Source organism: Pseudomonas sp. Snoq117.2, from assembly GCF_900110545.1.
GTDB lineage: Bacteria > Pseudomonadota > Gammaproteobacteria > Pseudomonadales > Pseudomonadaceae > Chryseomonas > Chryseomonas benzopyrenica.
Genome location: NZ_FOED01000001.1, coordinates 1 through 52,120 on the forward strand (window position 1 = coordinate 1; position 52,120 = coordinate 52,120).

General features: G+C 64.0%; 69 protein-coding genes, 1 tRNA gene and 1 pseudogene. 19 read left to right on the forward strand and 52 right to left on the reverse strand.

All coding sequences use genetic code 11. The annotated features are described in order from the left end of the window. Positions 1-256: 256 nt before the first annotated feature. Positions 257-2,197 carry a UvrD-helicase domain-containing protein gene (locus tag BMZ43_RS00005; RefSeq protein ID WP_093248810.1) on the forward strand — a complete coding sequence of 647 codons (1,941 nt, stop codon included), beginning with the start codon at positions 257-259 and terminating at the stop codon, positions 2,195-2,197. 87 nt (positions 2,198-2,284) lie between these two features. On the opposite strand, the gene BMZ43_RS00010 is transcribed toward BMZ43_RS00005, so the two are convergent. The 4 genes from BMZ43_RS00010 to BMZ43_RS00025 all read right to left on the reverse strand — a co-directional run bounded on the left by BMZ43_RS00010 (position 2,285) and on the right by BMZ43_RS00025 (position 6,829). Further along, the gene (locus BMZ43_RS00010; RefSeq protein ID WP_064308872.1) at positions 2,285-3,460 is read right to left on the reverse strand and encodes an L-rhamnonate dehydratase; all 1,176 of its coding nucleotides are present in this window, start codon (positions 3,458-3,460) and stop codon (positions 2,285-2,287) included. A gap of 93 nt (positions 3,461-3,553) precedes the next feature. Then, positions 3,554-4,567 carry a 4-hydroxythreonine-4-phosphate dehydrogenase PdxA gene (locus tag BMZ43_RS00015; RefSeq protein ID WP_093248813.1) on the reverse strand — a complete coding sequence of 338 codons (1,014 nt, stop codon included), beginning with the start codon at positions 4,565-4,567 and terminating at the stop codon, positions 3,554-3,556. Next, positions 4,564-5,514 carry an amidohydrolase family protein gene (locus BMZ43_RS00020; RefSeq protein WP_093248816.1) on the reverse strand — a complete coding sequence of 317 codons (951 nt, stop codon included), beginning with the start codon at positions 5,512-5,514 and terminating at the stop codon, positions 4,564-4,566. The genes BMZ43_RS00015 and BMZ43_RS00020 overlap by 4 nt, the downstream gene beginning before the upstream one ends. Further along, positions 5,507-6,829, reverse strand: a complete 1,323-nt coding sequence (locus BMZ43_RS00025) for an MFS transporter (protein WP_017641786.1) — start codon at positions 6,827-6,829, stop codon at positions 5,507-5,509. The genes BMZ43_RS00020 and BMZ43_RS00025 overlap by 8 nt, the downstream gene beginning before the upstream one ends. Positions 6,830-7,120: 291 nt before the next feature. Here BMZ43_RS00025 and BMZ43_RS00030 point away from each other — a divergent pair, with 291 nt between their 5' ends. The 10 genes from BMZ43_RS00030 (at position 7,121) to BMZ43_RS25970 (ending at position 16,282) form a co-directional block, all read left to right on the forward strand. Then, positions 7,121-8,119 carry a tripartite tricarboxylate transporter substrate binding protein gene (locus tag BMZ43_RS00030; protein ID WP_064308876.1) on the forward strand — a complete coding sequence of 333 codons (999 nt, stop codon included), beginning with the start codon at positions 7,121-7,123 and terminating at the stop codon, positions 8,117-8,119. Between the two features lie 28 nt (positions 8,120-8,147). Further along, positions 8,148-8,666, forward strand: coding sequence for a tripartite tricarboxylate transporter TctB family protein (locus BMZ43_RS00035; RefSeq protein WP_064308877.1), 519 nt, complete (start codon positions 8,148-8,150; stop codon positions 8,664-8,666). Continuing rightward, entirely contained in the window at positions 8,663-10,183 is a 1,521-nt protein-coding gene (locus BMZ43_RS00040) for a tripartite tricarboxylate transporter permease (protein ID WP_093248820.1), read from the forward strand. The genes BMZ43_RS00035 and BMZ43_RS00040 overlap by 4 nt, the downstream gene beginning before the upstream one ends. A 92-nt stretch (positions 10,184-10,275) precedes the next feature. Further along, positions 10,276-11,229 (forward strand): LysR family transcriptional regulator, encoded by a 954-nt coding sequence (locus BMZ43_RS00045; protein WP_064308879.1) that lies wholly within the window; start codon positions 10,276-10,278, stop codon positions 11,227-11,229. A 128-nt stretch (positions 11,230-11,357) separates the two neighbouring features. After that, on the forward strand, positions 11,358-12,092 hold the full coding sequence (locus BMZ43_RS00050; RefSeq protein WP_064308880.1) for an SDR family NAD(P)-dependent oxidoreductase: 735 nt from the start codon (positions 11,358-11,360) through the stop codon (positions 12,090-12,092). Positions 12,093-12,291: 199 nt separating this feature from the next. Next, a complete protein-coding gene (gene zigA, locus BMZ43_RS00055) occupies positions 12,292-13,527 on the forward strand; it encodes a zinc metallochaperone GTPase ZigA (RefSeq protein WP_093248823.1) in 1,236 nt (411 codons plus the stop codon). A gap of 14 nt (positions 13,528-13,541) precedes the next feature. After that, on the forward strand, positions 13,542-14,441 hold the full coding sequence (gene folE2 / locus BMZ43_RS00060) for a GTP cyclohydrolase FolE2 (RefSeq protein ID WP_064308882.1): 900 nt from the start codon (positions 13,542-13,544) through the stop codon (positions 14,439-14,441). Positions 14,442-14,553: 112 nt separating this feature from the next. Further along, positions 14,554-14,817 (forward strand): hypothetical protein, encoded by a 264-nt coding sequence (locus tag BMZ43_RS00065; protein WP_064308883.1) that lies wholly within the window; start codon positions 14,554-14,556, stop codon positions 14,815-14,817. Positions 14,818-15,084: 267 nt separating this feature from the next. Then, positions 15,085-15,666 carry a YajG family lipoprotein gene (locus BMZ43_RS00070; RefSeq protein WP_017641777.1) on the forward strand — a complete coding sequence of 194 codons (582 nt, stop codon included), beginning with the start codon at positions 15,085-15,087 and terminating at the stop codon, positions 15,664-15,666. A gap of 394 nt (positions 15,667-16,060) precedes the next feature. Further along, positions 16,061-16,282: a hypothetical protein gene (locus BMZ43_RS25970; protein ID WP_143075217.1), complete on the forward strand. Its 222-nt coding sequence runs from the start codon at positions 16,061-16,063 to the stop codon at positions 16,280-16,282. Between the two features lie 447 nt (positions 16,283-16,729). Here BMZ43_RS25970 and BMZ43_RS26385 read toward each other — a convergent pair. Beyond that, a tRNA-Ser gene (locus tag BMZ43_RS26385) sits at positions 16,730-16,847 on the reverse strand. A gap of 243 nt (positions 16,848-17,090) precedes the next feature. Between BMZ43_RS26385 and BMZ43_RS25975 the strand changes: the two genes are divergently transcribed. Further along, positions 17,091-17,465, forward strand: coding sequence for a hypothetical protein (locus BMZ43_RS25975; RefSeq protein WP_143075218.1), 375 nt, complete (start codon positions 17,091-17,093; stop codon positions 17,463-17,465). A 235-nt stretch (positions 17,466-17,700) separates the two neighbouring features. On the opposite strand, the gene BMZ43_RS00080 is transcribed toward BMZ43_RS25975, so the two are convergent. From BMZ43_RS00080 to BMZ43_RS00310, 46 genes and pseudogenes are all read right to left on the reverse strand, one after another. Next, complete coding sequence (locus BMZ43_RS00080; RefSeq protein ID WP_093248826.1) at positions 17,701-18,138, reverse strand: hypothetical protein; 438 nt, start codon at positions 18,136-18,138, stop codon at positions 17,701-17,703. Between the two features lie 77 nt (positions 18,139-18,215). Beyond that, on the reverse strand, positions 18,216-18,482 hold the full coding sequence (locus BMZ43_RS00085) for a hypothetical protein (protein ID WP_093248829.1): 267 nt from the start codon (positions 18,480-18,482) through the stop codon (positions 18,216-18,218). Continuing rightward, on the reverse strand, positions 18,479-18,892 hold the full coding sequence (locus BMZ43_RS00090; protein WP_256562840.1) for a hypothetical protein: 414 nt from the start codon (positions 18,890-18,892) through the stop codon (positions 18,479-18,481). Before BMZ43_RS00090 ends, BMZ43_RS00085 begins: the two co-directional genes overlap by 4 nt. After that, complete coding sequence (locus BMZ43_RS00095; protein ID WP_093248832.1) at positions 18,889-19,314, reverse strand: ubiquitination-like system serine protease family protein; 426 nt, start codon at positions 19,312-19,314, stop codon at positions 18,889-18,891. The genes BMZ43_RS00090 and BMZ43_RS00095 overlap by 4 nt, the downstream gene beginning before the upstream one ends. Beyond that, complete coding sequence (locus BMZ43_RS00100) at positions 19,314-19,787, reverse strand: hypothetical protein (RefSeq protein WP_058790561.1); 474 nt, start codon at positions 19,785-19,787, stop codon at positions 19,314-19,316. The genes BMZ43_RS00095 and BMZ43_RS00100 overlap by 1 nt, the downstream gene beginning before the upstream one ends. Before the next feature lie 114 nt (positions 19,788-19,901). Next, positions 19,902-20,102 (reverse strand): hypothetical protein, encoded by a 201-nt coding sequence (locus BMZ43_RS00105; protein WP_093248834.1) that lies wholly within the window; start codon positions 20,100-20,102, stop codon positions 19,902-19,904. A gap of 10 nt (positions 20,103-20,112) precedes the next feature. Continuing rightward, positions 20,113-20,598 carry a hypothetical protein gene (locus BMZ43_RS00110; RefSeq protein WP_177344754.1) on the reverse strand — a complete coding sequence of 162 codons (486 nt, stop codon included), beginning with the start codon at positions 20,596-20,598 and terminating at the stop codon, positions 20,113-20,115. A gap of 2 nt (positions 20,599-20,600) precedes the next feature. Continuing rightward, positions 20,601-21,287, reverse strand: coding sequence for a pyocin knob domain-containing protein (locus BMZ43_RS00115; RefSeq protein WP_093248838.1), 687 nt, complete (start codon positions 21,285-21,287; stop codon positions 20,601-20,603). A 56-nt stretch (positions 21,288-21,343) separates the two neighbouring features. Further along, on the reverse strand, positions 21,344-21,937 hold the full coding sequence (locus tag BMZ43_RS00120; protein ID WP_143075219.1) for a hypothetical protein: 594 nt from the start codon (positions 21,935-21,937) through the stop codon (positions 21,344-21,346). 122 nt (positions 21,938-22,059) lie between these two features. Continuing rightward, on the reverse strand, positions 22,060-22,335 hold the full coding sequence (locus tag BMZ43_RS00125) for a hypothetical protein (RefSeq protein ID WP_093248846.1): 276 nt from the start codon (positions 22,333-22,335) through the stop codon (positions 22,060-22,062). Then, entirely contained in the window at positions 22,335-24,191 is a 1,857-nt protein-coding gene (locus BMZ43_RS27090; protein WP_371913848.1) for a phage tail tip fiber protein, read from the reverse strand. Before BMZ43_RS27090 ends, BMZ43_RS00125 begins: the two co-directional genes overlap by 1 nt. Positions 24,192-24,436: 245 nt before the next feature. Beyond that, positions 24,437-26,396: pseudogene (locus BMZ43_RS27095) on the reverse strand (host specificity protein J); the annotation flags it as partial. After that, the gene (locus tag BMZ43_RS00140; RefSeq protein WP_093248851.1) at positions 26,393-26,791 is read right to left on the reverse strand and encodes a DUF6950 family protein; all 399 of its coding nucleotides are present in this window, start codon (positions 26,789-26,791) and stop codon (positions 26,393-26,395) included. The pseudogene BMZ43_RS27095 and the gene BMZ43_RS00140, both read right to left, overlap by 4 nt. Positions 26,792-26,848: 57 nt before the next feature. Beyond that, positions 26,849-27,058, reverse strand: coding sequence for a hypothetical protein (locus BMZ43_RS00145; protein WP_093248856.1), 210 nt, complete (start codon positions 27,056-27,058; stop codon positions 26,849-26,851). 31 nt (positions 27,059-27,089) lie between these two features. Then, entirely contained in the window at positions 27,090-27,689 is a 600-nt protein-coding gene (locus tag BMZ43_RS00150) for a hypothetical protein (protein WP_007159400.1), read from the reverse strand. Beyond that, on the reverse strand, positions 27,689-28,273 hold the full coding sequence (locus BMZ43_RS00155) for a hypothetical protein (protein ID WP_093248859.1): 585 nt from the start codon (positions 28,271-28,273) through the stop codon (positions 27,689-27,691). Before BMZ43_RS00155 ends, BMZ43_RS00150 begins: the two co-directional genes overlap by 1 nt. A 43-nt stretch (positions 28,274-28,316) precedes the next feature. Beyond that, on the reverse strand, positions 28,317-31,490 hold the full coding sequence (locus BMZ43_RS00160; protein ID WP_093248861.1) for a phage tail tape measure protein: 3,174 nt from the start codon (positions 31,488-31,490) through the stop codon (positions 28,317-28,319). Positions 31,491-31,530: 40 nt separating this feature from the next. Continuing rightward, positions 31,531-31,854 (reverse strand): hypothetical protein, encoded by a 324-nt coding sequence (locus BMZ43_RS00165; protein ID WP_093248863.1) that lies wholly within the window; start codon positions 31,852-31,854, stop codon positions 31,531-31,533. Between the two features lie 318 nt (positions 31,855-32,172). Next, positions 32,173-32,508, reverse strand: a complete 336-nt coding sequence (locus tag BMZ43_RS00175; RefSeq protein ID WP_093248869.1) for a hypothetical protein — start codon at positions 32,506-32,508, stop codon at positions 32,173-32,175. Between the two features lie 39 nt (positions 32,509-32,547). Then, the gene (locus tag BMZ43_RS00180) at positions 32,548-33,042 is read right to left on the reverse strand and encodes a hypothetical protein (RefSeq protein ID WP_093248872.1); all 495 of its coding nucleotides are present in this window, start codon (positions 33,040-33,042) and stop codon (positions 32,548-32,550) included. Between the two features lie 47 nt (positions 33,043-33,089). Continuing rightward, positions 33,090-33,476, reverse strand: coding sequence for a DUF3168 domain-containing protein (locus tag BMZ43_RS00185; RefSeq protein WP_093248875.1), 387 nt, complete (start codon positions 33,474-33,476; stop codon positions 33,090-33,092). Further along, on the reverse strand, positions 33,469-33,960 hold the full coding sequence (locus BMZ43_RS00190; RefSeq protein ID WP_093248877.1) for an HK97-gp10 family putative phage morphogenesis protein: 492 nt from the start codon (positions 33,958-33,960) through the stop codon (positions 33,469-33,471). The genes BMZ43_RS00185 and BMZ43_RS00190 overlap by 8 nt, the downstream gene beginning before the upstream one ends. A gap of 3 nt (positions 33,961-33,963) precedes the next feature. Next, the gene (locus BMZ43_RS26390) at positions 33,964-34,134 is read right to left on the reverse strand and encodes a hypothetical protein (RefSeq protein WP_177344755.1); all 171 of its coding nucleotides are present in this window, start codon (positions 34,132-34,134) and stop codon (positions 33,964-33,966) included. 9 nt (positions 34,135-34,143) lie between these two features. After that, a complete protein-coding gene (locus BMZ43_RS00195) occupies positions 34,144-34,467 on the reverse strand; it encodes a phage head closure protein (protein WP_093248879.1) in 324 nt (107 codons plus the stop codon). Beyond that, entirely contained in the window at positions 34,467-34,766 is a 300-nt protein-coding gene (locus BMZ43_RS00200; RefSeq protein WP_093248881.1) for a head-tail connector protein, read from the reverse strand. Before BMZ43_RS00200 ends, BMZ43_RS00195 begins: the two co-directional genes overlap by 1 nt. Next, the gene (locus BMZ43_RS00205) at positions 34,766-35,035 is read right to left on the reverse strand and encodes a DUF7302 family protein (RefSeq protein WP_093248883.1); all 270 of its coding nucleotides are present in this window, start codon (positions 35,033-35,035) and stop codon (positions 34,766-34,768) included. Before BMZ43_RS00205 ends, BMZ43_RS00200 begins: the two co-directional genes overlap by 1 nt. Positions 35,036-35,089: 54 nt before the next feature. Then, complete coding sequence (locus BMZ43_RS00210; RefSeq protein ID WP_093248885.1) at positions 35,090-36,310, reverse strand: phage major capsid protein; 1,221 nt, start codon at positions 36,308-36,310, stop codon at positions 35,090-35,092. Further along, positions 36,307-36,951 (reverse strand): HK97 family phage prohead protease, encoded by a 645-nt coding sequence (locus BMZ43_RS00215; RefSeq protein WP_093248887.1) that lies wholly within the window; start codon positions 36,949-36,951, stop codon positions 36,307-36,309. Before BMZ43_RS00215 ends, BMZ43_RS00210 begins: the two co-directional genes overlap by 4 nt. Continuing rightward, a complete protein-coding gene (locus BMZ43_RS00220) occupies positions 36,935-38,155 on the reverse strand; it encodes a phage portal protein (RefSeq protein ID WP_093248889.1) in 1,221 nt (406 codons plus the stop codon). The genes BMZ43_RS00215 and BMZ43_RS00220 overlap by 17 nt, the downstream gene beginning before the upstream one ends. 2 nt (positions 38,156-38,157) lie before the next feature. Next, entirely contained in the window at positions 38,158-39,843 is a 1,686-nt protein-coding gene (locus tag BMZ43_RS00225) for a terminase large subunit (RefSeq protein WP_093248891.1), read from the reverse strand. Beyond that, on the reverse strand, positions 39,840-40,409 hold the full coding sequence (locus tag BMZ43_RS00230; RefSeq protein WP_093248893.1) for a terminase small subunit: 570 nt from the start codon (positions 40,407-40,409) through the stop codon (positions 39,840-39,842). The genes BMZ43_RS00225 and BMZ43_RS00230 overlap by 4 nt, the downstream gene beginning before the upstream one ends. 166 nt (positions 40,410-40,575) lie before the next feature. Further along, a complete protein-coding gene (locus BMZ43_RS00235) occupies positions 40,576-40,911 on the reverse strand; it encodes an HNH endonuclease (RefSeq protein ID WP_093248895.1) in 336 nt (111 codons plus the stop codon). A gap of 183 nt (positions 40,912-41,094) precedes the next feature. Next, positions 41,095-41,346 carry a hypothetical protein gene (locus BMZ43_RS00240; RefSeq protein WP_093248897.1) on the reverse strand — a complete coding sequence of 84 codons (252 nt, stop codon included), beginning with the start codon at positions 41,344-41,346 and terminating at the stop codon, positions 41,095-41,097. After that, positions 41,343-41,669 (reverse strand): hypothetical protein, encoded by a 327-nt coding sequence (locus BMZ43_RS00245; RefSeq protein ID WP_093248899.1) that lies wholly within the window; start codon positions 41,667-41,669, stop codon positions 41,343-41,345. The genes BMZ43_RS00240 and BMZ43_RS00245 overlap by 4 nt, the downstream gene beginning before the upstream one ends. After that, the gene (locus BMZ43_RS00250; RefSeq protein ID WP_093248901.1) at positions 41,669-41,965 is read right to left on the reverse strand and encodes a hypothetical protein; all 297 of its coding nucleotides are present in this window, start codon (positions 41,963-41,965) and stop codon (positions 41,669-41,671) included. The genes BMZ43_RS00245 and BMZ43_RS00250 overlap by 1 nt, the downstream gene beginning before the upstream one ends. A 353-nt stretch (positions 41,966-42,318) precedes the next feature. Next, positions 42,319-42,684 (reverse strand): antiterminator Q family protein, encoded by a 366-nt coding sequence (locus tag BMZ43_RS00255; RefSeq protein ID WP_093248903.1) that lies wholly within the window; start codon positions 42,682-42,684, stop codon positions 42,319-42,321. A 3-nt stretch (positions 42,685-42,687) separates the two neighbouring features. Beyond that, on the reverse strand, positions 42,688-42,987 hold the full coding sequence (locus BMZ43_RS00260; RefSeq protein WP_093248905.1) for a hypothetical protein: 300 nt from the start codon (positions 42,985-42,987) through the stop codon (positions 42,688-42,690). Further along, a complete protein-coding gene (locus tag BMZ43_RS00265) occupies positions 42,965-43,390 on the reverse strand; it encodes a hypothetical protein (protein ID WP_093248907.1) in 426 nt (141 codons plus the stop codon). Before BMZ43_RS00265 ends, BMZ43_RS00260 begins: the two co-directional genes overlap by 23 nt. Beyond that, entirely contained in the window at positions 43,387-43,824 is a 438-nt protein-coding gene (locus BMZ43_RS00270; RefSeq protein ID WP_093248909.1) for a VRR-NUC domain-containing protein, read from the reverse strand. Before BMZ43_RS00270 ends, BMZ43_RS00265 begins: the two co-directional genes overlap by 4 nt. Before the next feature lie 142 nt (positions 43,825-43,966). Then, positions 43,967-44,272, reverse strand: coding sequence for a nuclease domain-containing protein (locus BMZ43_RS00275; RefSeq protein ID WP_093248912.1), 306 nt, complete (start codon positions 44,270-44,272; stop codon positions 43,967-43,969). Beyond that, complete coding sequence (locus BMZ43_RS00280; protein ID WP_093248914.1) at positions 44,269-44,490, reverse strand: hypothetical protein; 222 nt, start codon at positions 44,488-44,490, stop codon at positions 44,269-44,271. The genes BMZ43_RS00275 and BMZ43_RS00280 overlap by 4 nt, the downstream gene beginning before the upstream one ends. Continuing rightward, positions 44,483-44,710 (reverse strand): hypothetical protein, encoded by a 228-nt coding sequence (locus BMZ43_RS00285; RefSeq protein ID WP_093248917.1) that lies wholly within the window; start codon positions 44,708-44,710, stop codon positions 44,483-44,485. The genes BMZ43_RS00280 and BMZ43_RS00285 overlap by 8 nt, the downstream gene beginning before the upstream one ends. Further along, complete coding sequence (locus BMZ43_RS26800; RefSeq protein WP_256562841.1) at positions 44,707-44,832, reverse strand: hypothetical protein; 126 nt, start codon at positions 44,830-44,832, stop codon at positions 44,707-44,709. The genes BMZ43_RS00285 and BMZ43_RS26800 overlap by 4 nt, the downstream gene beginning before the upstream one ends. Further along, positions 44,829-45,632 (reverse strand): ATP-binding protein, encoded by an 804-nt coding sequence (locus BMZ43_RS00290; RefSeq protein WP_093248920.1) that lies wholly within the window; start codon positions 45,630-45,632, stop codon positions 44,829-44,831. Before BMZ43_RS00290 ends, BMZ43_RS26800 begins: the two co-directional genes overlap by 4 nt. Beyond that, entirely contained in the window at positions 45,613-46,437 is an 825-nt protein-coding gene (locus BMZ43_RS26705) for a YdaU family protein (protein WP_218189451.1), read from the reverse strand. The genes BMZ43_RS00290 and BMZ43_RS26705 overlap by 20 nt, the downstream gene beginning before the upstream one ends. Positions 46,438-46,642: 205 nt before the next feature. After that, positions 46,643-46,867, reverse strand: a complete 225-nt coding sequence (locus BMZ43_RS00310; protein WP_077172966.1) for a helix-turn-helix domain-containing protein — start codon at positions 46,865-46,867, stop codon at positions 46,643-46,645. A gap of 88 nt (positions 46,868-46,955) precedes the next feature. Here BMZ43_RS00310 and BMZ43_RS26395 point away from each other — a divergent pair, with 88 nt between their 5' ends. Continuing rightward, positions 46,956-47,657 (forward strand): XRE family transcriptional regulator, encoded by a 702-nt coding sequence (locus tag BMZ43_RS26395; RefSeq protein WP_256562842.1) that lies wholly within the window; start codon positions 46,956-46,958, stop codon positions 47,655-47,657. Positions 47,658-48,261: 604 nt separating this feature from the next. Further along, entirely contained in the window at positions 48,262-49,137 is an 876-nt protein-coding gene (locus tag BMZ43_RS00320) for a DUF7946 domain-containing protein (RefSeq protein ID WP_093248926.1), read from the forward strand. Between the two features lie 500 nt (positions 49,138-49,637). On the opposite strand, the gene BMZ43_RS00330 is transcribed toward BMZ43_RS00320, so the two are convergent. Beyond that, on the reverse strand, positions 49,638-49,886 hold the full coding sequence (locus BMZ43_RS00330) for a hypothetical protein (RefSeq protein ID WP_093248932.1): 249 nt from the start codon (positions 49,884-49,886) through the stop codon (positions 49,638-49,640). Between the two features lie 463 nt (positions 49,887-50,349). Here BMZ43_RS00330 and BMZ43_RS00335 point away from each other — a divergent pair, with 463 nt between their 5' ends. The 5 genes from BMZ43_RS00335 to BMZ43_RS00355 are packed head-to-tail and all read left to right on the forward strand — an operon-like array spanning position 50,350 to position 51,798. Further along, complete coding sequence (locus BMZ43_RS00335; RefSeq protein ID WP_256562843.1) at positions 50,350-50,652, forward strand: hypothetical protein; 303 nt, start codon at positions 50,350-50,352, stop codon at positions 50,650-50,652. A 60-nt stretch (positions 50,653-50,712) separates the two neighbouring features. Then, the gene (locus BMZ43_RS00340; RefSeq protein ID WP_177344757.1) at positions 50,713-50,937 is read left to right on the forward strand and encodes a LexA family protein; all 225 of its coding nucleotides are present in this window, start codon (positions 50,713-50,715) and stop codon (positions 50,935-50,937) included. Next, the gene (locus BMZ43_RS00345) at positions 50,934-51,155 is read left to right on the forward strand and encodes a hypothetical protein (protein ID WP_093248938.1); all 222 of its coding nucleotides are present in this window, start codon (positions 50,934-50,936) and stop codon (positions 51,153-51,155) included. The genes BMZ43_RS00340 and BMZ43_RS00345 overlap by 4 nt, the downstream gene beginning before the upstream one ends. A gap of 47 nt (positions 51,156-51,202) precedes the next feature. After that, positions 51,203-51,541, forward strand: a complete 339-nt coding sequence (locus BMZ43_RS00350; RefSeq protein ID WP_093250924.1) for a response regulator transcription factor — start codon at positions 51,203-51,205, stop codon at positions 51,539-51,541. Beyond that, positions 51,538-51,798 (forward strand): hypothetical protein, encoded by a 261-nt coding sequence (locus BMZ43_RS00355; RefSeq protein ID WP_093248940.1) that lies wholly within the window; start codon positions 51,538-51,540, stop codon positions 51,796-51,798. Before BMZ43_RS00350 ends, BMZ43_RS00355 begins: the two co-directional genes overlap by 4 nt. The last annotated feature ends 322 nt before the right edge of the window (positions 51,799-52,120 follow it).

The following is a 52,120-nucleotide window of genomic DNA, read 5'->3' on the forward strand; positions in this document are numbered from 1 at the left end:
CTTCATTTCGTCATCACCCGGAGGTGAGAGCCAAATGGCGAAGAATCCGTGGACCCCTCGCCCGGTTCAGACCTAAGTGCTTGATTTTCAAGCCGCTTCAGCGTCTGCGCCGGAAGTGGGGCGCATTATAGGGGAGTTTCAGGACAGGTCAACAGGTTATTCCAAGAAACTTTCAGCAGAGACCAAAAAGGCCCACAGAAAGCGACCTGTCACCTGTGCGAGGTAAGATGCGGGCAGACGATGTTTCGAGGACTGCATGACTTCCATCCTGGCTCGCTACCGAAAACAGCTGAGGAATACGCTTGGCGATTGGTTTCCCCGGACCACGCTCTTCCTTAAAGGAGAGCCACCTATTAATGGAGACACCAAGCCAGGCAGCCGCAAGAAGGCAGAGCCGGCCCAAGCCCCCAAGCGCCAGGCCGAGCCGAAGGCCGCCAGCAAAGGTGCAAAAAGGGAGCAATCGACCGTCCAGCCCCCCACCACTACCCCCTCCCCCACCGCCCTCTATGGTCCCGTCTTCACAGTGAAGCGCGCTCAGGAGCAGCGGATGAAGATGCGTGTCGAGCAGGCCGTTACCCAGGGCATCATCCAGCCACCGTCGCCGGAACAATGGAAGATGATCCTGGCTCGCGCCCCGGCGACGCGGATCTTCGCGGGTGCCGGTTCGGGCAAGACCACGACACTGGTACTGCGGGTGGTGTTCATGCTGTGCCACCTCGAGATCCCGCGCGAGCAACTCACCGTCATCTCCTTTACCAAGGCTTCCTGCGAAGAGTTGCGCGCGCAGCTCAAGCGCGTCCTGGCCTTCTGGGAGGTTCCGCTGAATGAAGAGGCGGCACGCGAACTGGTGAGAACCTTTCACTCGGCCCTGGCACAACTGGCGCGCTCAGAGCTGAGGGCGACGCAGTGGTTCGAGCAGTTGTCCACCCAATCGAAAGGTGAGGATGAACCGGATAACGGCATGCTGGCTGGCGCCACGCTGAACGAAGGCCAACGCCAGCTCCTGATACAGGCCTACGAGAATTGCTACCGCGAGGACGCCGGTTTTCGTCGTCGGGTTCATCTGTTGCTGGAACTGGCGGCGCCCAATGAGGAAGAGCCACCTGGCGCCCCGCCCTTGCAGCCCTTCGTACTCAATGGTGAGCGTCAACCGCAACCGCTGCCCGACCTCTTCTATGGCCAAGCCTCGTTCGCCGAAACCCTTGGCCTGAGGGTCGGCGCCATAAAGAGCAGCCAGCTGGAATGCTCGACGCGGGATCGGATCTTCCTGGAGGCCATGCAGCAGTTCTGGCGACACTTCGGCAAGGTGCTGAAGGAACAGCGGCTGATCACCTTCAATACAGCCTTCGCCGTGCTGACGGATCGCCTGGAAAAGAAACCCAGTCGTGCGCTGATTGCCCGCCTGCAACCCTTTACCCATCTGCTGATCGATGAATTCCAGGACATCTCGCCGCAGATCGCCCTCTGGCTGCAGCAGGTGCAACTCAGACTCGCCGAAGAGAAAGCCGCACCCTCGCTGATGGCCATCGGTGACGACTGGCAATCCATCTATGGCTGGCGGGGCAGCTCGCCGGAGCTGTTCATTCATTTCGATCGCTGGTTTCCTGGCCGGACGCCCAGTCAGATGTTGATGCTGGGGACCAACTATCGCTCTTCACCCGCCATCGTGGCGGACGGCGAGCGCATCCTGACGCAGGTGCGTCACAAGCAACCCAAGAAAACCCAGGCCTTTCGTGCAGCAAATGAGCTTGGGCACGGGGTGAAGGTCGTGCCGCAATTCGATATAGGTCGCCAGTTGACCTCATTGCTAGGTGAAATCGAAGCTCAGCGAAGCTATGCAGCGGAGCGAGAACGGCCAGAGCGTTGCGCGGTCATGGTGATGAGTCGCCTGAATGCACCTTTGAAAGCCATCAACGAGCAGCTGGGCCGACAGCCAGGAGTGCGCACCTGCACCATTCACCGCGCCAAGGGACTGCAGGCCGAGGTGGCTATCGTGCTGGACGACGGTCAGCCCCAGCAGCCGCACCCGCTGCGCAATGCGCTCTATGCCGCCAGCGGACATTTCCAGCAGAGCTACGACGATGCCATGGCCGATGAAGCGTTGCGCCTGAGTTATGTGGCGGTGACCCGCGGGGTCAGTCGCGTACTATGGTACACCCGACAACCACGGGGGGCAGCGGCGATCCTGGCGGGGTGAGTCGAACAACGCGGCGACTCGCGCCATTCAGCGTCGCGGCGCTGAAATGGCCACCGCCCTCCCCGCGGGCGGCAGCCAATGGGCGCCCTATTCGATCACATCGAAGTCCTTGAGATGCTCTTCGGACAACTCCAGACCCAGGCCGGGCTTGTCATCATCCAGCTGCAGGTAGCCACCGACCGGCTGGGGTTCGCCCTTGAAGACGTAGTAGAAGAGTTCGTTGCCCACCTCGACGTCGAACACCGGGAAGAACTCGGCCATGGGCGAAGCGGTGCTAGCCATGGTCAGGTGGTAGTTGTGCATCTGGCCGGCGTGGGGAATGACCGGGACCGACCAGGCCTCGGCCAGGGCGTTGATCTTGCGGGCGGCGGTGATGCCGCCGACGCGGTTGGTGTCGTACTGGATGACGTCCACCGCGCGGCGTTCGAGGAGGTCCTTGAAGCCGTAGGAGGTGAATTCGTGCTCGCCGCCGGAGATGGGCATGATGCCCATCTTCTTGAGTTCGACGTAGCCTTCGATGTCGTCGGCGATGACTGGCTCCTCCAGCCAGCGCGGTTCGAATTCGGCCAGTTTGGGCAGCATGCGCCGGGCGTATTCCAGGGTCCAGCCCATGTAGCACTCCAGCATGATATCGACGTCAGGGCCTGCCAGTTCGCGCAGCGCGCGCACCTGCTCGAGGTTACGCCGCATGCCGGCGGGGCCATCCTTGGGGCCGTAGCCGAATCTCATCTTGAGGGCGTCGAAGCCCTGGCTGAGATAGCCCTGGGCTTCTTCCAGGAACAGGTCCAGATTGTCGTTGGCGTAGAGCTTGGACGCGTAGCAGGGAATCTTTTCCTTGGTACGGCCGCCCAGCAGCTTGAATACCGGCTTGCTCACGGCCTTGCCCATCAGGTCCCAGAGCGCCAGGTCGACGGCGGAGATGGCAGCCATGCCGATGCCCTTGCGGCCCCAGGCGTGGGTGCGACGGTACATCTTCTGCCAGAGGTATTCGTTGTCGAAGGGATCCTGGCCCATGACGATGGGCGTCAGGTACAGGTCGATGATCTCCTTGGCCACCCGCGGCGCCAGGGCGCAGTTACCGAGGCCGACCAGGCCGCTGTCCGTTTCTATCTCCACGACCAGCCAGCCATGGAAGCGGAAGGAGCCCATGGCGTCGCCGCGTTCGTAGAGGATGTCAGTGGCGTTGGTGCAGAAGTGCGCCTGGGGCGGGACGACCTTGCCTTTCCATTCGAAGACGCGGGTACGGACACTGGTGATTTTCATGGTGAGTTTCCTTTTTCGAGCATGAGTCAGGCCTGCCGGCTCCTTGAGCCGGTTCGGCGGATTCGGTAAGCGCCTAGGGCGCCTCGATAGCTATCAGTGGCGGGACATGCCCAGGCGACAAGCGATCTCGAAGGCCTGGCGGGTGGCGCCGACGTTGGCGCGGCCCTGGCCGGCGATATCAAAGGCAGTGCCATGGGCCGGGGTGGCGATGGGAATGGGCAGGCCGCCCTGCACCGTAACGCCACGAGAGAAGCCCATCAGCTTGATCGCGATCTGGCCCTGGTCGTGGTACATGGTGACCACGGCGTCGAAGGCGCGGGCGTCGCCCTGGACCTTCAGAAAGATGGTGTCGGCCGGATAGGGGCCGTCGACGGCGATGCCCAGCGTCTTGGCCCGCTCCACAGCCGGACCGATGAGATCGAGCTCCTCGCGGCCGAAGCTGCCGTTGTCGCCATTGTGGGGATTGAGGCCGCAGACACCGATGCGCGGCCGGGCCAAACCGCTGCGCTTGAGTTCATTGTCGATCAGCTCGATGGCTTCGATCACCCGTTCCTGGCTGAGCAGACCGGGGACGTCCTTGAGCGCGACATGGGAGGTCACCCGCGAGGTCCAGAGATCGTCCAGCACGTTGAATTCGCAGAACGGTCCCGTGTAACCCAGGCGCTCGGCGAACCAGTGCAACTCGTCGTTGTGGCCCAGGCCGGCGAGGTGCAGCGAGGTCTTGTTCAGCGGGCCGAAGAGGATGGCATCGGTGTGGCCGGCCTGGGTCAGGTCCAGGGCGACGGCCAGGGTGTCCAAGCTGTAGCGACCACCGACGACGCTGGCTTCGCTACGGGGGAATGCACCCTCGGCGGCCCCGCGATAGGGATACAGCAGCGGCACGTCGTCCTGGAAGTCGAGGGTATCCAGGCTGTCGATGCGGCGATAGGGGTATTCGCAACCGGCAATGCGCATGCCGGTGCGGGCTTCGTCCTCGTCGGCGATCAGCACCATCCGGGCACGACCGCGCACCTCGGCATCGGCCAGCAGGCGGGCGATGAGTTCGGGGCCGATACCGGCCGGATCGCCCAGCACCAGGGCCAGGCGGGGAAGCGTGGAATTGCTCATGCGGAAGTCCTCAGGTAGGGGTCCAGGCGGATGACGTCGGGCACCGGGCGATACAGACGCTGGGCGGTGTCATGGAAGAGTTGGCGTTGGGCCGTGATGGGCAGGTCGGCCACCAGGCGCTTGAAGCCGCCGAAGATGGTGGCGTAGCTGCCGCACAGGCGATCGACGGGAAAGTTGCTGGCGAACATGGCCCGCTCGGGGCCGAAGATGGCGATGGCCTCGCGAACGATCCAGGCATTGTCCTCGGCGCGCCAGGGTTGGCCGGCGAGGCCCAGACCGGAGATCTTCAGCGCCACGTTGGGCCATTCGGCCAGGCGGGCCAGGGCGGCGCGCCAGGCGGCCAGGCCTTCGGGACGGCGATCGGACGGCAGGCCGGTGTGGTTGAGGATCAACTGGATGGCCGGGAAGTCCCGCGCCAGGCGGCAGGCCTCGTCGAGATTCCACCAGGGCGTCTGCAGGTCGAAGTGCAGGCCGTGGCGCTGCAGTTCGGCGTAGCCCTGCCGCCAGCGGTCATCGCTCATCAGGGTGCGCTGGCTGCCGACCTCTTCCGGACGACCAGGACCGCCCGGTTTGTGTCTTACGCTGCGCACCCGCGCGAAGGCGGCCTGGGCGGCGAGCAGCTCGGCAGCGTTTTCGGCATCCAGCCAGGCCTGGGCGACCATCGCGTTGGGTACGCCATGGCGGCGCGCCAGTTCGTGGACGTAGCGGGTCTCGCCCAGGGGATCGCGGGGATCCCACTCGGTCTCGACGTAGACGGTCTGGACCACGTCATGACCGGCCGCATCGGTGAAGTAGTGCTCGGGGAGGTAGTCGCCCTTGATGGCGCTGTAGTCGCCATAACGGAAGGGAATGGTTTCCGCGCCGGACAGCCAGGGGTGGAAGTTGCGCCGGGGCTCCCAGAAGTGGTGGTGAGCGTCGATGATGGGGCCGCTATAGCGCTCAGTCATGCTGCACCTCCCGCTGGTCCAGGACGATCAGCAGGGTGCCGATGATGAATAGGCCGGAGCAGAGGGCGAAGAAGCCCAGTACCGCCGGATAGCCACCCAGGTGCTGCAGCAGCAGGCCGACCAGAATGGGCACGGCGATACCACCCAGGCTACCGGCCAGGTTCATCACCCCGCCGATCAGACCCACCCGTGCCGGCGCCGCCAGCAGCGCCGGGAAGCTCCAATAGAGGCTGCCCCACATGAGGAAGAAGGCGGTGAGGGACAGCAGTGCCACGGCAGCGTAGGGATCGGTGAGGTGCGGCAGCAGCAGAAAGGCTACGAGGGCCACCAGGCCGGAGCAGGACAGTAGTCCCTTGGCGGCGAGGCCGCGGCGCACGCCCTTGCGCACCAGCAGGTCGCAGAGGAAGCCACCCACCAGCGAGCCCACGGCTCCGCAGAGGAAGATGACGAAGGTAGCGGCGCCGATGCCCTTGATGTCGAAGCCACGGGCCTGGGCCAGGTAGCTGGGCCCCCAGGTCAGCAGGCCGAAGAAGACCATGGCCCAGCTGGCGCGACCGATGAGGATGCCGGCCAGGGAGCGACGGGCGATGCCCAGGCCCCGGGCGCCTGCCTTGGCCGCCTGGGCCACCGAGGTGGTGCGGCCTTCGTTGATGCGTGCGAGTTCAGCGGCATTGACTCCGGGGTGGGTCGCCGGGTCGTCCCGGAGATAGCGCCAGGCGAGCCAGGCCATGGCCAGGGTGGCGATACCGGCGATGAAGAAAGCAGTGCGCCAGGAGCCGAAGACGGCGATCAGGTAGGCGATGAGTAGACCGCCCAGGGCCACGCCCAGGGGACCGCCGCAATCCATCAGCACCGCGCCCCGGCCACGTTCACTGGAGGCCAGCCAGAGCGAATTGAGCTTGCCACCGGCGGGGAACAGCGGTGCTTCGGCAGCGCCCAGGGCGACCCGGGCGAAGATCAGCGATAGGCCGCCGGTGGCGAAGGCGGCCAGGGTCTGGAATACGCCCCAGAGGCCGGTGGACCAGCCGATGACCCGGCGCGGACCGTAGCGATCGATCAGCCAGCCACCGGGAATCTGCAGGAGGGCGTACGCCCAGAAGAAGCTGCTGAGAATCAGCCCCTGGATGGCCGGCGTCAGCTGGAATTCGCGGGCGATGGTAGGCATGGCGATGGACAGGGAGACGCGGTCCACCAGGTTGATGACGGTGAGGCCGAAGATGATGGCGAAGATGCGCCAACGCACGCGGGAGGCCTGCAGGGCCGTGGGTATGGCGGCGGCTTCGTCGAGGTGGTTGGCGCGGGACGTCGAGAGCATGGCGTGACCCCTGATTATTGTTATGGGCGTTCAGCAGCCGGCTGGCGAGGTCGACTATCGGCTGCCAGTTCGATAACCGTCTAATCAAATCTGCACATAGGTGTATAGCCTGAGGATATAGGTGCCTTTCAGTGTTTCGCTGGAGAGCCCTTGGCGCCGAGGTCTCCGCACGCTCACCCGCTACGACATAACCTCAGGCTATCGGTGCATGCCTTTTTTTGAGTGGTCAGGATTGCCCGGGGCTGCGCACACTCGGTCCACCCAAAACAACGACAAGAAAGAGGTAGTCCCATGCGCAGCACCTCCCTGCTCGCCGCCCTCCCCCTGTGTCTGGCCGCTGCGGTGGCTCCCCTGGCCCAGGCCGCCTGGCAGCCCGATGGCAAGGTGGAGATCGTGGTCGCCGGTGGCCCCGGTGGCGGCACCGACCAACTCGGCCGGCTGATCCAGTCGATCATCACCCAGCACAAGCTGCTCGATGCCAGCACCGTGGTGATGAACAAGGGAGGCGGTAATGGCGCCGAGGCTTTTCTGGAGATGAAGCTGGCCAAGGGCGAGGCGGACAAGCTGGTCATCGCCACCAACAACGTCTATCTGCTGCCCCTGACCGCCAAGCTCGGCTACCAGTTGAGCGATCTCACCCCGGTGGCGGCCATCGCCGAGGATGACTTCATCCTCTGGAGCTACGCCGACGCGCCCTGGAAGGATGCCCGCGGCTACATCGACGCCATCAAGCAGGACCCGGCTGGCAAACGCATGGGTGGCAGCCAGTCGAAGGACGTCGACCAGACCCTGACCCTGCTGCTCAATCGCACCGAGGGCACCAAGCTCACCTACATCCCCTTCAAGAGCGGCAGCGAGGCGGCGACCCAGCTGGCTGGCAAGCACATCACCTCCAACGTCAACAATCCCAGCGAGAGCCTGAGCCAGTGGCGCGGTGGACAGGTAGTGCCGCTGTGCGTGTTCAGCCGGAGCCGCATGGCCTATACCGCCAAGGTCACCGAGACCCAGGCGTGGTCGGACGTACCCACCTGCAAGGAGCAGGGCCTGGGTATCGATCAATACCGCTTCCCGCGCACCGTGCTCTTGCCGGGCGGCGTCAGCGAGGAGCAGCGCGTCTTCTATGTGGAGCTCATGCGCAAGGTGAGTCAGACGCCCGAATTCAAGGCCTATATCGAGCGTAACGCCCTGGTGCCGACCTTCCTCGAAGGCCAGGCGCTGCAGGACTACATCGCCCAGGACACCGCTCGGGTCACCCCGGTGTTCGAGGCCGCGGGCTGGCTCAAGCGCTGATCGGCGCACCGACACAGGAGAGACGGCCATGGCCGGAGATTCCCTGATCGCCACCCGCTGGGTGGAACTGGGCGTGGCGGCGTTCACCGCCGGCCTCGGTGGCATCGTGATGATGGGCAGTCTGGAGCAGGGTATCGGCTGGGGCGATGCCGGCCCCGAGCCGGGCTACTTCCCCTTCTACATCGGCCTGCTGCTTGCCCTGGCCAGCCTGGCCACGGCGCTGCAGACCCTGTGGCGCTGGCAGGCGCTGCGCACGGGCTTCGTCGAGCGCGCCGCCTTCGGCCAGGTGCTGCGGGTGTTCCTGCCGATGCTGGCCTTCGTCGTCGCCCTGCCCCTGCTGGGCCTCTATGTCACGGCCTTTTTGTTCATCGCCTGGTTCATGGCGCGCGATCGCCAGCGGCAAAGGCGCTACGGCGCCTGGCAGATCCTCGCCACCGCCGGCGGCGTGAGCCTCGCCAGCTATCTGATCTTCGCCCTCTGGTTCAAGGTGCCACTGGATGCCGGCCCCCTGGCCGACCTCGCCCGCCTGCTGAGGAGCCTGTCATGAGCGAATTCGACTCCCTGATGCACGGGATGGGCCTGATCCTGTCCTTCCATCACCTGGCCCTGATGGTGATCGGCGTGCTGCTCGGCATCCTGGTCGGGGTGCTGCCCGGCCTGGGCGCGCCCAATGGCGTCGCCCTGCTGCTGCCGCTGACCTTCACCATGAGCCCGACCTCGGCCATCATCCTGCTCTCCTGCATGTACTGGGGCGCGCTGTTCGGGGGTTCCATCACCTCCATCCTGTTCAATATCCCGGGCGAACCCTCGTCGGTGGCCACCACCTTCGACGGCTACCCCCTGGCGCGCCAGGGCCGCGCTGGCGAGGCCCTGACCGCAGCCTTCACCTCGGCGCTGCTGGGCGCCTTGGTCGGGGTGCTGCTGCTGACCTTCCTCTCCAGCCGCATCGCCGCCTTCGCCATGGAATTCAGCTCGCCGGAGTTCTTTGCCGTCTACCTGCTGGCCTTCTGCACCTTCATCGGCATGAGCAAGAATCCGCCGCTGAAGACGGTGGCGGCCATGATGATCGGCTTCGCCATGGCGGCGGTGGGCATGGATACCGTCTCCGGCAATCTGCGCCTGACCTTCGATCAACCGGCACTGCTCTCGGGCATCAGCTTCGAGGTGGCGGTGATCGGCCTGTTCGGCATCGGCGAGATCCTCTGCACGGTGGAGGAAGGTCTGGTCTTTCGCGGCGAGCAGGCGCGCATCACCCTGCGTACGGTGCTCGCCACCTGGAAGCAATTGCCGCGCTACTGGCTGACCTGGCTGCGCAGCGCCCTGGTCGGCTGCTGGATGGGCGTGACCCCGGGCGGCCCTACCGCCGCCTCCTTCATGAGCTATAGCCTGGCGCGGCGTTTCTCGAAGAATCGCGAGGGCTTCGGCAAGGGCGAGCTGGAGGGGGTGATCGCGCCGGAGACCGCCGACCACAGTGCCGGCACCAGCGCCCTGCTGCCCATGCTGACCCTGGGTATCCCCGGTTCGGCCACCGCCGCGGTGATGCTCGGCGGCCTGATGATCTGGGGCCTGCACCCGGGGCCGACCTTGTTCGCCGAACAGCACGACTTCGTCTGGAGCCTGATCGCCAGCATGTACCTGGGCAACGTGGTCAGCCTGATCGTGGTGGTGGCGACGGTGCCACTGTTCGCCGCCATCCTGCGCATTCCCTTCTGCATCATTGCGCCCATCATCTTTACCGTCTGCGTGATCGGCGCCTATTCGGTGCACAACAGTCTGTTCGACGTCTGGCTGATGCTCGGCTTCGGCGTCCTTGGCTATGCCTTCAAGAAGCTCGGCTATCCCATCGCCCCCTTGGTGCTGGCGGCGGTGCTGGGCGACAAGGCCGAAGACGCCTTTCGCCAGTCGATGCTGTTCTCCGACGGCCAACTGGGCATCTTCTGGTCCAATCCCCTGGTGGGCAGCCTGACCACCGCGGCGCTGCTGATGCTCTGCTGGCCGCTGCTGGCGCGCGGACTGCAGGCGCTGCGCCAATACGCGCCGCGAGCCAAGGTACGGCCCTCGTGAACGCCCCGGCCTGGCGGGGGCGCACCCCGCCGGCGCCAAGCCGCGGCTCCTGCGCTACCCTAGCCGGCTCCCCTGCCCCGAGGTCCGCCAGCATGACGCGCATTCCCGATGCCCACACCATCCACAGCCGTCTGCGCTTGCGCCAGTTGCGGCTGGTGCTGGCACTGGCGGAATTCGGCTCCCTGCGCCGCGCCGCCGACGACATCGGCATGACCCAGCCGGCCGCCACCAAGATGCTCCACGAGATCGAGAGCCTGCTGGGCGTGGGGCTGTTCGAGCGGCTGCCACGGGGCATGCGCGCCACGGCCTTCGGCGAGACGGTGATCTACTACGCGCGGATGGTGTTCGCCGAACTGTCGGGCATGCGCGAGGAGCTGGTCGCGCTGGAATCGGGCAATCTCGGCCGGGTCGCGGTGGGCGCCATTCCGGCGCTGGCTTCGGGGCTGCTGACCCGCACCATCGCCACCCTTAAGCAGAGTCATCCGCGGCTGTCCATGTCGATCCAGGTGGATACCAGCGATGTGCTGGTCCAGGCGCTCTTGCAGGACCAGCTGGACGTGGTGCTGGGGCGCATTCCCACCGGCGCCCGCGCCGAGGAGCTGCTGTTCGACAGCCTGGGCGAAGAGGTGCTCTGCGTGATCGCCGGCGCGCAGAACCCCCTGGCCCAGGCCACGCACCTGACCTGGGGCGAGTTGCAGGAGCACACCTGGGTGCTGCAGCAGCACCCCAGTCCGATGCGCGCCATCATCAACCAGGCCTTTCACGACGCCCGGGTCGATATTCCCGGCAGCATCGTCGAGACCACCTCCATCATGACCCTGCTGGCGCTGCTACAGCAGACCGACATGCTCGGGGTGACCCCACTGTCGGTGGTCAACGACTACCCCGGTCGCCACCTCCTGGCGGTGCTGCCCATCGCCTTCGAACCCCGGCTGCCGCCCTACGGGCTGATCCGGCGGCGCCATCGGGTGCAGTCGTCGGCCATGCAGACCTTCATGGCCACGGTGCGCAGCGAGCATGGCCGGTTGCGCCAGGAAGACGCCTAAGCACCTTGGCCGCGGATTGCTGCTGGCTCCCAGCTTGGGCATAGTGAAGCGGCCTGCCAGACGCCGGAGCCAACCACCATGCTCGCCTTGTCGCTTCTCGCCTACACTGCTTCCCGCCGGGGCCGCCCATGACCCAGCGCACCATGCTGCTCACCGGCGCCAGCCGCGGGATCGGTCATGCCACCGTCAAGCTGTTCCGCAACCTGGGCTGGCGGCTGCTCACCGTTTCCCGCCAGCCGTTTTCCGCAGAGTGCGCCTGGCCGGAAGCTCGCGATGCGCACATCCAGGCCGATCTCGCCGACCTTTCCCAGATCGACCGCCTGGTCGCCACTGTCCGCGAGCGCCTGCCCAGTGGCAAGCTGCACGCCCTGGTGAACAACGCCGGCATCTCACCCAAGGGGCCCGATGGCAGCCGCCTCGGGGTATTGGCTTCCGATGCCGACACCTGGACCCAGGTGCTCAACGTCAACCTGGTGTCCACCGCCCTGCTCGCGCGCGCCCTGTTGCCGGAGCTGGAAGCGGCCCAGGGCAGCATCGTCAACGTCACCTCCATCGCGGGCTCCCGGGTGCATCCCTTCGCAGGCGTGGCCTATGCCGCCTCCAAGGCGGGCCTCGCCGCGTTGACCCGCGAACTGGCCCATGAATTCGGTCCCCGGGGCGTGCGCGCCAACGCCATAGCGCCCGGCGAAATCGCCACCTCCATCCTTTCGCCCGGTACCGACGGCTTGGTGGAAGCCGAAGTCCCACTCAAACGCCTGGGCACTCCCGACGAAGTCGCCGAGACCATCTACTTCCTCTGCAGCGAACGCTCCTGCTACATCAACGGCGCCGAAATCCATATCAATGGCGGTCAACACGTCTAGGCAGCGCCTGCCTCTGAAGCCTGCCCGCACAGACTGGGAACGGGCAGCCAGGCCACCACCATCAACGTTCCGGGTGGCGCTTCAGCGCCAGGCAGAGGCGCCTTCTTAACACACCACTAATGTTATGTTATAACGTTTATATATATCCCGATGCCCATACCACAGGGATGCATCCGTCCTACGACTTCTTCTACCCGTGATGACCATGACGACCCAAGCCAGCCTTTCCAGCCAGAAACTCCCCGTCACCGTACTGTCCGGCTTTCTCGGCGCCGGCAAGACCACGCTGCTCAACCATATTCTCAATAACCGCGAAGGCCGCCGGGTGGCGGTCATCGTCAACGACATGTCCGAGGTCAACATCGACGCCGCCCTGGTCCGCGACGGCGGCGCCGAGCTGTCGCGCACCGAGGAAAAGCTGGTCGAGATGAGCAACGGCTGCATCTGCTGCACCCTGCGTGAAGACCTGCTGCTCGAAGTGGAGCGGCTCGCCCGGGACGGCCGCTTCGATCAGCTGGTCATCGAATCCACCGGTATCTCCGAGCCGCTCCCGGTGGCCGAAACCTTCACCTTCGCCGGTGAAGACGGTCGCTGCCTCGGTGACGTCGCCCAGCTCGACACCCTGGTCACCGTGGTGGACGCCTTCAACTTCCTGCGCGACTACGCCTCCAGCGACTCCCTGGAGTCCCGCGGCGAGTCTCTCGGCGAGGAAGACGAACGTACCGTGGTCGACCTGCTGATCGAGCAGATCGAATTCTGCGACGTCCTGGTGGTGAACAAGCTGGACCTGGTCGAACCGGCCGAGCGCGATCGCCTGCTGGCCATCCTGCGCAGCCTCAATCCTCGCGCGCGGCTGGAATTGGCGAGCTTCGGCGCCGTCCCCCTGGAGCGGGTGCTGCAGACCGGTCTCTTCGACTTCGACGAAGCCGCCAAGGCGCCGGGCTGGTTGCAGGAACTGCGCGGCGAGCACACCCCCGAGACCGAGGCGTACGGCATCACAAGCTTCGTCTACCAGGCGCGTCGCCCTTTTCATCCCGAGCGCTTCTTCGCCCTGGTCGAGCAGGAATGGCCAGGCGTGGTCCGTTCCAAGGGCTACTTCTGGCTGGCCAGCCATCCCGCCCATGCCGGCACCTGGTCCCAGGCCGGCGCCGTTGCCCGCCATGGCGTCGCCGGGCGCTGGTGGGCCGCGGTACCGCCCGAGCATTGGCCGGACGATGAAGAAACCGTCGCCATCATCAAGGAGAAATGGCACGAGGGTGTCGGCGATGCCCGCCAGGAGCTGGTCCTCATCGGCATGGACATGGACGAAGCCGCACTGCGTGCCCGCCTGGATGCCTGCCTGCTGACCGACACCGAACTCGCCGCTGGCCCCTCGGCCTGGATGCACCTGCACAACCCCTTCAGCGACTGGCCCCCGGCCGCCGATCCCCACTGAGCCAAGCCCTGCCCATGAATGCCATCCTCCCCGACGTCTCCCTCAGCGAGACCGCCACCCTACCCGCCGCCCTCGATTGGGTCGGCATGCAGGGCATCGACCTGCCCATCCGTCTCGGCGAAGGCGATCTCGACAGCTTCGTGCCTGCCAGGGCCGACGTTCAGGTCGATCTGCCCGCGGCCACCGCCAAGGGCATCCACATGTCCCGGCTCTACCGGTTGCTGGACCGCCTGGGCGAGCCGCTCACGCCCGAGCGGCTGCGCTCGCTGCTGGCTGACATGGTCACCAGCCACCGCAGCTGCGACTCCCGCGCCGCCCGGCTGCGCCTCGACTTCGCCCTGCTGGTTCGTCGCCCAGCCCTGGTGACCGCCGAGCTGAGCGGTTGGAAGCGCTATCCAGTGCGCCTGGAAGCCAGTTGGGTTGCCGGCGTCTTCCAGCTCAGCGCCCGCGTCCAAATTCCTTACTCATCCACCTGCCCCTGCTCTGCCTCCCTGGCCCGCCAACTGGTCGAACGGGCCTTTCTCGCCGAGCACGGGACCGCCGAGCACGTGGATCCGGTCACCGTCGCCAGCTGGCTACGCCGCCATGCCTCCCTGGCCACCCCGCACAGTCAGCGCAGCCTGGCACAGGTGCAGGTCAGCATTCCGGCAGGCGCCGTCGACCTCAACCTGCTGCCCTTGATCGACCAGTGCGAAAGGGCCCTGGGCACCCCGGTGCAAACCGCCGTCAAGCGCGCCGACGAACAGGCCTTCGCCGCCCTCAACGGCAGCAATCTGATGTTCGTCGAGGACGCCGCCCGCCGCCTGCTGGTGGCCCTGCGTGATAGCCACCAGGAAGTGCGCATCCATGTGCGCCATCTGGAGAGTCTGCACCCGCACGACGCCTCCGCCTGGGCCTCCAGTTCGCCCGCCTGACCAAGACGCTTCGGCAGCTCTCCTTTTCCAATGCCAGCTTTAGCGCTTTACTGCAAACGAAGCGGTCGCTTTGGGCGACCACTCCCGCTGTCTCGACTTAGGAGCGCCTCGGATGAAATCACGGCTTACCGTAGCAACCCTGACCGTTTTGCTAAGCGCCCTCAGCACGGGCGTCGCGCTGGCCGAAAGCCCGCTGGAAAAGAGCGTCCGCCAGGACGGCCGTGACGTGAGCGAAGACGCGCGCCACGATCGGAAGGAAGTCGACAAGGGTGCGGCCCATGCCGCTGACGAAGCCGACCGCACCGATACCCACCTGGACAGGGAACGCCACCGCGAAGACAAGAAGGCGGACAAGGAATACAAGAAGACGCTGTAACCCTCGCGGGCAGAGCACAGGGACGGTCTTGTCCTCCAACTCTGCCCCTTCCCTTCACGCCCCGACAGGCTGCGTGAATTTCAACCACTGAACGCAGGCAACCCTCTGGCCTGCCTACCCAACTGATGAGTGTGTCAGGGGCATCCGCTCGGCTGTAGAGCCCGGCAACCGACTCGCGCCCCATGAAATTAGTGACCTGAATCACATTATTTTGGCATGACGAGTCTGATCGCTTAGACTGCGCGCCTCTCGAAAAAGGAGTTTCGCATGAAGCCATCTCATCTCTTGTTCATCGCCTTCGCCACGCTGCAACTCGCCGGTTGCGCCATCGGCCAGAAGATCGACTACCGCCAGACCGCCCCGCAACTCAGCGTCAAGGCCGACAAGCCGGTTGCCGTCGCGGTACTCGATGAGCGTCCCTATGTGGTCGCCCAAGACAAGGACGCCACCTACGTCGGCAACATCCGCGGCCTCTACTACAATCCCTGGAGCGTCCGCACCTACAGCGGCAGCCCCCTTTCCGCCGACCTGCAGGACGCCGTGCAAAAGGCCCTGGCCCGCGCCGCCATAACCGCCATGCCCAGCCAGGCCAGCGACCGCGCGCCCCAGGGTCAGAAGCTGCTGGTGCTGAAACTGCGGGAATGGAAATCCGACGCCTACATGCGCGTCCGCTTCGACTATGACGTCATCACCCAGGTCCTCGACGACCAGGGCAAGGTGCTCGCCAGCGACGAGATCAAAGGCAGCGGCCCGACCAACAATGTCATCCTCTCGGGCACCCAGGTCCTGGCCAACGCCATTGATGCACCAGCCATCGCTGCCGCCCTGGCCAAGGGCAACACGCCCTGATTGGGACGCCGCACCTCGGCATGAAAAAGCCCGCTTCGCGCGGGCTTTTTCATGCCCACAGGTGCTGGGGCAAGATACGCAGCAGAGCGAATCGCACGGCCATCGAGACGAGCGCCAAGGCGCACGAAAGGTTTCATCCAGGCTGCAGCGATCAGCGGCTACAGCCTGTCGGAGCAGGAAGACCGGGGTACAAAGTAGTCAGACAGGATCAGGCTAAACCAGTATTCAACCGCCCCGAACGCAACGCTCAGGCGTGGATTGCGACATCGCGCTGGGCGACGCCTTACTGCAGTTACGGGCCTTGGTTGATCGTGAGAAGCCAACGACCTCCGCACTTCTGCCGCCTGCAGTTGTCAGACCACCTCATTCGACGTGGCCCTGCCAGGCAAGCAACATGAATGCACCTGTGAAAGAACAGAAGGTGATCAATGCGATTGCCATAGGAACCTGCGTAGCAGCAATGGTCTTGCTGTTGAGCTTCGCTGAAGCCACAATCGCGGCCAATAGCTGGGTACCGCAGCCCAATACCGAAACTGAAAAGGATACTTCAGTTGCGCTATCAATTGACAAGGACAGTGACGCTCTTCGAGTCGAGGCCCCACGGCCGGCTAAATAGCGTCCCGCTTAAATCTGCACTCATTCGTCCGAGATCGCTCACCAGCGATCAGGGCCTACTGGCGCTCACCCTGGGCGCCATGTGTATTGGGCTGGCAACCATCTTCGTGGTGGCCATGGTAGCCTGCTGACGATGGTGCTTGACCAGGGTCGGTAGCTTCGGTGGGTAACCGATAGTTTGGCGATGCTTTGCACGCCCTGACTCAAGCCGTCCTGCCTGCTCATCTCACAAGGCAGTTTCCAACGATCGCACTCAGCTCAGCCCTCGCTCTCGTGCGGGGCCTGGGTTGCCGCGATGCCCAACCTCATCGGGGCGAGTGCTATAGAAGGTCAGGCCTCGGCGCTGTTCCGAAAGAACTTTGGAACTCCTCCTTTTCACTCGCCCAACCGGTCTTGAAATCCGACCCTGCAGACAGCAAAAAGCCCCGTAGGAACGGGGCTTCGAAGATGGCGGAAGCGCAGAGATTCGAACTCTGGGACCCTTGCGAGTCGGCGGTTTTCAAGACCGTTACATAAAGTCAGGCTGAGCGGCGCCTACGACCCTATTCGCGTTCCGATACTTTTCCGTGATCACCCCGCTACAACCCGCATGGCTACTAGATAGTACCTTTGAGTTTCGGAACTCTAAAACGATCGCTCCGAGCGCGGTGCTGTAATGACTAACCGGGGTTGATGCATTCCTACCGTCCGCTACCGATGTGTGATCCAAATGGCAATCCGAGATTTATTGGTCCGGCCAGATCGGAGGCGTATTGACGGAATGTACAGGTGCATTTACTGTACCTACACATTACACAGGAGACATCGCGATGACCCTTAGCTATCCAGATTTCCGCGAAGCAAATGCAGATGAATTCCGGACGAAATATCGTAATTTCGCTCCATTGCTTGATCGGCCAGATATTCGACTTTGGCCAGCCTTGAACAATGCCGCAGCCTTTTCGCACATGCGATCCGCTACAGTCTGCTGGGGCTACCCAGCGGTTGCTGGGATAACCTTCATGGTAGCTCCTATGCTCGAAAACGTACCAAGTGAAGACATTGACTACGTTAAGAAGGGAATAGGCGCCATTGTCTGCGCCATCATGGAGACCAACGGGTTCGAAAAGACACGCACCAAGAAGGCCGTTCCACCTTTCCCGCACCGCGTTTTTAGCCGTGGGGAAGTGTACTGCCAACCGTAGTCGGAACCCTTAGGTCTGACTTGGATGGAATAATCCAAATCAGACCTCATTCCAATACTGCAGCAGTAGTTGTGTCTAGGCGCTGGATGCCGCGCCGCTGCTGACTTTGCTTCGAAAGCTGTCTAATCTGGTTTCACCACTTTGGCCGAGTTTGCCCCAGTATTGGCGCGGTTTGGCCGGTTTCAATTAGACAGCCTCCCCCCCTCCTCCGGCGTTCTGCCGACACCACAACCCCCTACCGCTTTCCCTGCAGCCAACTGACCTGGCTGCGCAGCCGATCGGCGTCCATCTTCTCGTCGATGGCCATCGCCCTGGCCTTGGCCAGCTCCTGGCGCAGGTGCTCGCTCTCCTTCTGGGTGACGCTCACCGCCAGCAGCAGCTCGTGATACTTCACGTCGATCTCTTCCAGAGCTGGCGCGGGAGCACCATCGCCGCCGCCAGCCATCCACTTCTGGACGCTGAGCTGACTGAATCCCCGGACGATGCGGACCTCGGTCCACAGCTGATCGCGCTCGGCCAGCACCGCGAGCAGGTTCTGCCGCAGGCGTCCCATGATCCCGCGCATGATCGCGACCTCCTCGACGTAGAGGTCGCGCTGATTCCTGATCATCTCTAGGCAGTCCGGGTCGAAGTCGTCACCCCCGAAGCTGCCGAACTCGTCGACTTGTTCCATGGCATAGCCTGATACTGGTTTTCTATACAGTAGTCAGACCGGACTGGGCCAGCAAGCTTGACAGCGACGAACGGCAGTCACTGGCAGCTGGCCACTGCTGCCACCAGCTCGCGCTCGTAGCCGATCCGCTGCCGGCGCTCAGCCAGCAACGCCCTCACCTTCACCTCCAGGCTGTCCTCCTTGCGCAGCCCCTCCGCCGCCCAGGCCGGCACCGCTGGTGCCTTCACCCGGCACGGCACCTGGACCGGCACCTCTACCCGCACCACGCGCGGCTCAAGCTCGACAGCGGGCTGGCCAGCGCACCCTGCCAGCGCGACCATCAATCCCACGATGATCCACCTCATAGGCCCAGCTCCCTGTCGATGATGGCCGCGGCGGCCGCCGCCGGGTCGCCCCCGGTGCGCTCCTGCTGCAGGCGGTTGGCTGCCTGGTAGTCCTCGCCGGCTGCCTTGGCGGCCTGCTGCTGGATCGGCTCGGCATCCTTGGAGCGCTTCTCGGCGGCCAGGCGCAGATCGGCCAGGGCCTGATTCTGCTGGCCGACCTGCCCTTCCAGCGTGCTGCTTGTGGTGCGGCAGGACGCCAGGGTGCTGGCCGCAGCTGTCACCTCGTCCTGCAGCTTCTCGACGATGGGCCGGTAGTGGTCGGCGGTGAGCCAGTAGGCCGCGCCGGCGCCTGCCAGCGCGCCCAGGGCGAGCAACACGACAGCGGCGGACCAGAGCATGGCCACCCTGTACTGCTCCAGCAGCGCGCTCACGACTCACCCCAAGCTGCCATGGACTGCTCCCAATCGGGCAACTCTACGGTCTGCCCAGCGAGATGGTGGGTGCAGTCGCCAAGGTACTGAATGCGGCCGTCCGTGATGAACGAATGGCAGATCAGTCCGAAGCGGCTCCGTACGACAGCCTCGAAGCCGCCAGAGGCATAGATCGCGTCATGCTCGCGCTCTTCCTCATCGGTCATGACATCCTTCCCATCTGGCGCCCTGGTGGTGCGCGCAAGAACCGACGGGGTAAAGGTCGGGGTTTCCGGGTTGCCGTTGTAGCCCCAGCGAGGGCCAGGGCCGGCTCCGACCTTGATGGAGTGCGGCATGTTGCAGCCGCCGCAGAAGAACGCCAGCTGATCCGGGGACCCCTCCGGCGAAGCCAGGCAGCGGGATATTGCGACGAAGGCGCCCATCACTGCACCGCGGCCAGGGCCTGGGCGTAGATTGCCTCCCAGGTCTGCGGGTGCGGCTTGCCCGGGCGCCAAACGCGGGCGTAGAGGTCCCAGGCTTCCTGCACCTGGCCCAGGGCCGGCAGCGGCTTGGGATCGGTCCACAGCAGCAGGCGGGCGAAGGCCGCGGCCAGGACGTCGTCCCGCTCCAAGGCCTCGTAGACCGCCGGGGCGGTTGGCTCGACATCACGGGCGGCACAGACCTCCAGTGCGTGCGGCCGGCTGGCGGGATGGGTCAGCACGCCGCGGACGCCGCCGGCCTGCTCGAACTGCCACAACCCGCGGGCCGGTCCACCGATCTGGCGCCGGAACTGGAGTCGGGACTCCTGCAGGCCAATGCCCAGCAGCATGACGGTGGCGCGCTTGCCGGCCATCTTGGCAGGCAGCAGCGCGAAAGCCGGAGCAATGGCGCCGGTCTGGATGATGTCGAGTGCCATGGCTTTCTCCAGGCGAAAAAATACCCGCTCTGGGCGGGTTGTTTGTCCTCATGGTCGTGAGGATTGCGGCGACTTGATCGGCCAGCTAGGCGCGATTCCTCACGATCGTGAGGATCAGTCAGCGGGATCGGCCTTGATGGCAGCAGCAGTGACCTTCACCTGGGCACTGAAGCTCTTCAGTAACTGAGCAGTGCGGACCTGTAGGGCAGGGTTACCGCTGAGCAGCTCCATGGCCTTGGCTTCAGCCTCTTCCTCGGTGGCGAACTCCATCGATCCATCGGGGTTGTAGAACGGTGCGAGCACGACATAGCGCATGGCGAGATCCTCAGGCGGAAGGGTTGGACGGGTTCAGACCGAGCACGGCGTTCAGCTGCTGCTGAAGCAGGCCGACCTGGGCACGCAGGGACGAAGCAGTGTCCTTCTCGACCTGAAGCGCGGCGGCAGCATCGGCAGCAGCGCGCTGGGCAGTCTCCACCTGCTGCTGGAGCGCCTGCACCTGATCACCCAGGCCAGCGCCCTGTTCTACCTGCTTGGAGAGCTCGTCACGCTCGGCGGCAGTCGCGGCCAGTTGGCCCTGCAGCGTCTGCACCTGGGTGAGCGCGGCAGCGGCGGCCTGTCCGATGACATCGGACAGCTTGAGGCCGTTCTGGCCCTCGGCAACTGCCAGCGGCAGCGCCTCGCCGATCGAGGCACTGATGATGACCTTGTCGCGCAGGATCTCGGTGATCTGTACGTGATGGGCACCGATAGTGCCGTTGTCGTGGTGGCGGATCAGAGTTTCGTAAGGACGAGTACGTTCGGTCAGGGCCATGTTCAAGATACCGTGGTAGTAGTGTTGAGGATTTTCCAGTTGGTGCCGTCGCTGCGACAGCGCTTGGCTCCGCCCGCGGCATCGGTTACGTCGATCTCGTAACCAGAGAACGCTGATGCACTCGGCAGGCTGCTCATCGTGTACTGGCCAGGGCGTACTGGACCCGCTGACTGCAGAGACCCGGTGAAAGAGGGGCTATCCAGCATGGCCACCTCTCGCCAAGGCGTACGGCTGCCAGCACCGAATTTGTTCAGCGCAAAGAGCCGGGTGGTGGCAGAAGCGGATGGCGCGAAAATCTGGGTATAGGAGCTCGCGTCATAGGCGTAGTGCTGCAAGACGCCAGATGTGCCGATCGGAATATTTGCGGCTGAAAAAAGGACCCGATAAAGACCTGCGTTCGAAACCGCACTAGCGTCCGTTACCGTAGGCGCTGTGGCATTCCCTATCCCATAGGCTTGTATCTGCGCTAAGACGCCAGCAGTCGTTTGCAAGCGGGTGGAGTTGTCACCTAGAGCTGGAGTGACGGCGCTGGGCGTGCCGGTAAATGCAGGGCTTGTCAATGGCGCCTTTGTGTCGAGGGCCGGGTATACCTCGTCGAAGTTTGCGTTGATCTTAGTGAACGCCGCGCGAGCGGTATCCCCTTGGCTGCCATCGCTGGCGCTGCCAAAGTTGATGGTTTGCTTCGCCATGATTTCTCCAGGCATAAAAAAGCCCGCGCGCGGCGGGCTGTAGGGTCAGAAGGTTGTCACCACTCGTCGGTGGGCATCGCGTAGATCACAGGCTGGATGTAATTGGGGTTCGAGCCATTCTCGCCGGTGATCTGCATCGTGAAGCGGGCCCGGTTCTGGTAGACGTAGAGCGCGGGCACGTACACCGCGTCGAAGCCGGCGATGCCGTCCGTGGGCGTCACGATGGTGTTCAGCATCACATAGGCGTCGGCCCGCACGCTGTAAGCCACAGCCGTGTCCCAAGCCCAGTAGCGGGTTGCCCCCTCGCGCCGGTTCGAGACGTTCCAGGCCCGGGTAGCGAAGAGGTACCGCATGCACGGGTAGCCGGTATCGAATAGCACCTGGTTGTCGGACTGTCGCCTCAGCCGCATTCCAAATCGTGCCGATGAGGCGGGCGGGTTGGACAGGCTCGCCACGTAGCGCCAGCTGGTGGTGCCGTTGACATTGCCCAGGGCGGCGAAGCTGAACCCCGTCCAGTTGCCCGGGCCACCCTCCATCCGCACGTCATACGCCAGCAGCACCGCGCCGCTCGGGCCGGCGAATGGCCTGATCTGAGCGAAGACGTGCGGCTTCTCCTGAGTCTGGATGGCCGAGGAAAAGCCGACGAACATCCGGCCACCTGTGGCACCCGAGTCGATGCTGAACGTACCGCGGCGAACGACGTGCAGGACCCCGTTCTGCTGATCCAGTATCAGCTGTCGCGAGCTGCCCCGAATGCTCACTCCGAAACTGCTCATCCGAACGACATCGCCATGATGGTCACCTGGATAGGGGTCTGCCCGATCCCTCGGACGTAGACCGTGTTGCCATTCACCGAGTACGGCGGCAGGGCTCCTTCACTCTCGACCCAGATCATGCTCATGTCCCCCAGGTCCGGAATGGTGCGGGTCACGTCAGTGCCGAAGCTCATCTGCAACCGCTCGTAGTAGACGACCCGGTTCGAAAAGCTCTCCGAATCGAAGATCATCCGCCCCTGTTCATCGCGCAGCCTTACTGCACCTGCCGCCATCAGCTCAGCCTCCCGATCTTCACCAGTTCCACGCCGCCGGCCACCATAGAGAAGCCGTTCTCATCCTGGTTGGTGTAAGCGCCGTTCTGCGAGAAATCGCGGATGGTTACAGCTCCTCGATTGAAGTCGATCGTCAGGACCGGTTGCCCGTAGTCAGTCAGTCGCTGCGATTGCACTGTCCGGCCAACGAACGCATCGACGATGTACGCCTTGTTGATGAAGGCGGTATCGATGTAGGTCTTGTTGTCGACCACCGAGAAGAACGACCGGCCGCGCCCGTCGATGCCAGGGCCAAGCACCACGAAGCGATCAGCGGCCACAGCTATGGTGGACTGCAGCCCCGCGCCGCCGCCATTGGGCTCGATCCCCACGCCGATGCCCGCCATGTAGTAAGTGCCTCCGTCGGAAACACCGAGCTTCACCGACCAGGTGGCATTGACCTTGCCGTCCGTTGCGATCTGCGCCTGACTGATCTGCTGGACGCTGGCGTTGGTATCCCCGAGCGAAGCCTGGGTGGTGTCGATCCGCTTGCCGAGCGCGCTATCCGCGTTGACCCGGGCAGTCTGCTCCGACTGCACCAAAGCCGACGCGTTGTTCGCCGTGGCCTGGACAGTGTCGATCCGGTTGGCCAGTGCCGAGTCGGCGTTGCTTCGGGCGGTCTGCTCGGCCTGGATCAGCGCCTTGTTATCGCCCGTGGCGGCCTGCACCGTGTCGATCCGCTGCCCCAGGGCGCCATCGGCGTTGGCCCGCGCGGTCTGCTCGCTGGTGATGGCCGCGGCATTGCCGGCCGCTGTGGCGGTGACCGTGTCGATCCGCTTGCCCAGGGCATTGTCAGCCTCGGCGCGGGCGAACTGCTCGCTGTAGACCCCGGCTAGCACCGTAGGCGATCCGGCGTACCAGTCATTGGCGCCAGCCAGCGGCGGGTTCACCTGGGCATAGATGCCGCTGACCCGGGTGGTAACCGCTGAAAGCCCGGCCTCAGTGTTGTCCGCGCGCCCGGTGAGGTTGTCCACGGCCGACGACAGCGCCGTGTTGCCCGTCTTCGGATCGGTGACGCGCGCGGTCAGGGTGCTGATGTCCTGCGCCAGGGCCTGATCGGCCGAGGCGCGGGCGGTCTGCTCGGCGCTCAGGGCGGCGTAGCTGGCGCCCGGCGAAGCGCGGCCGATAGCCACCCAGTCCAACTCATAGAAGTCGGCAGCGCCCTGGCTACCCAGGTCCAGACGGATCTGGTTGACCGAGCCGGTCCAGGCCAGGTTCATGATGACGGTGGACACGCCGTTGACGTCGAACGTCGGCGCATCAATCGCCATCGAGTTGACCCAGTTGTCACCCCAGTACAGACGGCCATTCCACGAAGGGCTGCCGGTCCGCCGGATGCGGAAGCGCACCTGGCGGTAGGTATCGGCGTTCACCGCCAGGCCGGCCGGGCTGTAGACGCTGGCCAGCGCGGCATTGGCCGGGCGCAAGAAGCCGCCGGAGGCCGTCGGCGTGCCGTTGCCGGTCCAGCCGTCGACGCCGCTGTCGAAGAACCAGATGACGCCGGAGTCGAACTGCTCCCCTACCCCGGCCGATACCAGGCTGATCTGCTGGCTGAGCGCCTGCTCCGCACTGAGGCGAATGCGGCGCTCTTGGTAGATCAGGCCGGACGTCACCTGGTTGGGATCGGTACCGGTATAGCCACCGCGCAGCTGTGCGGATAGGGTGTCCCGCGCCAGCGCCTCGGCGGCATCACCCTGGGCCCGGGCGAACTGCTCGGACCAGACGCCCGCATAGGTCGCCGGCGAACCAGCCGCCCAGCTGCCGCCCGCCATGGGCGGATTGACCTGGGCATAGACGCCCTGGATGCGGCTGGACATCTGCTCATCGGCAGACTGGCGGATGGTCGCCTCGTTGATCAGCGCCTGGTTGCGGGCGGACGCCTCGGCCGCCAGCCCATCGGCGCGGGCCTGGGCCTCCTGCTGCAACGCGGCGGCGCGGTCCTGCTGCTCACCGACAATTGCCGCAGCACGGTCGCTCCGCTCCTTGGCCAGGTCCGACTCAATCACGGGGATCTTGTCGATCTGTTGGCTCAGCTCCTGGCCCAACAGGCTCTGGTTGACCTGGCCACTCAGCGCCGCCAGGTAGGCCGACACGTCGTTCGAGGTGTAGGCGATGATCTTCAGGAAGGCGCTGGTGCCGTAGGCGTTGCGCGACCGCACGAAGTAGGCGTAGGCCGTCGAGAAAGCCAGGCCGGTGTGGGTGAAGGTCATGCCGCGGCCCAGGTACTGGCCATCCCGCTCGGTCGCCTGGGGGTTGGTGCTGAAGTAGAACTCGTAATCTCCACCGTTCAGGCCGGCGCTGTTGCGCGGCACCAAGGTGATGGAGTCGATCGACGACTGGACCGACACGGACTCAGGGATGGGCGGGCCGCCGATGCTGACGGTGATGCTCACCTCACCCGAGCGGGCCAGCGGGCCTACCGCGGCCACCGACATGACGTAGTTGCCCGAGGGCAAGCCGCTCAGCGGGCAGGTCACCGCCGTTTCGGGCAACTGCTGGGCCTGCACCACGGCCGTGCCCTGGCGAACGGTGACGGCGTAGCCACTGACGATGCCGGCCGGGCGGGTCCAGCTGAGCACGCCCTGCACCACCTCGGCGGTGGCATCCGGCGTCCACTTCAGATCGGTCGGCGAGCCCAGGCCGCCGGCAGGCAGGTTGATGAAGCCGATCGGGTTGTAGGGCTTGCCCACGGCGTCGTCGAAGATCGCCGGCTCGTACTGCTGCAGGGATACGGTGCAGGCCTCCTGCGTGCCCATGCTCCAGTCGGTGACGATGAACTCGCCCGACATGTTCAGCGACGGCAGATCCAGGCGCACCACCCGCCCCGGGCGGCAGTTGTAGCCCGCGAAGTTCATGGGCAGGCTGATGGTGCCGCCCGCCCGGCGGCGGCGCAGCTCGATGTTGGCCAGGCGCTGGGCCTGGTAGGGATCGTTGACGTAGGAGAAGGTCAGGGTCTCCGCCGCCTCGCCGCCATCCTCCAGCACCCACTCGGCCACCACCACCTCGGGGTAGTCGGTCTCGGTCCAGGACTGCTTCGGGTCCATGAAGGTGCCGCGCACGGTGTTGATCACCGCGTCGTTGCTCGGCTCGGTGGTGCCGGTGACGGTGCCGATCACCATGTCCTCGGTGATGGTGAAGTCGGCTGGGCCGTAGTAGGCGCCTGCCTGCAGCATCCAGCGGCCGCCGACGCGGATCAGCTGGCCGGCGCAGGAAGCCTCAAGCTTCTGCAGCACCTGGGTGCGCGACTCGTCGGCGCCGATGACGCAGCCGGTCCGGTAGCGCGGGCTGCCGGTGCCATCCGGGTTCGAGGTGAACTCGTCGCAGACGTTGGCCGCGCTGGCGAAGGTCTCGAACACGATTTCGTCGTCTGGCACATGGCAGCGATTGCGCAGGAACCAGAGGATGTGGAGCGCGTTGTTCTCGGTGTAGATGCTGGCGCCCGAGCGCGGGTCGTAGATGTCGCGGCGGCCGCGCACGACGAAGCGCACGTCCGGCAGGCCGCTGGGGAATTTCTCGGCGCTGTAGCGAAGCGACAGACGCACGAAGCTCAGGCCACGGCCGATCTGGGAGTCCTTCCAGTCCGGGCAGTGGGTCTTGAGGAAGGTGTTGACCTGGGTCGGGTTGACGATCAGCTCGTAGCTGGCCTGCTCGGCGAAGGTGGCAATGCTCTCCTCGCCCAGGAAGATATCCTCCAGGCCGTCGATCTCGCCTTCGGACAGCACATAGACCAGGTGCAGCCACTCGCCATCCGCATCAGCGCCGCCCTGCTCCTGGGCCCAGGCCAGCACGCCGCCGGTGCTCACGCGACCGAGGATGTAGCGAGTCGGCGCCTTGCTGGACCGAACGGTCTGGGCGGACGGCTCGCTCTCGCGCAGATTCGACTTGGCCGCCAACTTCTCCTGCTGGTTGGCGGAGTACAGCGCCAGGCCGGCGCCGATCACCGCGCCCCAGGGGCCGCCCTGCATGAAGCCGATCGCGGCGCCGATGGCTACCTGGCCGACCTTACCGACGCCCTTGCTCATTCAACTCTCCAAACCACTTCAGGATCACACTCAACGCGCGCGGCGCCGATCTCGACCGACGTCCAGAACTCGCCGGCCCAGTACACCGCCACCCCGCGCCCGTTCGGACCCTGGTATAGCGCCACGTCGCCACGCTGGATGAAGGCCGGGTTCACCCGCGAGAAGCAGGCATCCCAGGCCGCCTCCAGGCTGCCGTGGCGTTTGCTCAGGGCGCGCTTGGCCGAGGCCTCGCTGTCGTACTGTCCGCGGTAGTCGGCCGCCGGATCGACGCCGCACACCGCCAGGGCGCAGTCGGCGGCGAACAGGCAGCAGTCGAACTCGCCCCATGAAAAAGGCCGCTCGGAGGCGGCCTTGATCGTGTCGTTCAGTCGGGTGGTCCAGTCGCGGTAGCGCATGTTTCTTCCAGGCATGAAAAAACCCGCCGGAGCGGGTTCGGGATTACAGGTGACGGATCAGGCGCTATTGGCCGACTCGCATAGCCGGCGGATCTCTTGCAGCTCGGCGGCGGACATTCGCGGCGCCGTAGTCTGCAGCGAGTAGTTCAGGGGAACCTTGCAACTCCCCTTTCGCAAATAGGGACCGGCGTCTGCCATTACGAAGGTCCAGCTCTCATCGAGCTCAAGCTGATTCCCTTCGTCATCGGTGATTCGAATTTTGGTCATGGCGGCCTCCTGGATCTGGTTGCCTACCCTATCACTCGTAGGTAAAGGGCGGCGCGTCCTTGCTGGCGCCCCAGTAGATGGGCCATTCGGACATCTGCGCCACGGCGTAGAAGAAGCGATCGCCCTGGTGGCGCGCTCGGTGGTTCTCATCGGTCCAGCGCTCGGTGCCAGTGCGGTTCCACTCGGCCATCCGATCAATCAGCGGGACGGTGATCTTGTTGCCGTCCTCCCCGTTGCCGGCGTAGGACAGCTGGGCTGCGTCCATCCGCCCGGAGAACAGGATGTCAGCGGCGTACTCGCCGGCCTGGTTGAAGACCACGAACATCAGCTTGCCCTGGCGCCCCCGGCAGCCCTTCACGCTGGTCTCCTGGATGATGGTGCTGTCCAAGCCGTTCAGGGTCAGGTCTATGGACATGGGCGAGCCGCTGTTGCTGCTCTCCTGGGCCTGGCCGACCTCCCCGAACTGGCCGACGCCGGTGTAGGTGATGCCATCGATCACCAGGTCACCAGTGCCGGTGTGAGCGAAGACCATCCCGTCCGGGAAATCCAGCTGCACCGCCATGACTGCCAAGAAGTTGCCCTGGGCGATGATGTCGATGACGCGCTGGCTGAAGGGGAACATGGACGCCATCAGAAGGCCTCCCGGAATGCCAGGTTGGCGTTGGAAACCACCGGCTGGATGTTGACCTGGTGGGTGTCGTCGGCCCGGCGCATCACGGCGTAGGGGTTGCGGTACTCCACAGCGGTGCCGGCGGCGATCGCCCGGCGGATCCGCTTGTTCAGGTTCAGCGTCACCAGGCCGCTGGCGTTCGACGTGGCATCGTCCACTACCTCGAACATCTCATCGGCCACGGTGACGTAGTCGCCCCGGCTGAAGACCTTGGCGCTGGCCGTCACCCCATTGAGCTGCATGAAGGTCGCCTGGGCGCTGGCCTGGGCTACCTTCGGCGCGCCGATGTTGTCGGTCCGGGTGCGAGTGAAGGCCGGGATCTTCACGGTTCCGAACATGCCCTGGAGGCGGCCTAGGAGGGACGTCAGCTCTCGCTCGTCCTCCGGGTAGAGCACACCGAAGTTCAGCGTGCACAACCAATAGGCGCCAGGATAGCCAACGATCTGCTGGGCATTCGATAGCGTCGAGGTGAAGGCTCGATTGTTGTAGGCGAGGCCCCACGTCGCCTCGGTGTATTCCAGCGATTCAGGCCATTCGAGAGCCATCTGTTACTCCAGCGATAGGGCCGCACGCGGGACCGCGCCGGCGTTACTTCTGCTTGCGGATCATCTGCATCAGGGGACCATTGCGTTTGGCATCCTGCAGCGCCAGGTCATAACCGGCCTTGGCACCCTCTTGCGCCGCTTGCCGCACCTGCGCAATCGTCGCCGCATCCGCGTTTCCACCAACCGAGATGTGCTGAGTTACCCCGCCAAAAGCCAGGCTGGTTTCTCCGGCACCACCGCCGCCATGAGCGACGACCCCAAGCGATCCATCCGGGCCCCGGGTCAGTGGCATGACGGCCTCAGGACCTGCCTCGCCCAGCTCACCCAGACCACCGCCCGCCATGCTGAAGCGCGTCGGCTGATCGAATAGGCCATTGGTGAAGGCGCCGCCCTTGGCGAACTTCTGCACGCCGCCATCCCAGGCGCCGCCTTTCGCCTGCTGCAGGAAGGACCCGATCGCGGCGATGTAGGAATTGGACGAGCCAGCCGCTGAGCCAACCGCGTTCACTAGAGCCTTGCGGATCTGGATGCGGATCAGGTCCTCGACGATCGAGTCAGCCAGGTCTTTGAAGGACAGCTTTCCGGTCTTCACGAACTCGGTCAGGGCATCCTCGGCGCCACTAAACATGTCGTCGAAGAGGTCCCGCGTCTGGGCAGCCACGTTGGCCGTGTTGTCGCGGTAATTCTCCAAGGCGGCCTTCGCGCCGTTCGACCAATCGGCCTGGGCCTGATCGACCTTCTGGTAGCCCTCCACCATGGCGTCGGCTTGCTTGGCGCCATACTCCTGGGTCAGCGCGATCTGCTTTTCCAGCTCCTGCCGCTGCTTTTCCGTGGTGGCAGTGGCCAGCTCGGTCCGCAGCTGCAGCACCTTGTCGTTGGTCTGCTGCTCCAGCTGCAGGCGCGCCTGGATGCGCTGGGCCTCCTGGTCGCCCATGCCAACCGATGCGGCGTCCAGGTCGTACTGCGCCTTGGCATTTGCCAGCTGGCGCTCCAGATCGGCCTGGTACTTCAGGGCTTCCGATAGGCCGTTGGCCGAGGCGATGGCGGTGTCGAATTGCTGCTTCAGCCAGCTGACGCCCTGGGCGTACTGCTCCTGGGTCAGCTTGCCGTTCTTGTGCAGCAGCTCCAGCTCGGCGGTCTTCTTGGCGAAGTCGTCCTGCGCCGCGCCCGCCGGGTCGAACTGCTGCTTCAGCTGCTTGTAGCCGTCCGCCGCTTCCTTGAGCTGCTGGTTGAGCTTCGTCTGCTCCGAGGTGGCTTCCTTCGTCGCCTGGGTGTCCGCCTTCTTGGCGTCCTTCTGGGCGTCGATGTCCCTGGCCACCTGCCGAAGCTGCTGCGCAAGTTCCCCCTGGGTGTCGATGTTGTTCTCGGCGATGACCCGCTCGGCCGCCTCCAGCGTGGTCTTGTCCTTGAGCGTGTTGAGCTGCTTCTGCAGCGTCTGGAGCTGCTGGGTAGCCGTGTTGATGCCGGCCTGGTTCTGATCGGTGTTCTTCTTCTGCGACTCGGTGTTGGCGTTCAGCTCCTTGCTGTACACCGCCTGGGTCTCTGCGAGTTTCCGGCTCTTGCTGTCCAGGGTGTCGAGGTTGCCGGCAGCGACCCGCAGGTCGCCCATGGCCGACTCAGGGATGATCCGGCGCTTCTGCAGATCGGTCAGGGTGTCGTCGAGGCCTTTGCCGGACTGTCTGGCGCTCTGCAGCTCCTGGGTGATCCGGCCCGCAATCGTGGCGCCTGCCTGCTGCTTGATGGTGCCAAGCAGATCCTTGAAGGCGCCATCGGCATCCTCGGTCGCCTGCTGCTGCTGACGCATGGTCGTGACCAGCAGGGCCTGGCGCTGATCCTTGTTGAGCGCGATGAACTCCTGGCGCAGCTCTTGGATCGGCCGCTTCAACTGCTCGACGCTGACGCTCGCGGCGCTGGCGTTGCTGCTCATGGTCAGGAAGGCGGCACCGGCGCCCAGGGCGAGAGCGGCCAAGCCGACCGGGCCACCCAGGATCCCCATCACAGTACCGGCAACGCTGCGAAGTCCGGCCTGCGCTGCTGCCACGCGAGCAATGGCCGCTGCCTCCGTCTGGCGCGCAGCGGCGTGCTGGATGGCCATCTCGGTCTGGACCGCCGTGCCTCTGGCCGCAACCGCCTCGCGCGCGGCCAGGATAGTGGCCGTCTCTGCTGCGCGCTGCTGAGCGATAGCCACCTGCAGGGTGGCTGCTGCCTGGCGAGTCGCTGCCACCTCGGAAGAGATGCTGGCCGCCGCGGCTTTAGCCATTCCTGCGATGTAGCCGGCGAATGCGGCTGCTGACCGGGCGCCAAGGGCCGCAATCACCAGGTTGATGTTCTCCGCCAAAAACCCGATCGCCTCGCCTAGCGCCCGGGCCCCGCCGTTGTCCGACATGCTCTGCAAGCGCTGGGTGACGCTTTCGATTCCCGGCAGCATTCCCGACACCAGCTGGCGCGTTACCCCGGTGAAGGATGCTTTCAGATCGACAATTGACTGGTTGACCTGAACCATTCGCTCAATGTCGAGGCCGGACAGGATTCCGCCAGCGTACTGGCCCCGATCACCGAGCTCCTGAAACGCTTTCCCAGAGTCCTTGAGCAGCGGTATCAGCGCCGTGGCCTCGTCGGCCATAGACTCCATATAGGTAGTAACTTGCTGCTGATTTAAACCTGCCTTTTCAAGAGAGGAATAATAAAGCTGCAAAGCTTGGGGGCCGGACAGCCTTGCAAACTGCTCAGCAGTAACTCCGACCCGAGGCGCAATCTCCTTAAAGAAGTCAGCCATTTCCCCGCCGCCACGCTGGAGAAACTCCCCAACCCTGTCGTTCGTGTCCTTGAGTATGTCTGCCAGCTTGTCTTGCTCTACTCCTACAGTGCGCGCCGCATAAGCGAGCCTCTGGAAGTCCTCAACAGAGGTATTAGATAGGGCGGCGAGGTTTTTTACTTCTTTCGCGTATTCGAGAGTGCTGGTGGCAATCGCCACAAGTCCAGCGACCGCGCCCGCCGTGGCAATGCTGACGGCGCCAAACGCCGAGCTTATGGCGGACTGTAGGCCGCCAGCATTCGCTCCGGTGCGGTCAAATGCTTTATCTACACGGCTCAGACTTTTATCGATGCTGTCAGCTGATTGACCGACCGCGGAGTCGCCACGAAGCATCTCCTGCCGCAACTGAGCGGTCGTTGCTTCGATACGAACCAGCATCCCTTGAACATCAGTCGCGGCCATTATCTAACTCCAATAAAAAACCCGCCGAAGCGGGCTCTTTTTACTTATTCAACATGCCTATACAGGCCGTGTAGTATTTATCTCGATACTCAGAAGCGGCTTTATCCCGATATTCATCTGTGGAGAATGCAGACTTCTGATATGCACCAGTAACCATCCCAGCCAGTATCGGGTTTACCTCTCTGCCTTGGGACACCTTATCCATCAGGTCTGACATCTTCACGCCGCTTTGGCGCTGTCGCATGATTTGCTCGGCAACCTCTGAGACGCCTTTGCATTTGCTCAGAGCCTGTTGCGATATGTCTTGGGCGCAGACCGCGCCAGAGGCCATCGCCAGACCGAGAACCAGAAACACTGCACGCATTTTTGTAACTCCATTGGAAGGAGCTACCAGTAAAGACGATGCCGGGGGGCGGTCACAACCGAACTGGATGCACTTACTCACCCCTCTCGGTTTTGCCGGTCAGCGCCGCCCGGATCTTCTGCGCGATGGTCGTCGGCCTGGGCTTCTCGGGGGTAGCTGCCCGGCCCCCACCGAATGGGTTCGCCATCTTCGTCCACTCGATCCTGGCGTCCAGCGTGAGAAAGAGTTCAGGGAGCGGCGTGTGCCAGGCCTGCTGCGGCGACCAGCCCAACCAGCCGGTGGCTACCGCATACAGCCTGTCGACGTAGCTCCCCTCTTCTACGGCGCTGACTCCGTCCCGCTTGGCTTTCCCAGGTCGTCACCGCGGGGGTTGTACAGCGCGCCGAGGAACTTGTAGACCTCGGGTACCAGGGCAGTCACCCCGTGCTGCCAGACCTTTTCCGGCAGCGCCTCGGCCTGCTTCTCGGTCAGGTTGGCGCCGGCGGCGATGATGATCGCCACGGCATCCACGCTGGTGCCGTGCAGGCCAGCCGCAGCGCCGCGCAGGCCGCCGAAGCGGGACTCAATCGCGCGCACCGCCGCCAGGGTCGGCCGTAGCTGGTAGGTCTCGCCGTCGATCTCCAGATCCACGTTGCCATGCAGGGTCTTGCTCATGATGGGTCTCGGTCAGGGGTGGGGCCGAAGCCCCACGGGTCAGGAGGCGGCCGGCAGGATTTCCAGCACGTCCGAGTTGATGGCGATGGTAACGTTGCGGCGCACCACGTTATCGGCGGCGCCCGGGGCCACGGTGTTGTTCATCACCTTCCCGCGGAAGTAGAAAGTGGTGGGCTTTAGCACCGGCGTGGCAGTAGGGTCGCCGTCGTTGAGGGTAACCTTGACGTTGTAGTCGCCCTTGCTGCGATCCTTGTGGGCAACCTTGATGGCGGTCTGGCCGGCATCGCCGTTGTCCAGGCCGATGGTCAGGGTCATGTCGCCGGCGTCGGCGGTGCCCTTGTACTTGCGTACGCGACCGTTCTTCAGCGAGGTGAAGTTCACCGAGCTGAAGGTATCGCCGAACTCGCCCAGGTCTTCGATCTCGCCGACCTCGACGTAGGTGTCACCCTCGAACTCGGTCTGGGTGGCGGCGGCCTTCTTGGTGCCAAGGTAGAAGCGGCAGCCTGCCGCCGTGTTGAGGTTGTCTTCGGCCATGGTTTCCTCCAAAGGCGCGGTGGTGGCCACGATGGCCAGGGGGTGAATCAGTGAGTGGTGATGACGCGAACGGTCACGGACCCCATGTAGGTCACACCGTCCTCATCACGCTGGGTGTCGGAGTCGATAACCCGGACCGATACGGCGCGACCGACGTCTAGGTCCATCCGGCGCTCATCCAGCGCGTCGATGATCTCGCCGACGATCCGCTTCGCCTCGGCCTGCCCCAGGGCGTCGGACCAGACGCTGAGGTAGATCAGACGCTCCTCGCGCCGTCGGCCGGAGATGGGTCGGGTGTTCTTCACCACCTCGCGGTCGATGGAGACGTAGGGCATAGGCGTGTCGAGCGGCGCGCCGTCGTACACCGGCGCCGACACCTCGGCGGTCAGACGGGCATAGAGGGCCGCCTGCAGTGCTACGGATGGGTCAGGCATTGTTGGCGGCTCGCTGCAGAGTCTCGTTGATGGCGCCGGCGATATTGGCCAGCACCACCTCGCGGTTGACCTGAATAGCGGGACGAAGCCAGGGGTGGGCCGGGCGCGCCGGGATGTCCGGGTGCTTGCCGAACCAGTGGGTGCCGTCAGTCTTCACCGTGTCGCGACGGTTGCGGTTACCCGAGCGCTTGCCGCCGGTGTAGCCCTTGGTCCCGTACTCGATGAACTTCAGGTAGAAGAATTTCCGATTGTTCTTTTTGCCGCGGATGCCGACCTGAGCGTCCAGGCCGCTGCGGGCTACGAAGGCCTCCAGCGCCTCGGCGGCGGCGCCAGTGTCCCGGGGGATCAGCTCGCGCATCGTCTCCAGGATCTGGTCCGCCGACTTCTGCATGGCCGGACGGAGCTGGTTGTCCATGGTCTGGTGGATGTTGCGCAGCGTCCGCCGGAGCTTGAAGTCGCCGATGACCCGTGAACGCCGCGCCATCGGTCAGGCCTTCTCTTCGGCCTTGGGCGCTGGCTTGGTGGTCTTGGCGTCCACCTCCACCACCAGGCCGCGCTCGATCAGTTGGCGGCCATCCTCGGCCTTCACGTCGAACTCGTCGCCGGGCTCGCGATCACCGACAGCGCCAGACAGGCTGGCCAGGGCTCTGACTTTCATGGGTATCTCCTACGGATTGGGAACGTTCGAACACAGCAGCCGCAGCATGGACAGGTCGTTGTCCGGCAGCGCGGCGCCGATTAGGTAGGTGGTGTGCTTGCCAACCAAGCGGCAGCCGACCTGGATATCAGCCCGGGGCCGGGTCCGAATCTCGGCGGTGACCGAGACGCTCATCCCTTCGGCGACCGGAGCGGTGCGGCCGGTGGGGATGGTGATCTCTGCCCAGAGCTTGTCCGGAGAGTCCACCCAGGTCTCGGTGAAGCCGCCGGTGTTGTTTTTCACGCGCTGCTGGGTCTGCAGCTTGAGGCGGTGACGCATGGGGCCGGCGCGCATCAGAATCGCTTCCTGTACCAGAGCAGACGGTCAACGGCGAGCGGCACGTCCGAGGCGATAGTGCCAATGACGACCGCCTCGCGGTTGGCGTACCAGTGGCCCACCAGCAGCAGGATGGCGTGCTCGACGTCCTTGGTGAGCAGCATCTGCTCCGGCCCGGTGGGGTTGGCCTCCACCAGGGTCCGGTCACAGTGCTGCTCGACGTGCGCCTGGGCCGCGCCGAGATACCCCTGGATCAGCGCGTCCTCCTCGTCGTGGTCGACGCGCAGGTGCAACTTCACCCGGGATAGCTCGATCATCACGCGCCCTCGCCGTCTTTCTTGGCCCCGGCGTCGGCATCAGCCTTGTCCGCCTTGCCGCCCTTGTTTTCGTCGGGCTTGGCCGGCTTGGTGGTCTTCGGCGCGGCCTGCTTGCTTTCGCCGACCTCCTCGGCCAACCCCTTGCCGATCAGCTGATGCGCGTACTCTTCGTCGACATCGTCGAAGGTCTGGCCAGCGCGAATACGCGAGGTATCGGCCTTGAGCAACTCGGCATTACCCTCGAAGCCCCACAGAATCAGGATTTTCATGGATCACCTCAAACGAGAAAGGGGCCCGAAGGCCCCTGTCAGGGATGGCTACGATCAGGAAGCCGCGGCGAAGCGGCCCTTCACGAAGGCGTAGGGACGGCGCACGGCCAGGCCGAGGCGCTCTTCCACCAGGACCACGCGCTGGTTCTTGACAAAGTCGTCGTTGATCCAGCCCACCTTCACGGTGAAGCCCATGCGGTCGTACAGACGCGCGCCCTGGGCAAAGGAACCCACCAGGAACTCGCCGCCAGTGGCAGCGGTTTGGCCGGCCGCCGGAGCGCCCTCGTCCATGCTTTCCGAGACGACCACCGGGCGCCCCCAGAGGACCGGAGAAACCAGGCCCTGCAGGTTGGCGAAGAGGTAGCGGTTGTCCGCGTCCTTCTGCAGCTCGATGTTCATCCAGTCGAGGTCGGTCATGACCACTGCATCGGCTTGGCGCTTGGACTGCTTGCCAACCTGGTACAGCGCACGGCGCACAGTATCGATGGCCGTGTCGCTGCCCCTGGCCAGGGCGGTGTCGAAGGCCGAGGCCTGGGTCATGATGCCGTTCAGGTTCTGGCCGGTGCCGTCGCCCTTCAGGATCTGGCCTTCCTCGACCAGCTTCAGGTCATAGCGCAGCAGCTCCTGGATGTAGCTGTACAGCTGCGGGATGTCGTCCAGCGCTTCGTCGGTGACCGGCATCCACACCGCGATCTTGCGGATGTTGTCGGTCTTCTGCTCGAAGGTGACGTTGCTGGATGGCTTCAGGCCGCCTTCAGCGACCATGCCGGCGCCGCGGGTGTGCAGCTTCTCGACGAAGTAGCTGTAGGCCTGGCCGTCGACGGGGGTGGTGGGGATCAGGTCGCGAATCACCAGGCTCTGGCGCGGACGATCCTGGATGATGGGATCGAACTGAGCCGGAACAAGGCCAGCGCTGGTGACCTTGGTCTCGGACATGGCGGCCATGTCGCCCTTGCTGATCTCGATCTCGGCAGCGCCCTGCTGCTTGGCGGAGAGCGCCTTGTAGGCGTCGTTGCCCTTCACCAGGTCGATGAAGGACTTCTGCTCGCCGGCCTGGCCACGCAGGCGGACGCCCTTCTCTTCGAGCTTCTGGACTTGCTCGATGACGCGCTCGATCTCGCCCTTCTGGTTTTCGATCTGGCGCTTCATCTCGTTGGAGACGGTCTCGCCCTTCTCCTGGTTCTGGATGACGGTGTCGTACTTCTGCTGCAGGCCGCCGAAGCCTTCCTTCAGTTGGCGGTCCAGGGACTCGCGCAGTTCTTTCACTTCGCTCATGGCGATACTCCGAAATGGTGGGTGAACAGTTGGGAAATGTCTTTCAGCTCATCCACGATCGCCGTGGCCTCGCTGCCACCGTCACGGTGGAGCGCGGGATAGCCGAGCGAAGCGACTGCCGCCGCTTCCTTCTGCGAGAGCCCCATGCGTTCGCGCAAGGCACTCTCGAAAAGCCTGATGTCCGATTTCACGGTGGTGATCTGGGCCGCCGGGTTCATGCCGAACGGCACCACCGAGGCCTCCCATAGCTCTGCCTGCTTGATGACCCGCACCCGGCGCCCGTCGCGCTCCTCGATACTGTCCTGCAGGGTGTTGAAGCCGATGGACATGCTGTCGAGCGTGCCGTCCTTCATCAGCTCCAGGGCGTCGCGGGCGTAGCTGACGCGCGGGTTGATCTGGCCCTTGATGAACAGGCCGTGGTCGTCGGACTGGAAGTCGCCCGCGCCGATCAGCCGGGTGAGGTCGTGGAACAGCGCCAGCTTCAGCTTGCCGGCGCGGGTGGTCTTCACCTTGACGAAGGCACCCGGCAGGATCACGTCGGCGCCCAGGTCCACGTTGTTGAAGACCGAGGCGTAGCCCTCGAAATAGCCGGCATCGGTCACCTCCTTCAGCTCGAAGGGGCACTCAACTTTGCTGAGCATTGGTCTGCATCTCCCACCGGGTTACCCGGTCGTATTGCTCGCCCACCAGGGGCGTGAGGTTTTCTTTCTCGCGGACCTCGTTGGTGGTCATCCACCCGGATCCGCCGGAGCCGCCGAGCGCGGCCTGGTAATAGCTCGCCCGCGCCGTACTGTCCGCGCGCAGCAGCCCCTCCACCACGAACTCGACGAAGCGCGTCTTGTTGCCAAACAGCTTGTCGTTCAGCTCGTCCTCGATCGCGTTGAGGTACGGCATCAGCCCGAAGGTGACGAAGAAACTGAGCTGCTGTTCGAGGTTCGAGCCCATGATCGAGGTCTTGCTGGCTCGGTTGGCCAGCGGCAGCGGCACGCCCCAGATACCGGCCAGGGCCTCTTCCTGGAACTGCTGCGACTCGATGAACTGGCTGTCCTTCTGCGACATACCAGCCGGGACGATCTTGGGGTTGCCCTGAAGGATGGCCATCTTGCCGATGTCCTCGACGTCGCCCTTGCGCACGTCGGGGAATTTCTCCATCACCTGCACCTGCTGTTCCTTGGTCAGGAACTGCTCGTAGATGACATAGCCACCGGTGAAGCCGCCCTTGCGCATGAAGCGTGCTGACCAGTCCTGGGCAGCCTTGGCCAGGCCCATGGTTTCGGCCTGGTGCTCGACTGGCGAAAGACCGTTGATGCCGTCGCTGCTGAAGAGCTTGAAATGCAGCATGTTCTCGGGGGACACCGGGAAGCGCGAACCGCCAGCGGTGACCCAATAGATCAGGTCGCCGTCAGTGTTCACCTCAACCTGGTCAGCGCTGAACGGGATGAAGCCGATAGGCTCGCCGGTCTCGCCGTCCACTCGCTCGATCACGGCGAAGGCAGCGCCCCGCAGCGCCATGTTCACCACTACCGCCTTCAGGAAGTTGGACCGGGTCATGTAGGGGTTGGGCTTGCGGAGTAGCCTGAGCATCCGGTCGCTGCCCTTCACCAGCTCGCGCCGGCCGCTCTGGTCGTCGTACAGCTTGAGCGGGAGCCCGGCTGTGGACTCGCTGAGGATCTTCACGCACGACCAGACGATGCCAATCGACATCGCGGTCTTGGCGGTGACGCGCACGCCTGACTTAGTGCGCCGGCCGCCGACCTCCATGTCGACCTCGACATAGTCCCCGGTCTTTGGGTCGCTGTAGCCGAAGAACTGCCAGCTGAGTGGGTTGTACCAACGAAATGCCATAGTCAGCCTACGAGTCCGAAGAAGCCGTTGTTCAGGTAGTCATCCAGCCCGCCCTTGGCCTCGGGGTTGAGCGACATCAGCGATACAGCGTTGAAGACCGCCATCAGCGGGTCGATCTTGGCCGAGCCGCTGGCCTGTTTCGTGATCAGGATCGAGTTGCCCCGGGGTTCTACCCGGGCGTTTCCGCAGCACCAGGCCATCATCGGCTGGCCGCCGTGCACCATCGTCCCCTCGGCCAGGCGGCGCTCGGTGGACTTGATGGCTCCACCCAGGCGCCAGCCCTGCGAGATGCCGATGATCTTGTCCGCCGGCACCCCGGCAGCCGCCAAGGCGTCGAGGATTGCGTCGATGCCAGCCGGGTCGACGCCGGCCTTGTCCAGCAGGCCGGCGCGCTCGATCTGAGCGACCATGTCGGCCAGCTCCTCGACGTCGTCCCCGATGGTCTCCACCAGGGTGAGGTGGCCATCGTTGGCGAAGTCGCGGAAGCGCGGTGCCTCGGACTTGCGACGCTCCAGTACAGAGGGATGGGCCCAGGCATGTGTCCAAGTGAGCCAGAGGCGAGTGCCGCGCTCTCGGCCGATGAAGGCAGCGCCCAACAGGTCGTCTAGGCCACCGCCGTCGATACCGGCGACGATTACCTCAGAGCGCTCGATCAGGTCGTCCAGGGACTGGCAGTACGCGACCGCCTGCTGCTCCCAGAACTCGGCGCCGGCCCACCGATCCGAGCGCAGCGCCAGGCCGATCTCGACGTTCAGGTGCTTGGCCAGGAAGCCGCGGAACGACTCCTCGCCGTCCAGCTGCGCCTGGGCGTAGCCGCGCTCGATGAAAGCCTCATCGACCGACAGTCCCAGGTTGGGGTTGGTCACGTAGGCGTTAGCGGCGTCCCGGTGGGCGCCGGCGTCAAGCATGGCCTTGGGAAACTCGTACAGCACCGGCAGGAATGACTTGTCGACGATCACGCCATCCCGTACCTGGCGGGCGTAGAGCAGCTTTTGCCGGAAGACGCCGGCGGGTGGGTCGTCCGCCTGGGTGGTAGCCCAGATGATGAATCCCTCGGGGCGCGATGCCAGGCCGCCGGTAGCTTCCCGCAGCATCGCCTCGGCATTGTTGCGCTTGCCGAATACCCAGAGTTCGTCGATGAAGACACCGATGGCCTTCTTGCCCGATACGGTCTCGCTGTCGGCCGCCACGACCTTGAGCGTGGCGCCAGTGACGCGGTGGGTCACGGTCCGGATGTGGTTCTGCACCTGGATGAGCTCTTTCAGCTCTTCGTCGGCGCCGACCATGTCCCGGATCGGGATGTAGCTGTTGTCGGCGATCTCCTTCGTCGGCGCTATGATCACGAACTCGCCGGAGGGTCGCCAGTTGAGGATCAGCGCCGTCAGCATGATGCCGGCGGCGATGGTCGACTTTCCGTTCTTCTTGCTGATCAGCAGCAGGAACTCGGTGATCATCCGTCGCCCGGTCTCGGCATCGTAGGCACCGAAGATCGCGGCGACGAACTCGTTCACCCAAGGACGGACGGTCTCGCACATCAGCGGGCTGCCGGTGGCATCCACCATGCGCAGCTGCCCGAACACCTCCAGCGCCTCGGCGGCCTGGTCCGGGAAGAGCGGCGCCTGTGGGATCAGCGATTCACGGGCAACGATCCGGCGCTCCCAATCGGTGCACGAGGTTGACCACTTCACGGCCTACCGCCCGGCACCGCCTTGAGCTGCGGCTGCGGACGCGGGCCGAACTTGCCCCCAGCGACCTGGCCGGCTTTCTCTTTCGCCTGCTCCTTCTTGCCACCCTCGCCACGGCGCTGGTGGATGAAGGGCATCAGCGCTTTCGCTGCGTCTACCCGAAGCTTCGGATCAGTGCCGCCGTCGTTCATGACGGCCAGCAGGAAATCCTTGGGGTCGGAATGGGTCAGCGCCCTGGCCAGGTCGAAGCCGGCCGGCTCATCCTCATCGCCCTCCTCGGCCTCGGCGTCGTCTTCAGGCTGCTGGGTTGGCTCGGCCGACGCCTTGGGCGTCCGCTTGGGACGCTCGGCTTTAACACCAGCTTTAACATCTGCTTTAACACCGCCTCCATTCGGGAACAGGGCGTTGAGCTTGTGTAGCTCCAGCATCACATCGGGATCTTTCGCCATGCGCGAACCCGCTGCCGACGCGGTTTTCGGCGAGCACCCAGCGGCTATCGCCGCGTCTTTGTTGGACGCACCTCCCCTGACCGCGTCGATGAAGGCGCGCTTCTTGGGGGTGAGGGCCATTTAACAAAAACCTGTGGGAGGAAAAAAATCTGTGCGTGGGGGACCAGGTGGTCTCGTATGCCGATAGAGCCCATATTTTTGGGGCCCCCTGGTCATAGCAAATCCCTATTTTGCACCCTTTTGGTGCGCATTCAGGGGCTCGGGCGTGCCACAACCGATCGCGGGATCAGACCAGGCCGGCCTGCTCCTCACGCTGCTTCGCCGAGCTGTGGCACGGACCGCAGAGGCTCTGCCAGTTCGACTGGTCCCAGAACAGAGACATGTCACCGCGGTGCGGGACAATGTGGTCGACGACGTTCGCCGCAGTCACGAGACCCTGTCGCTGGCAATAGATGCAGAGCGGATGGTCAGCCAGGTGTCGTTCCCGCGCCTTCCGCCACTTGTGGTCGTAGCCACGCTGGGCGGCTGTCTGCTTGTCGGTACGCCATGACCCGGGTTGCATGACTGCCACTCGGCCGCCTTGAGTGCCGAGTCGTGGCTTGAGAGTCGTTAGGCGTGACATGTCACGTTCACCCTCCTGCCATTGCGATGCCAACGAGGACACCGAACATGACTGCGAAACCGACAATAGTCAGTGGCATCCAGTCGATCCCGCGCGGGCCTTGCGTGCGCATCGGCGGTGGCTCGGGCGGTGGCAGCTTGTTCCGGCGAACGTACTCGGTAGGCGCGGGCGGCTTAGGCTCGCTCACGGGTAACCCTCCAGCGGCTCGCGATGTCCGCCCCATTGCTCTGGCAGCGTGCAGGCTGTGACCTGTAGGCGGTACAGCTTGGCCGGCAACTGCATAGTCCCGGCATCGAAGCCAGGCGCAGCCACCCAGATCGTCTGCAGCGTGTTGCGGCATTCCCAGGTGCGGGTGACGTAGCCAGAGCCGGTACCCACCAGGAACACCACTACCAAGGCCAAGACCCAGCGGAAGACGGTTCGTGCCTGTCTCATCCGTGCGCCCTCCTCACCCGGCGCTGCAGCTGGCGACGGTCGCGGCCATCCACCAGCGCGCCGATCCGGCGGAAGAAGTAGGCTCCACAGAAGATCGTGTGGCCTACCACCAGGGCGCTGGCCATGCTGTTGTTCACCAGCTTCCAGGGCTCCATCAGCCACAGGGCCAGGTGAGCCAGCACGTACAGCGTCGAGGCAGTGACGATGAACATCACCTCGGTCCGGTCATCCTGGCGGAACCGGTTGCCGTTGGCGGCGAACCAGATGCACCGGGCAATGACCAGGCCGTAGGCCACCACAGCGGCAATCGAGATCAGCAGCATCAGTTGGCTCCAGGCGGGTTGAACCGCTCCAGCGCGCCCTTCACCTTTACTTCGAGCATCCCTAGCACGGGGTAGGCGCAGAACCCGAACACCATTAGGTAGCCCGAGCGGTATTCGTTGGTCATGGGTATGAAGTAGCCGCACACCTTGCCGACGAAGAAGGCCGACAGGAACTTGATGGCGAAGCTCTTCGCGGAGAAGCGCATTTCGGTGGTGGGTGGCCAGAAGTAGCTGATCACACCGCCGAAGCCGCCGAGAAGGCCAGGCATGCACCACAGCAGAATGGCCTCCAGCATTTGATCCACTGGTGTTGCCCTCTAGGTGTTGCCCTCTTCCAGGCATGAAAAAGGCCCGCAGATGCGAGCCTATGAATGATGCCGGCGCTTCCCCGGCGGGCAGATGTTGTCGTCCCAGTCCTCGCGACTTCGTGGGACGCATGGGCGCTGCCACCATGCTTAGATCAGGGGGCTGGGCCCGCACCCCAGCTCTGGGTTTTCAGCCTCAGCTGAAGCATTCCCCCAAACGCAAAAACCCCGGCACGGTGGCCGGGGTCTCTAGTGTGTTGCGCTCTGCTCAGGCAGCTATCGCAGCATGGAATAAATCGTATAGGTGTTGTAATCCACTGTCAACGATTCGTGAAACATATCAATCATGCCGCTTCGCATACCGCCGATAGACGACCGTCCAGCCAGGCCTCGCCTGACTTCACCAACTCAGCGGCCTTCACATGGGTGATCCCCATCATCATCCCGAGCTTGCGGTAGGTCAGGCCATCGAATCGGTAGTAGTGCCACACGGCGCGGAAGCACTGCGGGTCCCGCTCCTTCAGGACGGACAGCATCCGATCTACCCAGAGCGCCTCCAAGTCATCGATGTCCGGCGTAGGCAGCGACTCGGTGGCGACGTTGTCACGCATCAGCGCATAGGTCGGGCAGATGTAGGTGGCGATGCTGGCCTGGATGCGGCTCCAGATACCCCATTGCCGGAGGAGGTAGCAGCTGCTGATGTTTCGCATGGTTCAGTCTCCGGTGAAGTGCGAGCCGTGCGGGCCGCGGCGGTTGCTCGATTCGTAGGGCTGCGTCCGCTGCAGGGTGGCCAGCTGCTGTTCCAGGTGCAGAAGGCGGTGACTCAGGGTGAAGACCAGATCCTCGGCGGGCATCGCCTGGCCGGTGGCGTGGTCGACCCAGCCAGTGCCGGCGCAGGTGTCGCAGGCCATCTCGTAGAAGACGCCCTTGGTGACGCCGCGCCCGTGACATGTCACGCAGCGCGAAATCGGCTTCACCTTGCGGGTGAGGTCAGGCCCGTGCTGCTTGCGCATTGGCCCTCCGGTCGATCTCCTCGGTGATCAGGTCCTTCTCGGTCTGAAAACGTGACATGTCACGCTGCGCCTTCTCTTCTGCGGCGCGGTCGATGGTGCTGGTGTCGCGCCAGGACCTGAACCGGTCACCACGACCGCGACCCGAGCGCAGGCCCTGGGCGGCAGAGATCCGGCCAAAGCACTGGCTCCGCTGCTCTTCCAGTACCTGCCACCGCCGGCGCAGCTCTTCATCAGTGGCGGCGGCCAGGCGCTGGGCAGACAGGGCAGCCATCTCGGCGATCAGCTCGCGGGCATTGCCCGGCGCGGCTCGATAGGCCTGGTCGTGGTGGCTGAGGAGAACGACCAGCGAGTGGCCGAGGATCTGCCGGGCCAGGCCGGCCAGGTCTTGTGCTGGGTGGTTCATGGGCGGGCCTCGGTAGCAGGCAGGCGGAGATAAGCGGTCAGGTGCTCGCGGGCGTCATGCACACCACGGCAAACGATGGCCAGGTAGCCCTGGTCGGTCAGGCGCTGGAGCGCGGCCAGCTGGGTAGCCGATACGGCGGCGTCGTGCGGCGGAGTGGCCTTGAACTCGATCCGCATCCCGAAGTAGCCGCCCCGAGCGATGTCGACGTTGATGTCCGGCATCCCGGCGCGCACGCCCTGCCCTTTCAGCTTGCCGGCCGTGGCCTTGTGGCGGTGGCCACCGTTGGGCACGTGGTAGATCGACTTCGCCTCCTTGGGGAAGGCCAGCTCCAGCCAGGTGAACAGTTGGGTCTGTTCGATACCTTCCCAGTCGGCGGGCTTCTTGCGGGTGCGGGTCTCGCGAGGGGCGGCCCAGGGCTTGAGTGCAGCGGTCATGCGGCCTCCCTCCACGCCTGATAGGCGCCCATCGGAGTCGAGTGCGCGGTGACCACCCAGCTCCCATGGGAGGGCATGCGCAGGAGAGAGCACCACCAGAGACCGGTGTGAAAGCAGATGTGAGGCTTCAAACTGGCGCGGTTCATGCCGCCCCCTTGATCGTCATCAGGCCCTGGCTGATCCAGATGGCCTGGGTTTCGCCCAGGGCCCGGATCACATCGCGCTGATCCAGCTCGCCCTGGCGGCGGCCGTCCAGCAGGTCATGGCAGCAGCTGCAGGCGAACACGGCCATGTTGTCCGGGCTCTTCAGGCCCATGCCCTTCTGGCCGCAGGCGATGTGGGCCAGCACCGTGGTCTCGGGGTTGAAGTTGCAGACGCCTGGGATGCGCAGGGTGCATTCCTGGCCACGGGCGCTGTCGCGGAGCTTCCTGGATTGGGCGCGGCTCATTCAGACACCTCGATTCGCATCTGCTTGCCGTCAATGCCCATGCGAGGGGTCAGGCCGCCACCTGGAGCGCTGAGGTACTGCAGGCCAGTCTTGTGATCGGTATGCAAGCGCATGTTGCTGCGCTGACTGGGGCTATCCGTGTCGTCACGGCCACGCCAGGCGTTGATGGCCACCATGAGGAGCATGCCGACGATGATGCCGGTGATCAGGTTACTCATCGCCCTGATCCTCCCGCCCCTGGATGTCGCCCAGCATGTCGCCGAAGGCACGGCGCGGTGCCGGTGCTTTGCGCTTCACCGGCTGAGCCAGCTCCTGCTCGCGGAAGTGGATGTAGGCCTCAGTGTGCTGGACCTTGGGGTCCATGCCGCTGCCGCGGTTGAAGCCCTGGTCATAGGCCAGGCGGCGCTCTTCCAGCACTTCTTGCTCGGTGAACATCATGCTACGTCGGCCTCCGGCCAGATGATGCGAGCGCAGGTCAGGGCCTCGTCGCGGTTGATTTGGGCGCCGACCATTGCGAAGGGCGCGCGATTGGGCAGCAGGACCATCCAGCAGGCCTTCATGCGGCACCTCGCCGAGCGCTTTCCCACTCGAACAGCAGGACGAAGCCCCCACCCTCGCGCAGGCGATCAGCAGTGCGGTCGCCGACGCTCGCTTCGAACTTGGCAGCGGAAAGGTTCGAGACCAGGACGGTGGGCTTCATCTCCTCGTAGCGCTTGTTCACCACCTCGAAGATGCTCATGCGCTCGAAGTCGTTGTCGCGGCTGGCGCCTACCTCGTCGATCACCAGCAGGTCGGCCTGGGCGAACAGCTCGATGGCCTGGGCCTCGGTGTAGCCGGCGTCGCTGCCGAAGCTGCCCTTGATGTGCTGGCAGATGCGGCTGACGGTGGTGTAGATCGCCGTGGCGCCGTGCTCGCGGATGACGTGCTGCGCGACTGCCGCAGCCAGGTGGGTCTTGCCGGTGCCGGTCTTGCCCAGCAGCAACATGCAGCGGCCGCCCTGGGCGTTCTCGGTGAACTGCTCGGCGTAGCGGCGGCAGGAGGCCAGGGCCTTCTTCTGCTCGGCGGTCTCGGCGCGGTAGGACTCGAAGGTCTTGCCGGTGAAGCGTGGCGGGATCATGGCGCTGCCCAGGCGGCGCTCCAGCTTGGCCACGGCGCCTTGGCGGCGCTGGGCGGCCCACTCCTCTGCCTCGCGCTTCTCGCGGACTTCCTCTGCACAGACCGGGCAGCCGGAGCGGCGCTCATCGCGGAAGACCTGGGCCTCGTAGGTACCATGGCGATCGCAGCTGGCTTGTTCCTGGCCGACGATGCCAGCCAGGCGCTGGGTGCGTTCGAGCAACGAGTTAAAACCGGTAGGTGCCATCGCCGTTGGCCTCCAGATCGCGGGAATAGTCTTGGTCGTTCAGGCCGACGTGGCGGCTGCCCAGGTGGTGGACGTTGCCCGCAGCGCGGACTTCGTCGTTCCAGCGCTCGCCGTTCAGCCAGGTGGTGGGATGGGGAACGAACTGGCCGCCGTCTTTCACCCAGGCGGCGCTGGCGCACTGGCGATCCAGGCCGGCCATGATTTGGGCGAACAGGGCGTCATCAGGATTGAGCTTGTCCCACTTCGCCCGGGCCTTCGCCTTGCAGGTCTTGTTGGGGTACTTCGCCCAGAACTGGTCGAACATCGGGTTGATCTGCTCGACACCAGCATCAGGAACCAGCGCGTCGCCTTCCCCCTTGGGGGCTAGGGGGAGCTCCGGTTCTTGGTTCTTGGTTACTGGTTCTTGGTTAGGGTTACGACTGGGTTCCTCCTGGGTTCCATTCGCTAACCCAGAAATAACCGACTGGGTTTCTTTGGGTTTCTGAGAGGGGCGCCCACCCTTCTTGCCGTTTAACCGGTTGGTTTCTGCCTTGGCGTGGTAGGCCTGGATTTCCAGATCCGCCCGCTTATTGCGGTACACCCCGTTCTCCAGCTCGAAGAACTCACCCAGCACGACCTGGACGGCCTCCTTCTCTTCGCTGGTACGGGCGCCCACCCAGCGGCATACCATCACCAGGTCGGCGGCAATGGGCTGCTCTTCGGCGTAGTAACGGCGCAGGAGGCGGCTGTAGACGGCGTCCTCTACAAGCGTCAGGTGCATGGTTGCCTGGGCGTAGTCGCCGATGTTGTGGCTGTAGTAGTTCATGCGGCACCTTGCAGCTTGTAGGTGGCCTGGTTGATTGCAGAAGGCAGGTGGTTCATACTCGGCTCGCTCCTAGACAGAGTTGCTGTATCGAAAGCCCGGTTGCCGCCGGGCTTTTTTATGCCTGCGATTCGCGTACTGGACGGAATCACAGCTATCCCGCGTGACTGCTGGCGCAAGGCCATAACGCGGATAATGGGTTCCATGGTCAGGCGGCCTCTTGAGCCCGGGCCTTGGGTGGAAACACCTTGTCCAAGGTGCACTTGGCGCCCAGCGCGTTAAGGGCCTTCACAATCAACCGAGCGTCGTCGAGCTTCAGCGGACGAGCACCCGACTCATAGTTGGCCAACCTGGATTGCTTCCAGTTGAGCTTCCGGTACAGCGCCGCCTGGGTGATGCCCGCGGCCTCCCTGAACTCAGCGATGCGGTTCATCGACGGACTCCTGTGATAGGTATGCCCAGGATAATCACATATCGTGTTTGAGGCAATCACAATAAGTGAGCGGAAAGCATTTCACTCCGTGATTAACATCGCGCCCATGAAGACGCTCGGATCGCGCATTGCGCACTATAGGAATGAGGCGAAGATGTCCCAGGCGAAGCTGGCTCAGGCCTGCGGGTGGGCATCTCAGTCGAGAGTGGCCAACTACGAAAAGGACACCCGTGAACCAACCTTGGAAGACATCTCGCTGATGGCCAAGGTGCTGCGCATTGACCCTGCCCAGCTCCTATCGGATGGCAAGAGCTATGCTCGACCGGTGATTGCCGAGGTCTCGCCCGCGATTGTGGATGAGCGCTTCCTGGTGATCCCGCAGTTCGACATCCAGGCGTCGATGGGACCGGGGATCGTAGTGCCCGAACACCTGGAGATCGTCCAGCAACTGGTGATTGATCGCGAGTGGGTACGCCAGCAGCGCCTAAATCACACCGGCGTACCGAATCTGGCCGTGATCACTGGGTTCGGTGACAGCATGGAGCCCACCTTTTGCGATGGGGATCCACTGATGGTCGATCGCGGCGTCGACGGTATGACCAAGGATGGTGTGTACGTCTTCAGCTTCGACAATATGGCCCACATCAAGCGCCTGCAGCACATTGGCCCTGGCCGGGTTCGGGTCATCTCGGACAATCGCGCCAAGTACGACCACTGGGAAGCCAACCTGGCGGACATCAGCATCCACGCACGCGTGCTGATCGGGCTGAACGTCAGGAAGATGGAGTAGCCCCTGCGGGTAGAGGAGCAGAGCATGTCTAGGAAGAGCGTGGCCTACGTCGGTGGTGTGCTGTTTGCCGCAGCATTCGGCGCCATTGCGCTGGTTCTCCTCTCATTCTTCATGTTCGACCTCTGGTAGCGCATCTGGCCAGGACGGGTAGGCACGAGGCCGTGAAGAAGGCCATGAAAGGGCTGAGAGGAAAGGAGTGGTAGGACTAAACGCCAGGCATATTGACTAGGAGTGCAAATGGAAACTGGGAATCTGGGGCGAGATCCCTACATCGCTCTTCCGATCATCGACGGCCCCGTACAGGGCCAGACCTATGCTTGGCCACATAGCTCGTTCCAGGTCGGCTCTTCGCCCGGCACGCTGGGCTCGCTGCCAACCCTAACGACCTACTATCTGAAACTAGATCCAGACCAAGGATGGGTCTGGTCGGTCCAGGCACCAGAAGCCTGAGGGCGTCATAGCGCCCAGGAGGGGCTCATGGGGGAGTTATCCAGGAAGGTAGCAAAGGTGCTTGAGGCTTTTGCGATAGTGATGACGATGGGGCTGGCGGGGCTTTTTGCGGGCCAACTACTCCGATTGATCGAACAATAGGAAGGATCGCTAAATGGACGTTAATCAGATAGACGCATTCATAGCCGAAGACGAACCAGATTATCCATTTGAGATCAGGTACGAAGGCAGAGATGCCGAGCGTCATCACATCGACATGGCTTCCTTGGCGGAATCTCTCGATGGATTCAGTCGAATCTATGCTGTGGCTGCCCATTTTGCGACCACTGGTCAGTACGCCAAGCAGATGCAAGCCCTGAATGCCAAGGCTTACGTAAGAGAGCCCAAAGCCAAGTGCGTGAGCATCGCTGGTGTTGTAGCATGGGCGACGACAAACGGGGTTTTCCAAGGCCTTGGAGGGGTAGTCATAACCCTTGTTCTCAACCACATTTATCAGCGCAATAGCGGCAACAAAGAAGAGATGAAGCACCTTCGCGAACTGTTCGAAAAACAGCTCGGCTTCAATCAGAAGTATGTCGAGCGACTGATGGATACCGTCGACAAGCTTGCCGACGCGCTGCAGCCATCTGTCAAAAAATCAGTGGCGCCCATAGGCGAGACCTGCGACCGGATAGATCTTTACGGTAAGTCAGGAAAGCAAAGCTCCATTGGATTGGCAGAGAAAGAAGCAATCTTGTCTGCAGAGCCAGCAGAAATACTTCCCGAGCGGAAATATTCTATCGTGATATCAGGCCTGGACCGAATCACGAAGACGTGCAAAATCAGCTTCACCGAAGAGGACACTGAGGAGTCAGTCGAAGATGACGGATCGCCCAGGCGCATCTCCTGCGACATCACTGACCCTGTAGCTACTTTGGTGCCGAACCCTTACCTTGATGCGTTCGCTACAGGCAGGCCGGTTCGCGTGACGGCAAAAGCCATGCTAAAGAATGGCGTCATAACGAAGCTTTTCATCTCCGACGCTACCTGATTAGAGCCCGGCCCAGTGCCGGGCTTTCTGTATCTGGCTGCCCTGCTCCGCAGCTGCCCGCACTGCATCGGCTTGTCTTACCAAAAACGCCGTACGCTTTGCCATCGCGCCATCAGCCCTAAGTCTCTGCCGACGCCTCCGCCCCCTGTTTGACGAGGACGGTATCGGCCTCCAAGGGCACCAGTGAGCCTTTGCTCCGGAGTTCGTTTACAGCATGTAGCACAATCAGGTTGAGGTATTGAGCGTCTCCCATGTGCTTACGATCAACCAGCCTTGATACCTTGGCCGGTAGCGATGGATCTAGGAGCGTGATCAGGAGCCCATCCTCTCTCCATTCCAGAAAATGGCCAATAGGAGGACGAAGCGCAGCGAGACGATCTCTCAACCTTTCCATATGCCACCTCAGCTAAGTCTTACTATTTGGAAGATAGTCGCTGGTAGCAGGCGGGCAGTGAATGGAAAAGACTTGTAGCAAAGATCGGGAGCAGCGACTTTCGCTCCTACTCCCGCGGCTTACCACTCTGTAGCCGGTTCATCTCAGCCGTCACCATGTTGCGGTACTGCTGCGGCTCCATGCCGGCCAGCTCCAGATCGGCCCAGGCGCGCCAGCCCTTCCCTTTCTTCTCCTTCAGCGCGGCATCGCCGTAGCAGCGCTCCTTGTTCGCTTTCCAGAACTCGAACAGCTCGGCCTTGTGCTCCTCCATGGCGCGGCGTTCGTCCATGGGAAGGTCGGCGAGGCTGTAGGACATGGGTCATCTCCTGATCTGATGCGGGCGTCATGATACGCCTGGCCTTCCCCTTCTAATCACAGCTTGTCGGGCAAGCACGCTGCAGGCCCTCACCAATCACGGCCGGGAAAAATAATCACATTACGTGTTGACGTATGAATCACAATTCGTGATTATTCGATCACAGGCAGCGACAACTGCCCGGCAGCGAAAGCCGCCCTGCTCTTTACACAATTCGAGACCCCCGCGAGCCGATCCGCCACCAGGCGTACAGCGCGGGCTACAAATTTCGGCTCCCATGCCAGCTCTGGTACTGGCCTCGGCAATACACCCTGCCGAGCGAAGCCACGCAAGCCAGCCATCCACCGCCCTGTAGGCGCGATGGCCTGAGGGACGACCCCGGCGATGCGCGTGGCGGAGAGCAGTTTTCCTCGCTGGCCTTGGATGGTCAGGGCCAGCCGGGAAAACAACCGAGGACGCAGCAATGGACGAGAAAAGCCCCAACGGGCCGGTAGAGGTTGAGCTCAAGGTGCATGTCATCGAGGAAGCCGGCGGGCGCAAAGCTCGACGCGGCGTAGCAACCATCTCGATGGGCTTCGGCCGCTTCCCTACCCCGGCAGAGGTTCAGGCACGGATCGATAAGTTCGCAAAGGAAGAGATCGTCGGCATGGCGCCAGGTTACCGGCTACAGACAGCCCCGGAGTTCTGGGACACGGCCTGCCACGAGAAGACCGGTCAGTTCTTCGCAGTACCTGGCAGCTACCACGAGTTTGCTCGAATCGACTGAGCATCACTTCAGCCGCTTCCATGAGGCGGCTGCGGGATGCCAAACGAACAGGAGGCCGACATGGCCAACGATCTGACAGAGGGCCAATGGAAGGTGCTGTTGGCCGTTGAGGCCTTCATGCACGAGAACCTCTACCCGCCTACCCGGGCAGAGCTGGCCGAGTTGCTGGGAATGGCCTCGCACAACGGGCCGCAGGAGCACCTGGTGGCCCTGGAGAAGAAAGGCTACGTGAAGCTGATCCCCGGCACTGCCCGAGGCATACAGGTCCTAAGGAGCTCGTCATGAATCAGCACTACGTCGCCTGGCTGCGCGCCCAGATTGAAGCGGCCACGCCGGCCACCCTGTACCTGAACATCCTGCCGCACGTTGAAGACCTCGCCGCGATGTACCGGCGCGAGATGCAGCAGGCATCCACTCCCGGCCTGAAGCTCTACTTCCAACGCACGCTGGCGGGCTTCGAAGAACTCCTCCACCAACACCAGTGCCACGCCGCGGCGGCGTAAGGATCCACACCGTGATCGAATTCGGGCAATGGCAAGGACGCCTGGGCATGGGCCTGGCTCCCCGAGAACTGGAATGCGTGATGGGCCTGGCCAGCGGCCTGACTCACAAGCAGATCGCCCGGGACATGGCGATCGCCCCCATGACCGTCACCAAGCGGGTGAGCAGCGCGATGTTCAAGCTGGGCGTGCAGCGCGCCCCGCAGCTGGTTGCCGAGGCTATGAAGCGCCAGATCATCAGCCCGCTGTGCCTGGCACTGGCCGCCCTGGTGGTGGCCCATGCCGCCCTCGATGAAGACCCGATGCGCCGCGACCGCCGCGCGCCGGAGCGGCGCACCGCCCAGGTCCGGATGATGCGCCGCGCTGAAGCCCCGGAGATCTACGCATGACCACACCGAAGACTGCCGCCGAGCGGAAGGCCGATCAGCGAAAGCGCGAGGCCGAGCGCCTGGCCGCCCTGGGCCACCAGGTGATGCCGTTCGAGATGTACCAGCGCACCGCCGAGGCACTGGACCGGATCTGCGCCGCCGGCGGCTTCGAGCAGCGCGCCGAGGTGCTGACCCTGCTGATCCACTCTGCCGATCAGATCGCCAAACGTGACATGTCACGTTTCAACGAATTGATCACTCCACCCCGCTCCACCTGATCTAGCCCCGACCTGGCGGGCCGCCCCGGCGGATACCCAGGAGCGCCAGCCGGCGGAGCGCACATCACCGGCAGCCTGGCATTGGTCACCAGCTTCTACCTCCGCCGAGGGCCAGGCCGTATTCCCCACGTCACGGGGACTTCATCGGAGTGAGCACTGCGCGGTCGGCATGCCGCGTTCTGTGCCGGGAGCCGGCGTTCCGTCGCTGGTAGTGCTCACTCCGCTGCAGAAGACCGGACGTCGCGTCAGCTGGCAAGCGCCAACAGGAGCTGGCACTGCATCACCGCCGGCCACGGTTCAACCCTGAAGCCGGCACCCATTC

Bases quoted from the DNA above. Each gene is read 5' to 3' on its own strand.
- BMZ43_RS00005 (WP_093248810.1), top strand. From the start codon at position 257: ATGACTTCCATCCTGGCTCGCTACCGAAAACAGCTGAGGAATACGCTT.
- BMZ43_RS00010 (WP_064308872.1), bottom strand. From the start codon at position 3,460: ATGAAAATCACCAGTGTCCGTACCCGCGTCTTCGAATGGAAAGGCAAG.
- BMZ43_RS00015 (WP_093248813.1), bottom strand. From the start codon at position 4,567: ATGAGCAATTCCACGCTTCCCCGCCTGGCCCTGGTGCTGGGCGATCCG.
- BMZ43_RS00020 (WP_093248816.1), bottom strand. From the start codon at position 5,514: ATGACTGAGCGCTATAGCGGCCCCATCATCGACGCTCACCACCACTTC.
- BMZ43_RS00025 (WP_017641786.1), bottom strand. From the start codon at position 6,829: ATGCTCTCGACGTCCCGCGCCAACCACCTCGACGAAGCCGCCGCCATA.
- BMZ43_RS00030 (WP_064308876.1), top strand. From the start codon at position 7,121: ATGCGCAGCACCTCCCTGCTCGCCGCCCTCCCCCTGTGTCTGGCCGCT.
- BMZ43_RS00035 (WP_064308877.1), top strand. From the start codon at position 8,148: ATGGCCGGAGATTCCCTGATCGCCACCCGCTGGGTGGAACTGGGCGTG.
- BMZ43_RS00040 (WP_093248820.1), top strand. From the start codon at position 8,663: ATGAGCGAATTCGACTCCCTGATGCACGGGATGGGCCTGATCCTGTCC.
- BMZ43_RS00045 (WP_064308879.1), top strand. From the start codon at position 10,276: ATGACGCGCATTCCCGATGCCCACACCATCCACAGCCGTCTGCGCTTG.
- BMZ43_RS00050 (WP_064308880.1), top strand. From the start codon at position 11,358: ATGACCCAGCGCACCATGCTGCTCACCGGCGCCAGCCGCGGGATCGGT.
- zigA (WP_093248823.1), top strand. From the start codon at position 12,292: ATGACCATGACGACCCAAGCCAGCCTTTCCAGCCAGAAACTCCCCGTC.
- folE2 (WP_064308882.1), top strand. From the start codon at position 13,542: ATGAATGCCATCCTCCCCGACGTCTCCCTCAGCGAGACCGCCACCCTA.
- BMZ43_RS00065 (WP_064308883.1), top strand. From the start codon at position 14,554: ATGAAATCACGGCTTACCGTAGCAACCCTGACCGTTTTGCTAAGCGCC.
- BMZ43_RS00070 (WP_017641777.1), top strand. From the start codon at position 15,085: ATGAAGCCATCTCATCTCTTGTTCATCGCCTTCGCCACGCTGCAACTC.
- BMZ43_RS25970 (WP_143075217.1), top strand. From the start codon at position 16,061: ATGAATGCACCTGTGAAAGAACAGAAGGTGATCAATGCGATTGCCATA.
- BMZ43_RS25975 (WP_143075218.1), top strand. From the start codon at position 17,091: ATGACCCTTAGCTATCCAGATTTCCGCGAAGCAAATGCAGATGAATTC.
- BMZ43_RS00080 (WP_093248826.1), bottom strand. From the start codon at position 18,138: ATGGAACAAGTCGACGAGTTCGGCAGCTTCGGGGGTGACGACTTCGAC.
- BMZ43_RS00085 (WP_093248829.1), bottom strand. From the start codon at position 18,482: ATGAGGTGGATCATCGTGGGATTGATGGTCGCGCTGGCAGGGTGCGCT.
- BMZ43_RS00095 (WP_093248832.1), bottom strand. From the start codon at position 19,314: ATGGGCGCCTTCGTCGCAATATCCCGCTGCCTGGCTTCGCCGGAGGGG.
- BMZ43_RS00100 (WP_058790561.1), bottom strand. From the start codon at position 19,787: ATGGCACTCGACATCATCCAGACCGGCGCCATTGCTCCGGCTTTCGCG.
- BMZ43_RS00105 (WP_093248834.1), bottom strand. From the start codon at position 20,102: ATGCGCTATGTCGTGCTCGCACCGTTCTACAACCCCGATGGATCGATG.
- BMZ43_RS00110 (WP_177344754.1), bottom strand. From the start codon at position 20,598: ATGGCCCTGACCGAACGTACTCGTCCTTACGAAACTCTGATCCGCCAC.
- BMZ43_RS00115 (WP_093248838.1), bottom strand. From the start codon at position 21,287: ATGGCGAAGCAAACCATCAACTTTGGCAGCGCCAGCGATGGCAGCCAA.
- BMZ43_RS00120 (WP_143075219.1), bottom strand. From the start codon at position 21,937: ATGTTCGTCGGCTTTTCCTCGGCCATCCAGACTCAGGAGAAGCCGCAC.
- BMZ43_RS00125 (WP_093248846.1), bottom strand. From the start codon at position 22,335: ATGGCGGCAGGTGCAGTAAGGCTGCGCGATGAACAGGGGCGGATGATC.
- BMZ43_RS27090 (WP_371913848.1), bottom strand. From the start codon at position 24,191: ATGTCCAGCCGCATCCAGGGCGTCTATGCCCAGGTCAATCCGCCCATG.
- BMZ43_RS00140 (WP_093248851.1), bottom strand. From the start codon at position 26,791: ATGCGCTACCGCGACTGGACCACCCGACTGAACGACACGATCAAGGCC.
- BMZ43_RS00145 (WP_093248856.1), bottom strand. From the start codon at position 27,058: ATGACCAAAATTCGAATCACCGATGACGAAGGGAATCAGCTTGAGCTC.
- BMZ43_RS00150 (WP_007159400.1), bottom strand. From the start codon at position 27,689: ATGGCGTCCATGTTCCCCTTCAGCCAGCGCGTCATCGACATCATCGCC.
- BMZ43_RS00155 (WP_093248859.1), bottom strand. From the start codon at position 28,273: ATGGCTCTCGAATGGCCTGAATCGCTGGAATACACCGAGGCGACGTGG.
- BMZ43_RS00160 (WP_093248861.1), bottom strand. From the start codon at position 31,490: ATGGCCGCGACTGATGTTCAAGGGATGCTGGTTCGTATCGAAGCAACG.
- BMZ43_RS00165 (WP_093248863.1), bottom strand. From the start codon at position 31,854: ATGCGTGCAGTGTTTCTGGTTCTCGGTCTGGCGATGGCCTCTGGCGCG.
- BMZ43_RS00175 (WP_093248869.1), bottom strand. From the start codon at position 32,508: ATGAGCAAGACCCTGCATGGCAACGTGGATCTGGAGATCGACGGCGAG.
- BMZ43_RS00180 (WP_093248872.1), bottom strand. From the start codon at position 33,042: ATGGCCGAAGACAACCTCAACACGGCGGCAGGCTGCCGCTTCTACCTT.
- BMZ43_RS00185 (WP_093248875.1), bottom strand. From the start codon at position 33,476: ATGCCTGACCCATCCGTAGCACTGCAGGCGGCCCTCTATGCCCGTCTG.
- BMZ43_RS00190 (WP_093248877.1), bottom strand. From the start codon at position 33,960: ATGGCGCGGCGTTCACGGGTCATCGGCGACTTCAAGCTCCGGCGGACG.
- BMZ43_RS26390 (WP_177344755.1), bottom strand. From the start codon at position 34,134: ATGAAAGTCAGAGCCCTGGCCAGCCTGTCTGGCGCTGTCGGTGATCGC.
- BMZ43_RS00195 (WP_093248879.1), bottom strand. From the start codon at position 34,467: ATGCGCGCCGGCCCCATGCGTCACCGCCTCAAGCTGCAGACCCAGCAG.
- BMZ43_RS00200 (WP_093248881.1), bottom strand. From the start codon at position 34,766: ATGATCGAGCTATCCCGGGTGAAGTTGCACCTGCGCGTCGACCACGAC.
- BMZ43_RS00205 (WP_093248883.1), bottom strand. From the start codon at position 35,035: ATGAAAATCCTGATTCTGTGGGGCTTCGAGGGTAATGCCGAGTTGCTC.
- BMZ43_RS00210 (WP_093248885.1), bottom strand. From the start codon at position 36,310: ATGAGCGAAGTGAAAGAACTGCGCGAGTCCCTGGACCGCCAACTGAAG.
- BMZ43_RS00215 (WP_093248887.1), bottom strand. From the start codon at position 36,951: ATGCTCAGCAAAGTTGAGTGCCCCTTCGAGCTGAAGGAGGTGACCGAT.
- BMZ43_RS00220 (WP_093248889.1), bottom strand. From the start codon at position 38,155: ATGGCATTTCGTTGGTACAACCCACTCAGCTGGCAGTTCTTCGGCTAC.
- BMZ43_RS00230 (WP_093248893.1), bottom strand. From the start codon at position 40,409: ATGGCCCTCACCCCCAAGAAGCGCGCCTTCATCGACGCGGTCAGGGGA.
- BMZ43_RS00235 (WP_093248895.1), bottom strand. From the start codon at position 40,911: ATGTCACGCCTAACGACTCTCAAGCCACGACTCGGCACTCAAGGCGGC.
- BMZ43_RS00240 (WP_093248897.1), bottom strand. From the start codon at position 41,346: ATGAGACAGGCACGAACCGTCTTCCGCTGGGTCTTGGCCTTGGTAGTG.
- BMZ43_RS00245 (WP_093248899.1), bottom strand. From the start codon at position 41,669: ATGCTGCTGATCTCGATTGCCGCTGTGGTGGCCTACGGCCTGGTCATT.
- BMZ43_RS00250 (WP_093248901.1), bottom strand. From the start codon at position 41,965: ATGCTGGAGGCCATTCTGCTGTGGTGCATGCCTGGCCTTCTCGGCGGC.
- BMZ43_RS00255 (WP_093248903.1), bottom strand. From the start codon at position 42,684: ATGCGAAACATCAGCAGCTGCTACCTCCTCCGGCAATGGGGTATCTGG.
- BMZ43_RS00260 (WP_093248905.1), bottom strand. From the start codon at position 42,987: ATGCGCAAGCAGCACGGGCCTGACCTCACCCGCAAGGTGAAGCCGATT.
- BMZ43_RS00265 (WP_093248907.1), bottom strand. From the start codon at position 43,390: ATGAACCACCCAGCACAAGACCTGGCCGGCCTGGCCCGGCAGATCCTC.
- BMZ43_RS00270 (WP_093248909.1), bottom strand. From the start codon at position 43,824: ATGACCGCTGCACTCAAGCCCTGGGCCGCCCCTCGCGAGACCCGCACC.
- BMZ43_RS00275 (WP_093248912.1), bottom strand. From the start codon at position 44,272: ATGAGCCGCGCCCAATCCAGGAAGCTCCGCGACAGCGCCCGTGGCCAG.
- BMZ43_RS00280 (WP_093248914.1), bottom strand. From the start codon at position 44,490: ATGAGTAACCTGATCACCGGCATCATCGTCGGCATGCTCCTCATGGTG.
- BMZ43_RS00285 (WP_093248917.1), bottom strand. From the start codon at position 44,710: ATGATGTTCACCGAGCAAGAAGTGCTGGAAGAGCGCCGCCTGGCCTAT.
- BMZ43_RS26800 (WP_256562841.1), bottom strand. From the start codon at position 44,832: ATGAAGGCCTGCTGGATGGTCCTGCTGCCCAATCGCGCGCCCTTCGCA.
- BMZ43_RS00290 (WP_093248920.1), bottom strand. From the start codon at position 45,632: ATGGCACCTACCGGTTTTAACTCGTTGCTCGAACGCACCCAGCGCCTG.
- BMZ43_RS26705 (WP_218189451.1), bottom strand. From the start codon at position 46,437: ATGAACTACTACAGCCACAACATCGGCGACTACGCCCAGGCAACCATG.
- BMZ43_RS00310 (WP_077172966.1), bottom strand. From the start codon at position 46,867: ATGAACCGCATCGCTGAGTTCAGGGAGGCCGCGGGCATCACCCAGGCG.
- BMZ43_RS00320 (WP_093248926.1), top strand. From the start codon at position 48,262: ATGGACGTTAATCAGATAGACGCATTCATAGCCGAAGACGAACCAGAT.
- BMZ43_RS00330 (WP_093248932.1), bottom strand. From the start codon at position 49,886: ATGTCCTACAGCCTCGCCGACCTTCCCATGGACGAACGCCGCGCCATG.
- BMZ43_RS00335 (WP_256562843.1), top strand. From the start codon at position 50,350: ATGGACGAGAAAAGCCCCAACGGGCCGGTAGAGGTTGAGCTCAAGGTG.
- BMZ43_RS00340 (WP_177344757.1), top strand. From the start codon at position 50,713: ATGGCCAACGATCTGACAGAGGGCCAATGGAAGGTGCTGTTGGCCGTT.
- BMZ43_RS00345 (WP_093248938.1), top strand. From the start codon at position 50,934: ATGAATCAGCACTACGTCGCCTGGCTGCGCGCCCAGATTGAAGCGGCC.
- BMZ43_RS00350 (WP_093250924.1), top strand. From the start codon at position 51,203: ATGGGCCTGGCTCCCCGAGAACTGGAATGCGTGATGGGCCTGGCCAGC.
- BMZ43_RS00355 (WP_093248940.1), top strand. From the start codon at position 51,538: ATGACCACACCGAAGACTGCCGCCGAGCGGAAGGCCGATCAGCGAAAG.